At 35.1% G+C, this 57671-nt stretch carries 64 protein-coding genes, 2 tRNA genes and 1 pseudogene (1 of these 67 running past the window's edge); 18 read left to right on the forward strand and 49 right to left on the reverse strand.

Annotated elements, in window-relative coordinates; all coding sequences use genetic code 11:
- Window positions 1–270, reverse strand: a 270-nt coding sequence (locus INQ25_RS02295; RefSeq protein ID WP_213862988.1) for an ankyrin repeat domain-containing protein, incomplete at its 3' end; no start/stop codon positions are given.
- Between the two features lie 799 nt (window positions 271–1069).
- On the opposite strand from INQ25_RS02295, the gene INQ25_RS02300 reads away from it, so the two are divergent.
- The 6 genes from INQ25_RS02300 to INQ25_RS02325 all read left to right on the forward strand — a co-directional run bounded on the left by INQ25_RS02300 (window position 1070) and on the right by INQ25_RS02325 (window position 11231).
- Complete coding sequence (locus INQ25_RS02300; RefSeq protein WP_213862989.1) at window positions 1070–3886, forward strand: lipase family protein; 2817 nt, start codon at window positions 1070–1072, stop codon at window positions 3884–3886.
- Window positions 3887–4308: 422 nt separating this feature from the next.
- Window positions 4309–6654 carry an ankyrin repeat domain-containing protein gene (locus tag INQ25_RS02305; RefSeq protein WP_213862990.1) on the forward strand — a complete coding sequence of 782 codons (2346 nt, stop codon included), beginning with the start codon at window positions 4309–4311 and terminating at the stop codon, window positions 6652–6654.
- A 66-nt stretch (window positions 6655–6720) separates the two neighbouring features.
- Window positions 6721–6924, forward strand: a complete 204-nt coding sequence (locus INQ25_RS02310; RefSeq protein WP_213862991.1) for a hypothetical protein — start codon at window positions 6721–6723, stop codon at window positions 6922–6924.
- Between the two features lie 317 nt (window positions 6925–7241).
- Complete coding sequence (locus INQ25_RS02315; RefSeq protein ID WP_213862992.1) at window positions 7242–8093, forward strand: ankyrin repeat domain-containing protein; 852 nt, start codon at window positions 7242–7244, stop codon at window positions 8091–8093.
- A gap of 378 nt (window positions 8094–8471) precedes the next feature.
- Window positions 8472–10343: an ankyrin repeat domain-containing protein gene (locus INQ25_RS02320; RefSeq protein WP_213862993.1), complete on the forward strand. Its 1872-nt coding sequence runs from the start codon at window positions 8472–8474 to the stop codon at window positions 10341–10343.
- Between the two features lie 18 nt (window positions 10344–10361).
- Window positions 10362–11231 carry a hypothetical protein gene (locus tag INQ25_RS02325; protein WP_213862994.1) on the forward strand — a complete coding sequence of 290 codons (870 nt, stop codon included), beginning with the start codon at window positions 10362–10364 and terminating at the stop codon, window positions 11229–11231.
- Window positions 11232–11529: 298 nt separating this feature from the next.
- On the opposite strand, the pseudogene INQ25_RS06940 reads toward INQ25_RS02325, so the two are convergent.
- A pseudogene (locus INQ25_RS06940) lies at window positions 11530–12615 on the reverse strand (IS3 family transposase).
- 142 nt (window positions 12616–12757) lie between these two features.
- Window positions 12758–14278: an HlyD family type I secretion periplasmic adaptor subunit gene (locus INQ25_RS02350; RefSeq protein WP_174516815.1), complete on the reverse strand. Its 1521-nt coding sequence runs from the start codon at window positions 14276–14278 to the stop codon at window positions 12758–12760.
- A gap of 266 nt (window positions 14279–14544) precedes the next feature.
- Here INQ25_RS02350 and fabG point away from each other — a divergent pair, with 266 nt between their 5' ends.
- Both fabG and INQ25_RS02360 read left to right on the forward strand, forming a co-directional pair.
- On the forward strand, window positions 14545–15279 hold the full coding sequence (gene fabG / locus INQ25_RS02355; RefSeq protein ID WP_015589136.1) for a 3-oxoacyl-[acyl-carrier-protein] reductase: 735 nt from the start codon (window positions 14545–14547) through the stop codon (window positions 15277–15279).
- A 94-nt stretch (window positions 15280–15373) separates the two neighbouring features.
- On the forward strand, window positions 15374–15703 hold the full coding sequence (locus INQ25_RS02360) for a TrbC/VirB2 family protein (protein WP_155968336.1): 330 nt from the start codon (window positions 15374–15376) through the stop codon (window positions 15701–15703).
- A 27-nt stretch (window positions 15704–15730) separates the two neighbouring features.
- Here the strand turns inward: INQ25_RS02360 and INQ25_RS02365 are convergent, their stop codons facing one another.
- From INQ25_RS02365 to carA, 36 genes are all read right to left on the reverse strand, one after another.
- A complete protein-coding gene (locus tag INQ25_RS02365; protein ID WP_174515763.1) occupies window positions 15731–17011 on the reverse strand; it encodes a M48 family metalloprotease in 1281 nt (426 codons plus the stop codon).
- A gap of 71 nt (window positions 17012–17082) precedes the next feature.
- On the reverse strand, window positions 17083–17727 hold the full coding sequence (gene ribB / locus INQ25_RS02370; RefSeq protein ID WP_007549343.1) for a 3,4-dihydroxy-2-butanone-4-phosphate synthase: 645 nt from the start codon (window positions 17725–17727) through the stop codon (window positions 17083–17085).
- A gap of 6 nt (window positions 17728–17733) precedes the next feature.
- Window positions 17734–18228 (reverse strand): transcription elongation factor GreA, encoded by a 495-nt coding sequence (gene greA, locus INQ25_RS02375; RefSeq protein ID WP_007549342.1) that lies wholly within the window; start codon window positions 18226–18228, stop codon window positions 17734–17736.
- A gap of 9 nt (window positions 18229–18237) precedes the next feature.
- Window positions 18238–19779, reverse strand: coding sequence for a F0F1 ATP synthase subunit alpha (gene atpA, locus INQ25_RS02380; RefSeq protein ID WP_012673176.1), 1542 nt, complete (start codon window positions 19777–19779; stop codon window positions 18238–18240).
- A complete protein-coding gene (gene atpH / locus INQ25_RS02385) occupies window positions 19776–20336 on the reverse strand; it encodes an ATP synthase F1 subunit delta (RefSeq protein WP_010962742.1) in 561 nt (186 codons plus the stop codon). The genes atpA and atpH overlap by 4 nt, the downstream gene beginning before the upstream one ends.
- A gap of 41 nt (window positions 20337–20377) precedes the next feature.
- Window positions 20378–20728, reverse strand: a complete 351-nt coding sequence (locus INQ25_RS02390) for a YraN family protein (RefSeq protein WP_012673177.1) — start codon at window positions 20726–20728, stop codon at window positions 20378–20380.
- Between the two features lie 23 nt (window positions 20729–20751).
- Window positions 20752–21180 carry a 50S ribosomal protein L17 gene (rplQ, locus tag INQ25_RS02395; protein ID WP_007550873.1) on the reverse strand — a complete coding sequence of 143 codons (429 nt, stop codon included), beginning with the start codon at window positions 21178–21180 and terminating at the stop codon, window positions 20752–20754.
- A 7-nt stretch (window positions 21181–21187) separates the two neighbouring features.
- Window positions 21188–22255 carry a DNA-directed RNA polymerase subunit alpha gene (locus INQ25_RS02400; RefSeq protein WP_012673178.1) on the reverse strand — a complete coding sequence of 356 codons (1068 nt, stop codon included), beginning with the start codon at window positions 22253–22255 and terminating at the stop codon, window positions 21188–21190.
- A 21-nt stretch (window positions 22256–22276) separates the two neighbouring features.
- The gene (gene rpsK / locus INQ25_RS02405) at window positions 22277–22663 is read right to left on the reverse strand and encodes a 30S ribosomal protein S11 (protein WP_015589137.1); all 387 of its coding nucleotides are present in this window, start codon (window positions 22661–22663) and stop codon (window positions 22277–22279) included.
- A 24-nt stretch (window positions 22664–22687) separates the two neighbouring features.
- Window positions 22688–23056, reverse strand: a complete 369-nt coding sequence (gene rpsM, locus INQ25_RS02410) for a 30S ribosomal protein S13 (protein ID WP_010962745.1) — start codon at window positions 23054–23056, stop codon at window positions 22688–22690.
- A gap of 59 nt (window positions 23057–23115) precedes the next feature.
- Window positions 23116–23757, reverse strand: coding sequence for an adenylate kinase family protein (locus INQ25_RS02415; RefSeq protein ID WP_007550178.1), 642 nt, complete (start codon window positions 23755–23757; stop codon window positions 23116–23118).
- The gene (secY, locus tag INQ25_RS02420) at window positions 23754–25082 is read right to left on the reverse strand and encodes a preprotein translocase subunit SecY (protein WP_010962747.1); all 1329 of its coding nucleotides are present in this window, start codon (window positions 25080–25082) and stop codon (window positions 23754–23756) included. Before secY ends, INQ25_RS02415 begins: the two co-directional genes overlap by 4 nt.
- Window positions 25083–25085: 3 nt before the next feature.
- Entirely contained in the window at window positions 25086–25556 is a 471-nt protein-coding gene (gene rplO, locus INQ25_RS02425; RefSeq protein ID WP_213862995.1) for a 50S ribosomal protein L15, read from the reverse strand.
- Between the two features lie 3 nt (window positions 25557–25559).
- Window positions 25560–26072 carry a 30S ribosomal protein S5 gene (rpsE, locus tag INQ25_RS02430; RefSeq protein ID WP_010962748.1) on the reverse strand — a complete coding sequence of 171 codons (513 nt, stop codon included), beginning with the start codon at window positions 26070–26072 and terminating at the stop codon, window positions 25560–25562.
- A gap of 12 nt (window positions 26073–26084) precedes the next feature.
- Window positions 26085–26456, reverse strand: coding sequence for a 50S ribosomal protein L18 (gene rplR / locus INQ25_RS02435; RefSeq protein WP_006279867.1), 372 nt, complete (start codon window positions 26454–26456; stop codon window positions 26085–26087).
- Window positions 26457–26461: 5 nt separating this feature from the next.
- Window positions 26462–27007, reverse strand: a complete 546-nt coding sequence (gene rplF, locus INQ25_RS02440; protein ID WP_007551152.1) for a 50S ribosomal protein L6 — start codon at window positions 27005–27007, stop codon at window positions 26462–26464.
- Between the two features lie 16 nt (window positions 27008–27023).
- A complete protein-coding gene (rpsH, locus tag INQ25_RS02445) occupies window positions 27024–27419 on the reverse strand; it encodes a 30S ribosomal protein S8 (protein WP_007551150.1) in 396 nt (131 codons plus the stop codon).
- A gap of 21 nt (window positions 27420–27440) precedes the next feature.
- Window positions 27441–27749, reverse strand: coding sequence for a 30S ribosomal protein S14 (gene rpsN / locus INQ25_RS02450; RefSeq protein WP_006279345.1), 309 nt, complete (start codon window positions 27747–27749; stop codon window positions 27441–27443).
- 16 nt (window positions 27750–27765) lie between these two features.
- Window positions 27766–28299 (reverse strand): 50S ribosomal protein L5, encoded by a 534-nt coding sequence (rplE, locus tag INQ25_RS02455; RefSeq protein ID WP_010962750.1) that lies wholly within the window; start codon window positions 28297–28299, stop codon window positions 27766–27768.
- A 6-nt stretch (window positions 28300–28305) separates the two neighbouring features.
- Window positions 28306–28623 (reverse strand): 50S ribosomal protein L24, encoded by a 318-nt coding sequence (rplX, locus tag INQ25_RS02460; RefSeq protein ID WP_006279347.1) that lies wholly within the window; start codon window positions 28621–28623, stop codon window positions 28306–28308.
- Complete coding sequence (gene rplN, locus INQ25_RS02465) at window positions 28623–28982, reverse strand: 50S ribosomal protein L14 (RefSeq protein WP_006279348.1); 360 nt, start codon at window positions 28980–28982, stop codon at window positions 28623–28625. The genes rplX and rplN overlap by 1 nt, the downstream gene beginning before the upstream one ends.
- Window positions 28983–28995: 13 nt before the next feature.
- On the reverse strand, window positions 28996–29232 hold the full coding sequence (rpsQ, locus tag INQ25_RS02470; RefSeq protein WP_007549925.1) for a 30S ribosomal protein S17: 237 nt from the start codon (window positions 29230–29232) through the stop codon (window positions 28996–28998).
- The gene (gene rpmC / locus INQ25_RS02475) at window positions 29225–29428 is read right to left on the reverse strand and encodes a 50S ribosomal protein L29 (protein ID WP_006279350.1); all 204 of its coding nucleotides are present in this window, start codon (window positions 29426–29428) and stop codon (window positions 29225–29227) included. Before rpmC ends, rpsQ begins: the two co-directional genes overlap by 8 nt.
- A gap of 11 nt (window positions 29429–29439) precedes the next feature.
- Complete coding sequence (gene rplP, locus INQ25_RS02480) at window positions 29440–29853, reverse strand: 50S ribosomal protein L16 (protein ID WP_010962752.1); 414 nt, start codon at window positions 29851–29853, stop codon at window positions 29440–29442.
- A gap of 14 nt (window positions 29854–29867) precedes the next feature.
- Window positions 29868–30482, reverse strand: a complete 615-nt coding sequence (rpsC, locus tag INQ25_RS02485; protein WP_010962753.1) for a 30S ribosomal protein S3 — start codon at window positions 30480–30482, stop codon at window positions 29868–29870.
- A 39-nt stretch (window positions 30483–30521) separates the two neighbouring features.
- Window positions 30522–30869, reverse strand: a complete 348-nt coding sequence (gene rplV, locus INQ25_RS02490) for a 50S ribosomal protein L22 (RefSeq protein WP_007549821.1) — start codon at window positions 30867–30869, stop codon at window positions 30522–30524.
- 5 nt (window positions 30870–30874) lie between these two features.
- On the reverse strand, window positions 30875–31159 hold the full coding sequence (gene rpsS, locus INQ25_RS02495; protein WP_006279181.1) for a 30S ribosomal protein S19: 285 nt from the start codon (window positions 31157–31159) through the stop codon (window positions 30875–30877).
- A 3-nt stretch (window positions 31160–31162) separates the two neighbouring features.
- Window positions 31163–31987 (reverse strand): 50S ribosomal protein L2, encoded by an 825-nt coding sequence (rplB, locus tag INQ25_RS02500; RefSeq protein WP_015589143.1) that lies wholly within the window; start codon window positions 31985–31987, stop codon window positions 31163–31165.
- Between the two features lies 1 nt (window position 31988).
- The gene (locus tag INQ25_RS02505; protein ID WP_015589144.1) at window positions 31989–32276 is read right to left on the reverse strand and encodes a 50S ribosomal protein L23; all 288 of its coding nucleotides are present in this window, start codon (window positions 32274–32276) and stop codon (window positions 31989–31991) included.
- On the reverse strand, window positions 32273–32887 hold the full coding sequence (gene rplD, locus INQ25_RS02510; RefSeq protein ID WP_012673183.1) for a 50S ribosomal protein L4: 615 nt from the start codon (window positions 32885–32887) through the stop codon (window positions 32273–32275). The genes INQ25_RS02505 and rplD overlap by 4 nt, the downstream gene beginning before the upstream one ends.
- A 2-nt stretch (window positions 32888–32889) precedes the next feature.
- Window positions 32890–33612, reverse strand: a complete 723-nt coding sequence (gene rplC / locus INQ25_RS02515; protein ID WP_006279218.1) for a 50S ribosomal protein L3 — start codon at window positions 33610–33612, stop codon at window positions 32890–32892.
- A gap of 9 nt (window positions 33613–33621) precedes the next feature.
- The gene (rpsJ, locus tag INQ25_RS02520) at window positions 33622–33942 is read right to left on the reverse strand and encodes a 30S ribosomal protein S10 (RefSeq protein WP_012673184.1); all 321 of its coding nucleotides are present in this window, start codon (window positions 33940–33942) and stop codon (window positions 33622–33624) included.
- Window positions 33943–33956: 14 nt separating this feature from the next.
- Window positions 33957–35129 carry an elongation factor Tu gene (gene tuf / locus INQ25_RS02525; protein ID WP_010962309.1) on the reverse strand — a complete coding sequence of 391 codons (1173 nt, stop codon included), beginning with the start codon at window positions 35127–35129 and terminating at the stop codon, window positions 33957–33959.
- 78 nt (window positions 35130–35207) lie between these two features.
- Window positions 35208–35278 (reverse strand) — tRNA-Gly (locus INQ25_RS02530).
- A 4-nt stretch (window positions 35279–35282) separates the two neighbouring features.
- Window positions 35283–35365: transfer RNA gene (locus INQ25_RS02535), tRNA-Tyr, on the reverse strand.
- A 115-nt stretch (window positions 35366–35480) separates the two neighbouring features.
- Window positions 35481–36572 (reverse strand): glutamine-hydrolyzing carbamoyl-phosphate synthase small subunit, encoded by a 1092-nt coding sequence (carA, locus tag INQ25_RS02540; RefSeq protein WP_213862996.1) that lies wholly within the window; start codon window positions 36570–36572, stop codon window positions 35481–35483.
- A gap of 205 nt (window positions 36573–36777) precedes the next feature.
- Between carA and INQ25_RS02545 the strand changes: the two genes are divergently transcribed.
- Window positions 36778–37272, forward strand: a complete 495-nt coding sequence (locus INQ25_RS02545; RefSeq protein ID WP_010962761.1) for a hypothetical protein — start codon at window positions 36778–36780, stop codon at window positions 37270–37272.
- A 420-nt stretch (window positions 37273–37692) separates the two neighbouring features.
- Here the strand turns inward: INQ25_RS02545 and INQ25_RS06435 are convergent, their stop codons facing one another.
- From INQ25_RS06435 to glpX, 3 genes are all read right to left on the reverse strand, one after another.
- Complete coding sequence (locus INQ25_RS06435; RefSeq protein ID WP_246484069.1) at window positions 37693–38466, reverse strand: hypothetical protein; 774 nt, start codon at window positions 38464–38466, stop codon at window positions 37693–37695.
- Window positions 38418–39059, reverse strand: coding sequence for a hypothetical protein (locus tag INQ25_RS06440; RefSeq protein ID WP_246484070.1), 642 nt, complete (start codon window positions 39057–39059; stop codon window positions 38418–38420). The genes INQ25_RS06435 and INQ25_RS06440 overlap by 49 nt, the downstream gene beginning before the upstream one ends.
- Before the next feature lie 81 nt (window positions 39060–39140).
- Window positions 39141–40067, reverse strand: a complete 927-nt coding sequence (gene glpX / locus INQ25_RS02555) for a class II fructose-bisphosphatase (RefSeq protein WP_213863134.1) — start codon at window positions 40065–40067, stop codon at window positions 39141–39143.
- Window positions 40068–40183: 116 nt separating this feature from the next.
- On the opposite strand from glpX, the gene INQ25_RS02560 reads away from it, so the two are divergent.
- Entirely contained in the window at window positions 40184–41545 is a 1362-nt protein-coding gene (locus INQ25_RS02560) for an ankyrin repeat domain-containing protein (RefSeq protein ID WP_213862997.1), read from the forward strand.
- 85 nt (window positions 41546–41630) lie between these two features.
- Here INQ25_RS02560 and ppdK read toward each other — a convergent pair whose 3' ends face one another.
- Window positions 41631–44357: a pyruvate, phosphate dikinase gene (gene ppdK, locus INQ25_RS02565; protein WP_213863135.1), complete on the reverse strand. Its 2727-nt coding sequence runs from the start codon at window positions 44355–44357 to the stop codon at window positions 41631–41633.
- Window positions 44358–44567: 210 nt separating this feature from the next.
- Here ppdK and INQ25_RS02570 point away from each other — a divergent pair, with 210 nt between their 5' ends.
- Window positions 44568–45419, forward strand: coding sequence for an Rpn family recombination-promoting nuclease/putative transposase (locus INQ25_RS02570; RefSeq protein ID WP_015589151.1), 852 nt, complete (start codon window positions 44568–44570; stop codon window positions 45417–45419).
- A gap of 106 nt (window positions 45420–45525) precedes the next feature.
- Here the strand turns inward: INQ25_RS02570 and INQ25_RS02575 are convergent, their stop codons facing one another.
- The gene (locus INQ25_RS02575; RefSeq protein ID WP_246484071.1) at window positions 45526–46881 is read right to left on the reverse strand and encodes a phosphomannomutase/phosphoglucomutase; all 1356 of its coding nucleotides are present in this window, start codon (window positions 46879–46881) and stop codon (window positions 45526–45528) included.
- A 127-nt stretch (window positions 46882–47008) separates the two neighbouring features.
- Here INQ25_RS02575 and INQ25_RS02580 point away from each other — a divergent pair, with 127 nt between their 5' ends.
- From INQ25_RS02580 to INQ25_RS02595, 3 genes are all read left to right on the forward strand, one after another.
- Window positions 47009–49093: a coiled-coil domain-containing protein gene (locus INQ25_RS02580; RefSeq protein WP_246484072.1), complete on the forward strand. Its 2085-nt coding sequence runs from the start codon at window positions 47009–47011 to the stop codon at window positions 49091–49093.
- Window positions 49094–49614: 521 nt separating this feature from the next.
- Window positions 49615–49866: a hypothetical protein gene (locus INQ25_RS02590; RefSeq protein ID WP_010081945.1), complete on the forward strand. Its 252-nt coding sequence runs from the start codon at window positions 49615–49617 to the stop codon at window positions 49864–49866.
- Entirely contained in the window at window positions 49856–50371 is a 516-nt protein-coding gene (locus INQ25_RS02595) for a transposase (protein WP_213862999.1), read from the forward strand. The genes INQ25_RS02590 and INQ25_RS02595 overlap by 11 nt, the downstream gene beginning before the upstream one ends.
- Window positions 50372–50723: 352 nt before the next feature.
- Here INQ25_RS02595 and tsaD read toward each other — a convergent pair whose 3' ends face one another.
- Entirely contained in the window at window positions 50724–51731 is a 1008-nt protein-coding gene (gene tsaD / locus INQ25_RS02600) for a tRNA (adenosine(37)-N6)-threonylcarbamoyltransferase complex transferase subunit TsaD (protein WP_213863000.1), read from the reverse strand.
- A 134-nt stretch (window positions 51732–51865) separates the two neighbouring features.
- Between tsaD and INQ25_RS02605 the strand changes: the two genes are divergently transcribed.
- Together INQ25_RS02605 and INQ25_RS02610 are read left to right on the forward strand one after the other, a co-directional pair.
- Window positions 51866–52078, forward strand: coding sequence for a hypothetical protein (locus INQ25_RS02605; protein WP_213863001.1), 213 nt, complete (start codon window positions 51866–51868; stop codon window positions 52076–52078).
- Window positions 52079–52260: 182 nt separating this feature from the next.
- Window positions 52261–52473 carry a hypothetical protein gene (locus INQ25_RS02610; protein ID WP_213863001.1) on the forward strand — a complete coding sequence of 71 codons (213 nt, stop codon included), beginning with the start codon at window positions 52261–52263 and terminating at the stop codon, window positions 52471–52473.
- Window positions 52474–52579: 106 nt separating this feature from the next.
- Here INQ25_RS02610 and INQ25_RS02615 read toward each other — a convergent pair whose 3' ends face one another.
- Together INQ25_RS02615 and INQ25_RS02620 are read right to left on the reverse strand one after the other, a co-directional pair.
- A complete protein-coding gene (locus tag INQ25_RS02615; protein WP_182319399.1) occupies window positions 52580–53317 on the reverse strand; it encodes a WD_0702 family putative metalloprotease in 738 nt (245 codons plus the stop codon).
- An 869-nt stretch (window positions 53318–54186) separates the two neighbouring features.
- Window positions 54187–55323: a cysteine desulfurase family protein gene (locus tag INQ25_RS02620; RefSeq protein WP_155968302.1), complete on the reverse strand. Its 1137-nt coding sequence runs from the start codon at window positions 55321–55323 to the stop codon at window positions 54187–54189.
- A gap of 155 nt (window positions 55324–55478) precedes the next feature.
- Between INQ25_RS02620 and INQ25_RS02625 the strand changes: the two genes are divergently transcribed.
- Window positions 55479–56177, forward strand: coding sequence for an alpha/beta hydrolase (locus tag INQ25_RS02625; protein ID WP_151808056.1), 699 nt, complete (start codon window positions 55479–55481; stop codon window positions 56175–56177).
- Between the two features lie 238 nt (window positions 56178–56415).
- Here the strand turns inward: INQ25_RS02625 and INQ25_RS02635 are convergent, their stop codons facing one another.
- Window positions 56416–57090 (reverse strand): ABC transporter ATP-binding protein, encoded by a 675-nt coding sequence (locus INQ25_RS02635; protein WP_010962776.1) that lies wholly within the window; start codon window positions 57088–57090, stop codon window positions 56416–56418.
- Between the two features lie 39 nt (window positions 57091–57129).
- Window positions 57130–57597 carry a HesB/IscA family protein gene (locus INQ25_RS02640; RefSeq protein ID WP_096616045.1) on the reverse strand — a complete coding sequence of 156 codons (468 nt, stop codon included), beginning with the start codon at window positions 57595–57597 and terminating at the stop codon, window positions 57130–57132.
- Window positions 57598–57644: 47 nt separating this feature from the next.
- Here INQ25_RS02640 and INQ25_RS02645 point away from each other — a divergent pair, with 47 nt between their 5' ends.
- Window positions 57645–57671 carry the start of a deoxyguanosinetriphosphate triphosphohydrolase gene (locus tag INQ25_RS02645; RefSeq protein WP_213863002.1) on the forward strand. Its footprint extends 1155 nt past the window's final position, so only the first 27 of its 1182 coding nucleotides appear in the window; its start codon is at window positions 57645–57647; its stop codon lies beyond the right edge, outside the window.

A 57671-nucleotide genomic window follows, 5' to 3' on the forward strand; every position in this document is an offset into this window, starting at 1 on the left:
TTTTTCGATTAAAAGCTCTACCATCTCTCTGCCACTTAAAACAGCATAATGTAAAGGAGTGAGTCTAAGTTGCTGAATATTCGCTGCCTCTACTACCCCTCTTTCCCTTGTATTACTTAAAGCAGAAAGACGTGAAAAAGCTTTTTCACCCTCATCTACCGCATTAACCTCTGCTCCAGCTACTATTAACTCCTCAATTTGCCCTATATTACCCTGTACAACAGCATTAAAAAGTTGTTCATTTAACTCTCTTTGTTGTATTTCGTTCATAAATTACCTCTAATTTGTTAGTATGCTAGATGATAATGCAGTATAAATATTTGATATTTATTAATATTACTACACTTACATTATATATAAAATTTTTAATTCAATTCATCATCACCTGCAACATCAGCAAGCCAAACGCCTCCCTTTTTTCGTTGAGCGTCATAAAGCTTTTTCTATATACTTCCACAATCTTTGCCTCTTTTCCATGAGAGTTTCTATTGCATCTTTGTCATAAGATGAGCACAAACCTTTTTTGCTATAAATTTACCTTAGTTTTCCTTTTTATTCTCAAATGAATTGGTATTAATTTAGTAAAATATATTACTAATAACCTAACCGATACAACCACTTTCAGCAACTTAAAATAACAAGCGTGAGAACAAGTTTTTTTGGGATCAGTTGGTCTACCGCTTGTTCTGTGCGAACTTTTCTTTATAGTAATTTTATTATAACGCAAAACTAGCTATATTAGCCTACTTTAACCACATTTATATATGAATTAATTTGCTTAGCTTTGTTGTAATAATTTTACGTTTTTGTTTTTGAAACACCCCTTTTACGTAAAAAACTCTCACAAATATACGTACTTTTTTTGTGTTTTGTGAAGAAAGTAAATAATTGAATTGCTGTTAACGCTAGTTACTGTAATATTCCTCCCAGAAACGCTCCTGAACAAATATTGCTTGTACCGTTGAAGACGAAAAGATTTATGGTTAATCTTATTAAATTGATAACTTATTTGACTAAATAATTGCATAGTGGTATACTAAGTTAATTAAGCTTGTAGTAAGTAAGAAATATGCCAGGTGTTATTGATAATCAAAATTCTATTAGCGATGATTTTGTAAATATTAGCAATACTTTAATAAAAGAGGTCTTAATTGAAAAGCTCGGACCAATTAAGAGTGAATTAGAAGCTCGAGATGAACATGATCTCGACGCGCTTTTGAATCAAGACATTTCTAGTTTAATTAAAATATGGAAGAATATAGAGCGTTCTGAGAATAGTGAGTTAAATGATGCTTCTGACCTTGCCGATCTGATAACAGGACAAATTGCAGAATTTGATAAAGAAAAATTACTAGAAATGTGTACTCTCAGTAAAATTGCCTATGGTGATGGGGACAGGAAATTAAAGAAAGATGAATATGAAACTAAAAGGCAGTTTGAAGAAGCAGGTTATCAAATAATAAAATTTTATGACAATGAACTCATTCAAGATAAATATTGCTCGGATAGTGATTATAAATTAGAACAACACAATGTCGGCTATGCTTTGACGGGTAGCAATTCATACAATCGAGATGTTGGTTATGTTTTTATTAAAGACAAGGAAGTAACTATAGCTTATCATGGTACTCGCGATTTGAATGATTTGAAGGAAGATCTTCGTGCATCTTTGACTAAGTTATCATTTTTATCTGGAGATAATTATATCCACTCTGGTTTCTACTCTTTATTCAAACGCTCTTGGCCCAGCGTACACAAGATATTACAAGGGCATGCTAATGATAAAGGATTAGAAGGAATCAAAAGTTTAAAAATTAATGTTACAGGTCATAGCATGGGAGGTGCTCTTGCTACTATAGCTGCTTTATGTCTTGATAAAACAGAAGAAGCCAAAGACATTAATGTTGCAACTTTTGGCTCCCCAAGAGTTTTCTACAATGATGCTGCTGAAGTTTACAGTGAGTGTCTTGGAAAGAAGACTATTAGAGTAGCTTGTCAATCAGACCCAGTACCATGTCTGCCACACGGTAATGCTGGTGCGCATTATAAACATGCAGGTAAACCATTAAAACTAGAAACGGATAAAGTTCTAGATTATTTAGAGCCATACTATCATAAAATTGATACCTATTATAAACTTATTCGGGAAGTAAAGCAGGAAAATTTTAAATCAGACAGCAATGCATCTAGGTATTTTTATATTTCTTACGTGCTTAGTCCATTTTACCACTTAATAAATTGTCTACTTAACTTTACATGTATAGATGGCGAGAAATTCTTTGAAGAAGTCAGGGAAGAAAATAAGGATATTAAGCTTTCTGAAATACCGATTGAATATGCCCCAAAATTAGAAGAAAAATTGAAACAAGAAGAACAAGAGTGTGATGAGCTTAATGATAAAGTAGCTCAATTGACTCAAGACAAGAGTCAACTAAAAGAAACGCTAAAGAGTACACAACAAAGCTTGAATGAAAAAACTGAGGAACTTAACAGCAAGGATCAAGAGCTGAATGATGCGAACCAAAAGCTGGAAGAGTTTAAAAATACACAAGCTCAGTTTGCGCAGGAGAAGAAAAAGCTAAATCAAGGCTTGGATGCAAAAGCTAAAGAACTTAAGAGTACAGGAGCTCAGCTTGCAGAGAAGGAGGAAAAGATTAGCAAGCTAAATAATCAAGTAACTAAATTTACTGAAGAAAGCAGTAAGCTTAAAGAGCAATATAAGAACATAAAAGTTAACCTTGAAAACAGCAAGACAGGGCTGGATAATGCAAATGAAAATATTTTAAAATTAAAAGAAGATTTGGAACAAGCAAAACAAAAGATTGATGATGCAAATCAAAAGGTTTCACAATTACAAGCTCAGTTAGAACGAGAGCAAGAGAGTGCAAAGCAAGAATTGGCTAAAATAACTAGGGAATTTGAGAGCAAAGAAGCTAACCTTGAAAACAGCAAAAAAGAGCTGGATGATAAAAATAAAGCCTTGAATGCAGAAATTCAAACATTTAAGAGCACACAAACTCAGTTGGAACAGGAGCGGGATAGTGTAAAGCAAGAATTGGTTGGCAACACTAGTGAAGTAATTCAACTTGCTCAAGAACTTGAGGAAACAAAAAAACAACTCGTAGAGGGGAAGAAAGAGCTAGATGTTGCAAAGAAAAATATTTCACAATTAGAAAAAGATCTAAAGCAAGCAAAACAGCTAGAAGGGCACCTGAGTAGTGCAAAGCGAGACTTAACTAACAAAACTGGTGAAGTAACTCAGCTCACTGAAGAAAACAACAAACTAAAGAATGAGCTAAAGCTGAAAAAGCCCAAAAATGAAAATAACGACCCGAAGACAAAGCTGCAGGAATCTGAAACCAAAAGTAAAGAACTAGAGAGTCAAGTTAAAAATCTACATGAACAACTTGAAAGCAAAAATAGGGTGGAAAGTCAAATCCAATGTTTGCAGGAACAACTTGAAGGTAAAAATAAAGAGCTGAATAGTACAAAGAAAAATGTTTCACAACTAAAGCATGAGACATTAAGTAAACAAGCAAGTATTGATTGTCTTACTAAAAAAGAAATTCAACTTTTATCAGAAAATAGTCGGCTCGCCAAAGAAAAAGATCTCAGCCTGGGTAATGAAAACAAAAAACTCTCAGCAGTAAATGCTCAAAGTAGAAAGCAAGTAATCTATGCTTCTGTTTCTTTTTTGTTATCTGTGGCATTTGCTGTTGGTGCAAGTTTAACAATGTTTCATTTAGCAATGTGTATTTCACTTGCTGTAGCTGCATTAACTTTTCTTGCAGTAGGATGTTACTGTTCGTATGAAGCAAATACAGCGCTTAGCAATGTTGAAATTGATCAAACAAACGGTATCGATCTTGCAGATGCTAAAAAATAGTTTTTAAGGTTTTAAATTATACTCGTCCCACCACTTGTACCGTTTGAACTTTCTTGTATAATAGTTTGACTATATCGCAAAACCAGCTATATTAGCCTACTTTTGCCACATTTAGGTACGAACTAATTTGCCCAACTTCGTTGCAACAATTTTACGCTTTTATTTTCACAACGCCGCTTTTATTTAAATTATTCTCACAAATATACTTACTTTTTTGCGTTTTTGGGGAAAGTCAATAATTAAAAATTTTGTGATGCTGAAGAAAGGCATGTTTCTATTGAATTGCACAAATATGCTCCTTCTACCGATCAAGCAGAGCAACTAAAACAATCGCTCGTAATTTTCAGGAAGACATATAAAATTCTTGACTTTTGTATCAGGCATATAATGATTAAAGGCGTGTTTTAAACTAAGGTAAAATTATGAATTTAAGTGAGTTGCAAGAGATATTAAGTGCAATAATACAAGATGGTGTAGATGAGAGTAATGTTATTGATAGAATAGAAAATCAGCTAAAAGAACAAGATTTTGACATAATATTTTCCGATATGGATGTAAAGACTACTTTACTGCATGTAGCTGCTTCCATGGATCGCTTAAGAATAGTTGAATATCTTGTAGGTAAAAAAAATGTTGCTATTGATTTACAAGACAAGGATGATCATACTCCCCTACACAGTGCTGTTCGCAAGAATAATTTCAGTATAGTTGAATATCTTATAAAAAATCATGCTGATCCTAATGCAAAGAACAATCACGGCTTTACTCCTTTGTACTTTGCTGCCTTTAAGGGTTACTTAGACATAGTTAAACATCTTGTAAAAAACGGAGCTACTCTTGATCTACAAGACAAGGATGGTGATACTCCTTTATATGCTGCTGCTTCAAAGGGTCACCTAAACATAGTTAAATATTTTATAGAAAAAGGAGCTAATCCGAATATGAAGAACTATCGTGGCACTACCCCCTTATATGCTGCTGCTAAAGGTGGTTACTTAGACATAGTTAAATATCTTGTAAAAAACGGAGCTACTCTTGATCTACAAGACGATCGTGATACTCCTTTATATGCTGCTGCTTCAAAGGGTCACTTGAACATAGTTGAATATCTTGTAGAAAACGGAGCTACTCTTAATCTAATTGGTAGTATCACTTTATACTGTGCTGCTTCAAATGGTCACCTAAACATAGTTAAATATTTTATAGAAAAAGCTGATGTTGAGACAAAAAACAGTTATATCTACACTGCTTTCTATTTTGCTATTTCAGAAGGTCACTTAAACATAGTTGAATATCTTATAAAAAATCATGCTGATCCTAATGCAAAGAACAATCACGGCTTTACTCCTTTGTACTTTGCTGCCTTTAAGGGTTACTTAGACATAGTTAAATATCTTGTAAAAAACGGAGCTACTCTTGATCTACAAGACAAGGATGGTGATACTCCTTTATATGCTGCTGCTTCAGAGGGTTACTTAGATATAGTTGAATGTCTTATAAAAAAAGGAGCTAATCCGAATATGAAGAACTATCGTGGCACTACCCCCTTACATGCTGCTGTTAAAGGTGGTTACTTAGACATAGTTAAATATCTTGTAAAAAACGGAGCTACTCTTGATCTACGAAGCAAGAAGGGTGATACTCCTTTATATGCTGCTGCTTTAAGTGGTCACTTAGATATAGTTGAATGTCTTGTAGAAAACGAAGCTGCTCTTAATCTACAAGACAAGGATGATAATACTCCCTTACACGCTGCTGCTGAAGGTGGTCGCTTAGATATAGTTGAATGTCTTATAAAAAAAGGAGCTAATCCGAATATGAAGAACTATCGTGGCACTACCCCCTTATATGCTGCTGCTAAAGGTGGTTACTTAGACATAGTTAAATATCTTGTAAAAAACGGAGCTCCTCTTAATCTAATTGGTAGTATCACTTTATACTGTGCTGCTTCAAATGGTCACCTAAACATAGTTAAATATTTTATAGAAAAAGCTGATGTTGAGACAAAAAACAGTTATATCTACACTGCTTTCTATTTTGCTGTTCTAGGAGGTCACTTAAACATAGTTGAATATCTTGTAAAAAACGGAGCTGCTCTTAATGTGCAAGACTCGATTGGTAATACCCCTTTACACCATGCTGCCACTAAGGGTTACTTAAACATAGTTGAATATCTTATAAAAAACGGAGCTGCTCTTAATGTGCAAGACTCGATTGGTAATACCCCTTTACACCATGCTGCCACTAAGGGTTACTTAAACATAGTTGAATATCTTATAAAAAACGGAGCTACTCCTGAGGCAAACTATCGTGGCACTACCCCTTTACACCATGCTGCTTTAAAGGGTCACCTAAACATAGTTAAATATTTTATAGAAAAAGCTGATGTTGAGACAAAAAACAGTTATATCTACACTGCTTTCTATTTTGCTGTTCTAGGAGGTCACTTAAACATAGTTGAATATCTTGTAAAAAACGGAGCTGCTCTTAATGTGCAAGACTCGATTGGTAATACCCCTTTACACCATGCTGTTTTAAACAAGCACTTAGATATTGTTAAATATCTTGTAGAAAATGGAGCTGACCTTAATGCAAGGAATTATAATAATAAAACTCCTTTAGATGTTGCTAATGAAAATGGTTGCTTAGATATAGTTAAGTATTTAAATGAAAAGAAGGTTGCCGCTGATGCAAAGAATAATGCTGACAAAGCTCCTTTATATATGGCTGTTGAGAATAGTAAACAGGGTATAGTGCAAGCTACATAAAACGCGGAAGCCAAACATATCGCTAATAAAGCGGTAAAAATTGGCTTCTCTGTAGGCATAATAACCATGTTGACAGTGGCTATTGGATGTTTTGCTGCGAATGTTGGGTTATCAATGTTAGTTATAGCTGGCATAGCTGTAGCTGCTGCGTTGGCAGTTGGAACTGTTGCTGGTAGTATTACATATGTAGTATCGAAGCCTGGCAATGAACTAAATGAAATCAGTATAAACGAAAAAACATTTGTTCGCCAACCTACTTATAGTGGATAGAAAAGTTTACTAAGAAATATCAAAAACCATACAGTGTAGATATAACTGTTTTTGTCTACAGAGACTATAGCTAACACAAGAAAGGTCTACTTGGGTGCTGAGAGCGGAATCAACTTTTATTGATTAATACCGTCCCTATATTATTTCAAGTCAAGCTTCCCTTGGTTAGCTAAGAAGAATTGCAAATACGTTGCTGCCTTATGCCTACAACAAACTGAAACAATCACTTATAATTCTGGAGATGGTATATAAAATTCTTGATTTTGACATCAGTCATGTAATAATTAAGATATGAATCTTTAAGATGAGGTGAAATTATGAACTTTGGTCAGTTACTGGAATCATTAATAAGTGCTATAAATAAGGAACATATAATGAACAGAATAAAAGAAGAGTTAGAACAACAAGGTAAAGATTCAGAAGATGTATATGAAGAGTGGCTTGACAGTAAATTGGACACAGAATACGCTTCCGCCATGTTAGATTCTCAGGAGGATATAGGTGTAGAAGAGACATTTCTGTATGCAGTTGTCTGCCTTGGTAAATTAGAGACAGTTAAATATCTTGTAGATGAAAAAAAAGCTAACGTTGATGCAAAGAGCAGCTCAAGCTGCACTGCTTTACACTTTGCTGCTGAACGTGGTTACTTAGATATAGTTAAATATCTTGTAGATAAAGAAGCTAACGTTGATGCACAGGATAATAATGGCTGCACTCCTTTGCACATTGCTGCCCAAAATGGTCACTCTGACCTAGTTAAATACTTTATAAATCAAACAAAGGTTGACGTTAATATAAGATCAGGTTGTGGTTGCACTCTTTTACATTTTGCTGCTGAAGGTGGCAATTTAGAGGTAGTTGAATATCTTGTGAGTAAAGGAGTTAACGTTAATGTGAGGGATGATTGGGGTTATACTCCTTTACACTCTGCTGTTGAACGTAACAACTTAGGTATAGTTAGATATTTTGTAGAGGATCTTACAGGCGAAAAAGAGGTTTACATTGATGCACAGAATGATGATGAAAGTACCCCTTTACACCTTGCTGTTGAATGTGGCTACTCAGATATAGCTAAATATCTTGTAGAAAATGGAGCTGACGTTGATGCAGTGGATGTTAACAAAAAAACTCCTCAGATATCGTTGATGAGTATAGTCATCCAGGTGTAGTTAAGTTTCTTAATAAAAAGCGTGTTGCTTCTGATGCAAACAGTAATGTTCCTTCACAGGCTGCTAAAAGAACTAAACTGGATAAAGTGCAAGAAGATAATATTGAGTTACTTATAACATCCATTTCAAAATTAAGTCGGACTGAAGGTATCACTGATAAGATGTAGCATTAAAGCCTAGTAATAGGCTAAGCGAGTCCAACGTAAGTAGGCAACATCCACTGATACATCTTGACAGTAGATGGGTTTTTGTATAACTAATTGTGTTTAGTGACAAATTAAATATGGAAGAGCTAAAAAAATGTGGTTGTGAGACAAGTGCTGCTAGGTGTAGTGGTAAGAGCTAAATATAAACAATTCAATAGCATAGGGTAGAAATATGATACATTATAAGTGGTTAGAAATATTAAGTGCAATAAATTCTGACAATGATTTAAATAGGGATAACATAATTGAAAAAATAAAAGAGAAGTTAAAAGCAATAGATCCAACCACGTATAAAGAGTGGAAAAATTTTAATTTTAATGTGAATTATTGGATAAACAATTGCGCAGAGAGATGTACTCTATTGCATATCGCTGCTGGAAATGGTTATATAAAGGCAGTGAAGACTCTATTGGAAATAGGTGCAAAGGTCAATGCAGTAGATCTAGATAGGATGACTCCGTTACACTTAGCTGCCGAAGGAGGTCATGCAGAGGTAGTAAAAATCTTAATAAACGCAGATGCAAAGGTCAATGCAGTAGATCTAAACAGGGTGACTCCGTTACACTTAGCTGCCGAAGAAGGTCACGCAGAGGTAGTAAAAATCTTAATAAACGCAGATGCAAAGGTTAATGAAGTGGATAGAATGAAGCGTACTCCATTGCATATGGCTGCTAAAAATGGTCATATAAAGACAATGGATGCTCTATTAGAAAAAGGTGCAGAAATTAATATAATAGATAAAAAGGGGTTGACGCCATTATTTCTTGCTGCCGAAAATGGTCATAAAGAAGCAGTATGTGCTTTAATGGAAAAGGGAGTAGATTTTTTATTGGGAAATAAAAATAGAATCCTAAAGTACTTAGAAAAACTAACCAAAAGTGATAATTTAAAACAGTTTCGAAAAGAGCAAAGGGATGATGAATATGAATCACTTAAATACTCATTGCTATGTCGTGATGATCATTCTTTAGTTGATATTGTTGGAGGAGATATATTCAATAGCTTAATGCATATACGGCTTGCTGGCATATCTGGTCTAACACCAAGTCAAAGAGAATTAAATAAAGAATTATTCAGTATCCTCCAAGCATACCTGTCTTTTAGTGATGAAGGTGATTATAATGAACATGGTTATATTGTGAGACTTAGAAATTTTTTACAAGACAATGGAGATAATCAAGATCTAGAAAAAGTCCTTAATCTTAGAAGAGGAGAATCTAAATTAACAGTATTACACATAATATCAAGTATAGCTGGGGTAGAAAAAGAATATGACGATTCTGTAGCTTTACTTTTGAAGGCAGGAGCTAACCCTAATGTAAAGGATGATAGAGGAAAGACACCCTTGCATTATGCTACTGGACCTAATAGTATAGCTTCTCTTATGGAAAAAGGAACTAATCTTAATGAGCAGGATAATGAAGGAAAAACACCCTTACATTGTATTGCAAGCACTGATTACAATGATCTCATCTCTTCACTTCTGGACAGTGGAGCTAGATCTGATATATGTGATAAACAAGGAAAGACCCCACTAGACATAGCAATTGATAATTGTAACTACTATGCTGAAGGTTATCTTTTAACTGAGGATCACGAAAGGTTGCAGCAAGAATTAGACTGTATTCTTGGTGGTGTTGACAAAGATAACCCTTCTTCTCTAAGTAAAGGTCTTACTGTATTAGAAAAGTTTTTGAATGAACGCAAGGGTACTCAAGACTTAAAGAGAGTTTTAAGCCTTCATAACAATAAAGGGAAGTTACGAATCTTTCAATATATCAGAGATGTTTTTCATAGTGATGAAACTTGTTGTAAAGAAGCAGAAAGATTGTTGCTGGCAGCAGGAATAAAAGATTTCAAAGGGTTAGATAGTGAAAAGCATCTGCTTAAATCTAGGACTCTATGGGATAATTTAATACTAGACCAGCAGGCAAAGTTAGAAGTGTTTTTAGATGAAGTAGGTAAAGCGCAAGACATGAATCAATTAGAACAAGTTGTAAACGAAGCTATAAAGTCTGGAATAAGGTTTAATTTTCCTCATTAAGGAAAGCTATATGGAAAGATGTATGAAGATAAGTATAACTTTATGGATTGTGTGATGAAAAGAATAAAAGAGATTAGTGAATTAGAAAAGAACTCCAAGGTTGCTAGTGATATAATATGTAAATTAGTATCAAAAGGAGCGGTGTGGTATGTTGTAGATAGTATGTATGTGCTCAATACACTGGAATTAGAATTTGAAGATCATGAAACTAATATGATAAAAGCTCATGGAAGTTGTGCAAATCTTACTCTCAAGTTTATGGAAGTTGTTAGAGGTGCAACTAATGGTAAGTTAAAAGATGCAAAAATGGACAACTCTACTTTCTACTTAGAGTATTCAGAGGATAGCATAATAGATGTCGCAAAGATAACAGATGGGGCAAGGAGCTTAGGGTTAACTCAAGGAAAAATAGAATACGGAAGAGATATAGTAAAGATCGGTAAAAGTGAGGTAGAAATTATAACGGAAAATGGCATAAGGCATTACACTAATCTTGCAGACAATAGTAATATAGTGTTAACTTTCTCTACTAGTTTAGGAGAATTAGAAGTTAATTTGTACCCTGACAAGCAAGATAAAATAATAGTAGAAGTTAGTAACAAAAAGGAAATACTGGAAAAGTTCAAAAATTGTAAAGAAGAATTAGGTGAGAATTGCTCGCTTGGTGGATATTGGGTCTACGATGCTATTAAACAGGGATATTTTGAAAGGTCTGGAAAACTTTGTCAATCTTTTGAAACAATTAGTCTATCTAAAAAAGTCTCGGAAGGAGTCAAAGCAGCGGTAAAAGGTTTAAAGTGTGGTGATATAGTGAGTTCTTCATCCAGTAATATATTTCCTCCAAAAGCGATTATGCAGGAAGGTAAAGCAAGAGTACCAGGAGCATGAACTCAAAGTTGCTTAGGGTCAAGTTTTGAGTATTTTACTAAAATAGCTTTAACATTTTTTGGGGAATGTTTTAAATCCTATGGTGATGTTAAGTTAATAGCTTAAGAGATATTCTAAAGGAGTTATCTTATTTAAAAAATTACTTGGACGCTTATAGTTTTTTGAGCATAGCCTTTCATGTTAGATTCAAAGAAGACTGAATAGGCTGCTCCACACTTTCTACTTTCTCGAGCTTGGTGTTGGGCTTAAAGGTATTGACCTTACCCAGAAAAAGTGGAGAGAAAGTTTGGAATGTTTTTCACAAAGAGAATGATGAATCAAAATGCTCAGGAATGCAATAGTTAATAGTGACGTTGTTTGTTATAAAAAATTTCTATGTATTCAAATATTGCAGTTCTAGTTTGTTGAGCAGAGTGTTGTGAAGTATCAATAAGTATTTCTCTTTTCAATGAGCTAAAGAAGCTTTCCACAACAGAATTGTCGTAACAACAACCTTTATGACTCATCTATGTTTTTTATGGATAAGAGATATTGATAACCTTGCGAAGTATATTGTGAACCTTGATCACTATGTAATAGTAGATTTTTGGCAGGTTTACGCTTGTTAACGGCCATTAATAAAGAGTCCATAACCAATTGTTTATTTATTGAACTGCTCATTAACTACCATGCGTGAATATAGATCGATTATTGTTGCCAAATATAGCCATCCTTCTTTGGTTTTTATATAAGTAATCCCATACTTTATTTGGTTGATCGACAATAAAGTTTTGGTCTAATATATTGGGAGCTACTGTCCGTTTGTTGTTTCTTAATTTTAAATTTTCTTCTCAATATAGCCTGAATACCATTTTTCTGCATAATACTTTGCACTGTTTTTAAGTTGCAACTTTTACCCAAAGCCTTCAATTCAGCATGAATTTTAGGAGCTCCATATCTACATTTAGAAACTTGATATATTTTTTGAATAGCTGCGAGTAGCTCTTTATTTGCTGATTCTCTACTGCTTATTTTTCTTGTGGTCCACTTATAGTAGCCACTAGCAGAAAATCCTACATAATTCCTGTACTTTATAGCAGTTACTATATAAAAAAATATTTTACTCTTTTTGACTGGCCAGGGCTTTTTTTTAAATGTCTCTTTCCCTTGTTACTTTTGCTAACTCTTTCTGTAAATCAAATCTCTCTTTGTCATAAGGTGCTACATCTGGAAATGCATTTGCCGCTGACTTTTTTTCGTTATATTTCTTCATCCATTTTCCTAATACACTATCCCTTATTCCTAGATCTCTTGCTACTTTTGCAACTGGTTGACCTACCTTTCTTTGTTCATTTGCCAGCTTAACAGCTTCCAATTTGAATTCTGCCGTATATTCTCTTACCATTTCTAATCCTCCAAAATTTTATTTTACCCGAAAAAACTCCTTTCTTTCTCTCCACTTTTTCTGGGTAAGGTCAAGAAGCCTATTGTCTAATTATGTACCTAAATTTTATTACGGCACTTTCACTACTACTTTAACGAGTGAGCTACCTTTCTATAAAAGACCTATCGACTGTTGCAATTATAGGCGTAAACAAGAATGATAAAAGAGTACGAGATTGAGTAACTATGTACACTTCTGCTGGCATACCAGGGTATAGGTATACGTTTTTAAACTGAGCAAGCTCTGGTTTTGGTATCACTACACGTACTGAATAATAACGCCCTAGCCTTGGATCATCAAGGGCATCGGGAGAAATATTGCTTACTATACCATTAATTAAACTTAAACGACGTGCACTGTAAGCACTTAAACGAACTTTAACCTTTAGCCCTTCTAGCCCATCAATAGAGACTATGTTGCTATCTTTCTTTTGTGCTGACAGTATCTCTTCTATGTTTCTGGTCTGAATTTTAGCATCTATTATTAGGTCATCATCCGATGGCACTACGCTCATGATCGGAACTCCAGATTGTATAACACCACCTTCAGTATGGTATCTTATATCTGTGACTATCCCATCTTGAGGCGATTTAATTATTGTACGTGCTAATGAATCTTCAGCAACCATCAGTCTCTCTTTCAAGTCTGCAATAGACGTACTAACTTCCTTAAGTTCAGCGTTTGCTCTTTCTTGAGAATCATTTCTCACGTTTATAATTTCTAATTCGTTCTCTCCAATTTTTTGCTGCACTTGAGATATTGCAGAACGGTAATGTCCAACTCTGCCTTCAATTTCAGCAAACTGCTTTTCTAAAGCTAAAATGTGTGGTTTGCTTATATGGCCACTATCAAGTAATTGTCTTTTTGTTTCCAACTCCTCAGTTATCAAGTCATATTGCTTATGAGCTGCATTTAGTTGAAAGTTTAGCCCCGCTAATTCATCATTTAACTGCTTTATACGTTGTTGCAGTATGTCTGTTTTTCCCAATATGCTCTTTCTCTGAGAGTTGAACAACTTTACTTGATTCTTTATCGCTTTATTTACAAGTTCATCGTGAGATAATTTTTTAACCTCATCAGGAAACTCGAGCGTGTCCAAATCTACTCTGATTGCAAGAAGCCTTGCTTCTGTTGCTAAAAATGATAAGAGCTTCTCTTTGATGATACTTAAATTCGCCTTCTCGTTAACATCACTCAACAAAACTAGAGGCTCATCTTTTTTAACTGCTTGACCCTCTTTTACTAAAATTTTGCTTATTATTCCTCCGCCCAAGTGTTGAACTATTTTTCTATTTGAAGATACAATAACTTCTCCACTTGCATGCACCGCACCGTCAATTGGAGCTATAGCCGACCAAATACCACCTATCCCAAAAAAGATGAGTATTACTACCAGACCAAAAAATAGTGGTCCCCATGTTACTTTCAGGACTTCATTTACGTTATTACTTTCGCGTTTTAAAATAAAATTTATCACTGCATCAATCAATGCAAACGTCTTATCCAAAAATTTTGGGTACTTCTTCTTTTTATTTTTTGCTCCTTGCATATTTATATTATCACCATGGCCAATCAAGCCTGTCAAAGAAAATCCAGCGCTAAGCTTTTTTAACTTACTTATCATAATACTACTGTGAATTTGTGTTAACTCAAGATAACACACAAAAACAAAGAATCTATAATTTAAGCATTCCATTTAGACTGTAGAGCACCAGAATAAACTATTTAGTAACAATTCCTGCATCAACTATGTTTTTAAAATTTTTTGACGTTTAACTTTATTATAACTTTTTCTTTATTTTGTGAATATCTGAGTTACTTATATTATGTAAGAAATCTATTGCCAACTAGTCAATATTCTGTTAGGAATTAAGATAATATAAAGTTATTATGCTTAAATTGGAAAGCAGAAAGTTCCTGATTACTGGCGCATCAGGCGGAATAGGGCAAGCAATTGTAAAAATTATGCACAAAGCCGGAGCAACTTTATGTATTTCTGGCACAAAAAAAGAAGTGCTCGAAGAAGTTGCTAAACAATATGAAAAAAACATGCATGTACTCCCTTGTGATTTATCAAATGCTGAGGAAGTAAATCAACTAATAAATAGAGCAAGTGAGCTGATGGAAGGCTTTGACGGGCTCGTATGCAATGCGGGTATTACGCGAGACAGTTTATTATTGAGAATGACAGATGAAGCATGGCAAAAAGTAATTGATATTAACTTGAGCTCTACATTTAAGCTGAGTAGAGAAGCATGCAGAAAACTAATTAAGAATAATTGGGGAAGAATTATAAATATTTCCTCAATAATAGGGCTGACAGGAAACGCCGGGCAAGCAAATTATGCGGCGTCTAAAGCTGGAATAATAGCTATGAGCAAATCCATAGCAAAAGAAGTTGCAAGTCGTAATATAACAGTAAATTGTATTGCTCCTGGGTTTATAGATACTAAAATGACTGAAGTTTTAAATGAAGGACAAAAGGGAAAAATATTAGATAATATTCCAATGAAAAGAATGGGAACAGGGGAAGAAATAGCAGCAGGGGTCTTGTTTTTAGCAAGTGATGAAGCAAAATATATAACAGGGCATGTGCTCAATATTAATGGTGGGTTATTTATGTAGCAACACTTATGTATGGACAAATTATAATTTTTACTTTAAAATAAAAAATGTGTAGGTGTAGGTTTAGGTTAATTTATTACTTAGAGGCAAAAAAATGAGCTCTATAATGGAATTTTTTAGTGTTTTTTGCGTAGTATTGCTTTTCTCTTTCTCAGGTTATGCAGCTGACCCTGATATGGATGACACAACTAAAGTAATATGCAATATTATTGGTTATGTTTGGGGGATAGGCGGTCCACTTATGACGGTAGTAATAATTGGTGCAGCTTTGCTTGCAATATTTGGCAGGATGCCGTGGCCAGCCCTCTTTGCTCTTGGCATGTTCTGTGGTGTATTTTTTGGCGCTAAAACTATCATAACGAAAATTATGCCCAACGTAAGCGATGAAGCAAAAACTATGTTGGAAAAGTGTGGACAAAAATAATCCAAAAAGTGCAGAAATGCTTTTTTGTTATCCATTAAACCGCTTCATATCTTCAACTTGCAACAAATAAGGGCTATCTTTTGGTAAAGTTTTAACAGCTAGCTCAGCATATTTTGTAAATTGCTTTAAATCACCTTCAATACAAGCCTTTTTTGTCAAGGCAAAATAATGCATTGCCGTATCAGCTTCACATTTATATGCAATGCTTAAATACTTCCAGACAAAAGCGTTATCTGGTTCTACATTCAAAATCTGCTCCAGGTAAAAAATCGCCTTTTTTGCATCACCGTGTAATAATAAAGTATGAGATAATGCAAGTTTCACTAAATAACTGTTTTTCTCAGATAAATACCTAAGCGATTCCTCATACATTTTTATTGCTTCACTTAAATTTCCGGCCTTGTATAGCATTTCTGCTTTTAATTCATATAGGTATGGGTCATTGCGTGACTCTTGAATCAATGAATTAACTTTAGCAATAGCCTCTTCTATCTTTCCTTGCCTATAGCAAACTATAGCATTTACATACTCAGAATTATTTTCATATTTATTAGATAACACATGAATAGGAGCAAAGAAAGAGTCTAGCTTGGCAACCACACGCTCAAACTTTAGTAACTTATCCGCAAAAATTGGTTTTACGTTGTTTTTAACCTTATAATTTTGTACAGCAAATATACGTTTCTCACTAAGTGGGTGAGTGCGGAAATATTCCTCGGTGTTCTCATGCTCAATACTTTTAAAATAATCAAAAATCTCTTTCATACCTGAATTATCATAGCCAGATTCATCAAGATACCTTAAAGCATAGCTATCTGCTACACTTTCTTGCTCTTGAGAATAGTTAAAAAATAGCCTTGAACTAAACGCTACACCACTAAGCAAAATTGCACCAGCAACCTGAGGGTTAATGATAATACTAGAAACTAATCCTACCATATAACTAATCATTGCTATCGATTGAAAATAACCCATAGCACTACTCATTTGCAATATATGACCAGCAGATATGTGAGCAATCTCATGTGCTAATATACCAAGCAGGACATAAGGTTTAGCCGAATATTGTAAAAGTCCTAAATGAATGAAAATACTGTTATTGTTAATTACAAAAGCATTAATCGAATTGTCATTAATTATAAAAACTTTTATTTGCTCATGATCAATATCCGCAGCAGAAAATAAAGGTTGCGCTAGCTCTTTCACTATTGCTTCCACTTCACTATCTCTAATAATGTTAATAGAGTAAGCATTATTACAATATGCAAAAAAGAACAATAAGGTCAAAAACTTAGCAACTCTAAACATGAAAATTCTGTGCTTGTATAATTTATAGAAATTCTATATTTTAACACTTAAATTATACAAATTTATAAACGCTAGTTTAAATTTTTAACGTAACTGATAAGTTTGTCGATGGTAGTTAACTTAATTTTATGTTGTTCAGCAAATTTAAGTAACTGAGGTAAGCGCATCATAGAGCCATCATCATTCACTAATTCACAAATAACTGCTGAATGATCAAACCCTACTAACTTCGCCATTTCAACACTCGCTTCAGTATGACCAGCACGTTGTGCCACCCCACCTTTATGTGCAATTACAGGAAAAACATGACCTGGAGTTATGATGTCATCCTGAGTACCATCCTTGTTGATAGCAGCATGTATAGTTTTCGTTCTATCCTCTGCTGAAACACCGGTTGTAATGCCATAACGTGCATCAATTGATGTAGTAAATGCGGTATGATTTTCACCAATATTTTTCTTTTCCATGAAATTAAGGCCCAACCTTTTCATGTGAAATTTAGTCATTGCTAAGCAAACAACCCCTGTACCGTACCTAACCATAAAAGCCATATGTTCCGGCTTTATTTTCTCAGCTAAGACAATCAAATCGCCTTCATTTTCTCTATTTTCATCATCAACTAAAATGAATAATTTACCGGAACGAGCATCCTCTAATACATCTTCCACAGAAGAAATACCTGGTAGACTCATTGAAGCATAAGTGGCCTGTACCATAATAATTTACTTAAATTCAATCTTAACTATTTTATACAATTTCTCTCCATTTGGCACTGTCACTTCCACATATTCACCGACTTTTTTGCCGATTAAGGCACTCCCAAGTGGTGAACTAGTAGATATTAACTGCTTTGAAACATCAGCTTCATATTCGCCTACAACCTTATAAACATATTCCACTTCACCGTTATTATCACTTAACATGCTTAATGTCACAGTTGCACCAAACATTACTGAATCACCAGACAAATTTTTTACTTCTATTACTTCCGCATGTGAGAGCTTACTTTCTATCTCCATTATACGGCCTTCAATAAAACCTAACCTTTCCCGTGCTGCATGATACTCTGCGTTTTCAGACAAATCACCTTGATCACGAGCATCAGAAATAGCCTGTATCACAGAAGGTTTTTCTTCCTTTAATTTTTCAAGTTCGGCTTGCATATTCTCAAAACCTTCCCTCGTCATAGGAAATTTATTAATAATGGATGAAGCCATAATCACCACCTAAACGCAATTAAATTGAGTAACGAAATTACTCACAATGTTAAAAATATCACCTTTTATATCATCACTCATGTCATTTGACAACTTTTTTAAAACCCCAGGGTGTACAGTATGAAAATAATTAATAAGATCATGTTCAAATTTATTAATGTAACTTATTTGTATTTTACTTAACTGATTATATAGGTTAGAAAAAATATACATCAGCACTACTTGCTCTTCTATTGACATAGGTAAATGTTGTTTTTGCTTTAATAACTCGACAAGATATTTACCCTTATTCAAGGATAATTGAACACTAGCATCAAGATCAGAACCAAATTTTGCAAAATCTTCTAATTCTCTATACTGAGCTAAGCTTAGCTTTATAGAACCAGCAACTTTCTTCACAGACTTTAGTTGTGCAGCAGAACCAACCCGTGAAACTGACAAACCTATATTTACTGCAGGTCGAAATCCTTTATAAAATAATTCAGACTCAAGAAAGATCTGCCCATCGGTAATTGAAATAACATTTGTTGGCACATATGCAGATACATCACCAGCTTGAGTTTCGACAATTGGCAAAGCAGTTAAAGAACCCTGCCCTTTTTTATCAGACATTTTAGCAGCTCTTTCAAGCAAGCGAGAATGTACATAGAATATATCTCCAGGGTAAGCTTCACGACCAGGAGGACGTCTGAGCAATAAAGACATCTGCCTATATGCCACAGCATGCTTAGATAAATCATCATATATAATCAAACAATGCATTCCATTGTCACGGAAAAATTCCCCAATAGTGCAACCAGCATAAGGTGCTAAAAATTGCATAGGCGCGCAGTCAGATGCACTAGCCACAACTACAGTTGTATACTCTAATGCTCCGCTTTCTTTCAGCTTATTTACCACTTTTGCTACTGTTGAAATTTTTTGCCCAATAGCAACATAAACACAGTAAACTTTTTGATTTTCGTTTACCTCATCGTTAATCTTCTTCTGATTGATAATAGTATCAAGCGCAATAGTAGTTTTACCAATTTGTCTATCACCAATAATTAATTCACGCTGCCCTCTACCTATTGGAATTAGCAAATCTATAATTTTAATTCCTGTTTGCAGTGGCTCATGCACAGACTTACGATCAATAATGCCTGGCGCTTTAGATTCTATATCCATTCTGTTTTTGGCTCTAATTTCCCCACCGTCGTCCATAGGATGGCCCAACGCATTTACAACTCTCCCTAACAATTCATGCCCTACAGGCACCTGCACAACATCACCACTACATTTTACAACGTCCCCTTCTTTCACATCACGGTCATTACCAAGCACAACTATTCCAGCCGTATCATGATCTAAATCGAGAACTATTCCTTCTACACCACTTGCAAAAAATACCTTTTCACCGAATTTTGCTTTTTCCAGCCCATAAACCAATGCGATACCATCTGTTACTGAAATTACTTCACCTATATTTTCCCGCTTTATAGGATTATCAAACGTCTCAACCTTTTCTCTTATTATACTTGCTATCTCAGAAACATTCATACTGTTCTTCATACAAAATTCCTTACTTTTAATATTTCCATTTTACTTAAGTCAACTAACCTATCCAAGTAACTTTTTAGCGAAGCATCGATCAAATTAAAACCATACCTAACTACGAAGCCACCTAGTATAGAAGGGTCAACCACATTGCTTACTTTTATTATTTTACCAAGAAAGCTCAAAGATTCAGTAATTATTTTTATATCAGATTCCTTTAAAGTTTCTGCTGACTTTATAGTAATTTCGAATTCATTTTCATTTTCTCTTGCAAGACTTAAGAATTTTTCTAATATAAGGATCAATAAACTAGAGCGTTTATTTGCAAATATAACCATAATAAATTTTACTAAATTCTCACTCAAGTGCTCATTTATAGAAAGCATCACTTCTTTTTTGTGTGCAAAAGAAATCATAGGATGAGATAGGTACACAAAAACATCACGTTGATCCTTAAAAAAAGCCAACAAAAATTCTACTTCTTTCCTTATAATACCTAACCTGCTTCCTGAGACATGAAATAGCACTCTAGCGTAAGATGAAACTAAATTATTGTATTGGGTCTTTTTCATATTAAATCCAGTAAATCTAAATTAATTCAGCTACAAATCTTTCATTCTTCAATCCAAGCATTTTTTATATAAACAGGTCTTCTCTTTAAGGAAAGAAAATATAAATCATATCTGACTGAATAATCTAAAAAACTAAGGTTTTTACTTAAGAAATACTTAGAAGAATTTATAATAGACTGACATTGAAGATGAGATATCGGTATTTCTTTTCCAAGTAAACTTGTTTTAACTTCTATAAAAATCAGCTCCTTTTTTTTAGATACAATTAAGTCAATTTCACCGAACTTACAACGGTAACGGCGTTTTATAACATTATACCATTTCAGTTTTAAATATACTAAAACTAATAACTCGCCAAAGTAACCTACAAAGTAGCGTAACCTACTTACCACAAGAAGAACAATTATGATAACAATTAACTTTGTGTAACTACTTTGCCTCCTTCTTTATTTTTACTATAAACCTTACCTCTTGCTGCAATATCCCTATCAACCAGTTCTATCACTGCCATTGAAGCGCAATCACCCTTTCGAGTGCTAAATTTTATTATTCTAGAATACCCACCTTTACGATCTTGATAACGGCTGGCTAAGACGTTTAATAACTTATCAACTGCTAACTTACTATTATGAAGGCGTGAAAGCAAAAGTCTTCTACCATGTAAAGTATTCTTATTCTTAGCAATTGTAATAAACTTTTCGACATATGGACGAAGTTCCTTAGCTTTTGGTAAAGTAGTTACAATCTGCTCATGGTTAATTAATGAGATAGATAGATTCTTTAACGTCGATAATCTATGTTCAGTACAACGAGATAGTTTACGTTTTTTTATTCCATGTTTCATATATCACCTAATCTTCATCAGTATGTTGTTTAGCCAACTCATCTATATCCTTAGGTGGCCAGTTTAGCACATTCATACCCAAAGACAAGCCAAAATTAGTCAAAACTGCCTTAATCTCATTCAAAGACTTTCTGCCAAAATTAGCAGTTCTTAACATTTCACCTTCTGTCTTTTGCACAAGATCACCTATATAAGTGATGTTTTCGTTTTTCAGACAGTTATGAGACCTGACAGATAATTCCATTTCATCTACCTTACGCAATAAGACAGGGTCATAACCCAAATCTTTAGCACCACTAGACGAAGAAACCTGCGATTTTTTATAACTTACATCAGAACTAATAAAGGGCTGAAGTTGCTCCTGTAATATTCTTGCAGCAGAGTCAACAGCTTGACTCGGAGAAATTGTACCATCAGTTTCAATTGACAATATCAGCTTATCCTTATCAGTCACTTGGCCAACACGACTGTTCTCTACCCTGTACGAAACCCTGTTGACAGGGCTATACAAAGCATTAACTGGAATAAAACCAATTAAATCCTGTTCACTCATAAGCTTCAAAAGTTCATTTTCTTTATATTTAGTTACAGGAAGATAACCTTTTCCGCTAGCCACATATATGGTCATGTTAAGCTCCACATTTTGCCCCAGCGTACATATTAACAAATCTTTATTAACAATAGAGCATTGATCATCAGTTTCTATCATCCCAGCTAATACCTGGCAAGGCCCTTTAGCGTTTAAATTTAAGCATTTATTAGAAGCACCATTTAATTTACACCTCAACATACCCATATTTAATACTATATCAGTTACGTCTTCTCTCACCCCTTGAATTGAAGTGAACTCATGAGTTACACCTTCAATTTTTATTCCATAAACAGCACTACCTTTAAGAGAAGATAACATTACACGTCTTAATGCATTACCTAATGTTAAAGCAAAACCACTTTCCAACGGTTCTAGCACTATATCACTTTTTTCACTTGAATCATCTGATATTACCTTAACTGAACTAGGTTTAATCAATTTATCTAAATTGCTACAGAGAGAAACATCATTATTATAATACATAAAACAACCTTTTCAAATATCCTATACTCTTCTTTTTTTTCTTAACCTGCACCCATTATGAGGAATTGCGGTTTTATCTGCAATTGAAGTCACAGTCAACCCACAGCTCTGAAGTGCTTTAACCGCAGCTTCGGTACCAAAGCCAGGACCGCGAATTATTACAGAGACAACCTTCATACCAAATCTCTCCATTGCGTTCTTCGCAGCAGACTCCGCAGCCTTACCTGCAGCATAAGGTGTGGATTTTCTCGAACCTGAAAAACCACATGCACCCACAGAAGTTTGACATAGCGTATTACCATGAACATCAGTTACATTTACAAAAGTATTATTAAAAGTTGCACGAATATGGACAACACCAGTAATAAACTCCTTCTTACTCTTACTAACCGTTTTGACTTTTTTCATTAAAACTCACGATAATAATAAATTTTATTTTTTCCCAGCAATAGGCAACCGAGATCTACCTTTACGAGTCTTAGCATTAGTATGAGTCCTTTGCCCTCTCACAGGTAAACCTTTTCTATGTCTCACCCCTCTATAGCATCCCATTTCCACTAAAGATTTTATGTTCATAGCCACTTCTTTTCTGAGCTCACCTTCTATAACATAATTTTGTCTAATGAAACCGCTGATCTTTTCTATATCTTCATCTCGTAATTCTGAAACACGTTTGCGCTTATCAACTTCGCAAGCGTGACAAATTACATTCGCAGTAGCAATACCTATACCATATATATAAGTTAATGCAAAAGGAACACATTTCCTCACTGGAATATTTATGCCTGCAATACGTGCCACTGGTACCTCGATACTTTATTAATAACAACTCTTAATTTATACCATAAAACAACTCAGAGTCAAACCAAATTACAAGAAATTTTACTTTCAATCTCTTGCGTTACCTCATCAACACTCAAATTAGCGTCAATTGTTAATAATTTGCCTTTATAATACTCGCGTAAACCTTTCATTTGAAGGTGATATTCACTTATTCTCTTATTAATTGCAGACATATCAGCATCATCAATTCTTTTCTCTAACCTCGTACTTTTACATTTAGCACAAGTAGTACTCTTAAAAGAAGATACACTATATATGCTTTTACAGTCCAAACACGCGAGACGATTTTTTAACCTATCGATTGCAATATTATCGTCAAGCTGCAGCTCAACTACAATGTCAACATCCCTATTATATTTTTCTTGCAAAACTTGAGTCAAAAAATGAGCCTGGTTTAAATTTCTCGGAAAACCATCTAATAAGCAATTATCATCCACTAATGCAAGCTGGTCACGTAATAATCCACATATAATTTCATCTTGAATTAAATTACCAGATTCCACGGTACCCTTTATTTTTTTACCTAACTCACTACTGCTAGATATAATATTCCTTAATAAATCCCCTACTGAAATTAATTTTAAATTATATTTTGCTATTAACAAGCTTGACTGAGTACCTTTACCAGAACCTGGAGGACCAAAAATCGTAATGATCATCTTACTTTCCTCGTTTTAGACTCATATTTCTTTATCCAGTTGTCGTACCTATTTGAAAAAATATAAGATTGTATTTGCATAATAGTATCAGTAATAACGTTCACTATAATCAGTAAGCTCGTCCCACCAAAAATAAATGGTATATCATAATAATATCTCATAACTTCAGGTACAGTACATATGACTACCAAATACGCAGAGCCAATGAATGTCAACTTAAAAACTATATCTTGAAGGTAATCAGAAGTATGTTTCCCAGGCCTTCTACCAGGTATAAAACCACCATTTTTTTTAAGAAAATCTGCGTTTTCCTCTGGATTAAATATAAAATTGGTATAGAAAAAATTAAAAAATACTATCAGCACCAAATAGGCTACAATATATACTACTTTATTTGCCATAAAGTAATTCAAAATAAAATCAGAAAAAGCGTGCCCCTTATAGAAATTTGCAATTGAAATAGGTGTCAATAAAATTGCATTAGCAAAAATGGTTGGTACTACACCAGATAAATTAATCTTCAATGGAATATAAGTAAAATCGTCATTATGTAATCTTTTAAATTGCTTTTTAGGATGTTGAACAATAACCTTTCTATAAGAAGACTCTACAAAAATGACTAAGAGTAGCAGCAAAAAAAACAATACCAAAACAAAAAGGATAATAAATAACGATACGCTACCGTTTTTATTTAACGTTAACAAAGATGACAAAGCGCTGTGTAACTCTGATATTATACCCGTGAAAATGATTAATGAGATACCATTGCCTATACCGCTAGCGCTGATTCGTTCACCAAGCCATATTAAAAGCATAGTTCCACCTAAAAGGCTGAAAACACCTATTGTACGAAACATAACACCAGGTTCGATTACAACCAATACCCCTTCCCTATTCATCCCTTCCAATCCAACCAAAATTGGAATTGATTGAAATACACAAATTACTATGGTCAGATAGCGTATATAAGAATTCATCTTTCTACGGCCTGACTCTCCATCATTCTTAACTTCCTTCATTCCTTTAATCGCAGAAGAAAGTAACTGAATAATGATAGAAGCCATTATATATGGCATAACGTTCAATGCTAGAATTGTCATTCTAGCCAATGCACCACCAGAAAATAAATTAAATACTCCAAAAACGCCTGAGCCATCTTTGGGAAATATATCATTAATTACATCAAGATTAATTCCAGGAATAGGCACATAAGTACCCAAGCGATAGCAAATTAAAGCTATTAGCGTAAAAAATATACGCTTTAATAAATCGCCTTTATATAACAACGTAGGATCCAAGCTATTAAATGCTGATTTATTGCCCATGACTTACGATAGTATTTCCACACTACCACCAACTGAAGCTACAGATTTTTTTGCAGCTTCTGACGCAAAATCAACATGAAACACAAATTTTTCGCTCAACTTACCTTTATTAAGAAGTTTAATTTTACCCTTAATAGACTTTATAAAACCTAATTTATACAGCCTCTCCTTATCTATAACAGAGTCTTTCACTATTTTTTTAGCTTCCATTAAGCGCTGTATATCGCCAACATTAATTATAGAGTATATGCTTCTACGTATAGGCTTAAAACCTCTTTTAGGCAAACGAGTATATATAGACTGTTGTCCACCCTCAAAACCATTTATAGAAACTCCACTTCTAGCCTTCTGCCCTTTATGCCCTCTACCGGATGTTTTACCTTTACCACAACCGATACCTCTACCCAACAACTTAGGCTTCTTTTTCTTAGATAATTTAGTAAATATAGAGTTTAATTTTACAGCATTATTCATACTTTACCTGTTTCCAACTATCTCGCTAATCTTTTTGCCTCTTTTGCTTGCTACCTGACGAGGAGATAACATACTATCAAAAGCCTTAAACACCGCACATATAACGTTATGAGGATTATTTGATCTAGTGGATTTAGCTACCACATCCTTTATACCTAACACCTCAAAAACTGATCTAATCGCTCCACCAGCAATAATACCTGTTCCGGCTCTTGCGGTTCTTAAAACTATCTCACCAGAACAAAATTTAGCTTTAATATCATGATGCAAAGTTCTACCTTCACGCAAGTACACTCTAATCATTGATTTCTTTGCAGCATTTACAGCTTTGACTCTTGCTTCAGCAACTTCTGCGTGCTTACCTATTCCACACCCTACCCTACCCTTCTCATCGCCAACAACAACCAAAATTGAAAATGAAAATCTTCTACCACCTTTGGTAACCGTTGTCACTCTTCGTACCGAAACTAAAAGCTCTGATAAATCATTATTATTTTGTAAATTCTTTATAGCCATATTCAAAACCTTCTAAAATTCAAATCCAGAACTTCTTAAAGCCTCAGCAAATTGAGAAACTAATCCTGTGTATTTATACGCTCCACGATCAAACGTAAGCTGCTGCTCTAATTTCATGCCAGACAGACGCTCAACCATTAAAGAAGAAACCTGTTTTATAGTTTCAGCGTTGACTTTCCCTTTACATACATCCTTAATTTTAGCATCCAAAGTAGAAGCTGAAGTGAGAGTTATTCCTTTTACATCATTAATTAACTGGACATAAAAATGCCTATTAGATTTAAATATGGATATACGTAAACGTTCAGCGCTCTTGTCAAGCTTCGCTCTATTACGTAACTTCCTTTTTTCAGAATTACTTAAAAAATTATACGATCTTTTCATTTTTATTACTTCTTTTTACTTACAACCTTACGCAGCATAAATTTGCCTTTTATTACAACACCCTTACCTTTATAAGGATCATATTTTCTAATTTTGCATATATCAGACGCCACCATATAGACCTTCTGCTTATCCATACCACTAACTACTAAGTGAGTTGGCTTTATGCACTTAATCTCAACATCTTTAGGCACTTTATATTTAACATTATGGCTATAACCAAGATATAAAGTCAAATACTTACCATCACACTCTGCCTTATATCCCACACCGTTAATCTCAAGATTAACAGAAAAACCATCAACCATGCCGTTAATGATATTATTAATATTACTCCTATAAGTGCCCCACATAGGCTTTATTTTATCATAATTATCTTTATCTTGATCAACAGAAAGCAATAGCTGATTATCAATAATCTGACACACAACATCCCTGATCAAGCTAACTTCCTTTTCAGCCTTAGCACTCTTTATTAACATACTACCATTATTATATTCAACTGAAACACCAGCAGGAATATTGATAGGAGCAGCACCTATACGAGACATGAATTTCTCCTATTATTTAAAACACACGACACAAAACTTCTCCACCAACCTTTAACTTATGTGCATTATAATCAGTCATCACTCCTTTGGGTGTCGATATAATAAAAATACCAAGACCATTATATGCTTTAGAAATGTCCTTATACTTAGAATAACGACGACAACCAGGCTTTGACACCCTAACTATGTCACTAATTACAGGTGACTTCTCATAATACTTCAATTTTACAATGAAAGAAGGTAAATTATCTACAACTTGCTTTTCATAATCAAGGATATACCCTTCCTCTTTTAAAATCTCCAATATAGAAGAATTCATCTTAGAAAATAGTACCCTTGTTGCCCTATGCATTGCCAATTGAGCATTACGTATCCTTGTTAAAAAATCACCAATACTATCAGATAACGCCACAATATACTCCTTATATTATATTTACCAACTAGACTTTGTAACTCCTGGAATTTGCCCAAAAGAACATAAATCACGCAAAACAATTCTACATAAACCAAATTTTCTATATACTCCTCTTGGTCTCCCAGTTAAAGCACACCTATTTCTAATTTTGGTTTTAGAAGAATTTCTAGGCAATTTTTTAATTAATTTATTTTGAGCTGTAAACCTTTCTACAATAGACAAATTCTTATTATTTATTATAGATTTCAATTTTTCTCTTTTTTCTTTATATTGATCGCACAACTTTATTCTGCGAAGATTTCTTTCTATCATAGATTTTTTTGCCATATATTTCTCCTCTCAATTAATCAAAAAAAGGAAATTTAAGAGCCAGTAATAATTCCTTTGCTTCCTTATCACTAACTGCACTTGTTATAATATTAATATCCATACCTCTAATTTTACTTATTTTATCATAGTCTATTTCTAAAAACGAGATATGTTCCTTTATACCAAAGGAAAAATTACCATTACCGTCAAATTGCTTCACACTAAATCCTCTAAAATCTTTTTCCCTTGGCAAAGCAATATATATCAATCTTTCTAAAAACTCATACATTTTATCTCTACGCAAAGTTACTTTGCAACCTACTGTAGCACCTTTTCTGATCTTGAAGCCAGAAATAGATTTTTTTGCAAAAGTTGATAAAGGCTTCTGCCCAGCAATCAAATATAGGCTATCAAGTGGTTCATTTATTGCTTTACTATCTGTAGCAGCATCTCCAACGCCCATATTGATACACACCTTGACAAGTTTAGGCACTTGCATTATATTGCCGTAATTAAACTTATCCTTCAAGGACTTTACTATGCTATCTTTATACAATTCTTTAAACATATCAACCTAATCTATCACTTCTCCAGAAACTTTTGCAAAACGCACTTTTCTACCGTCTATAACCTTAAACCCCACTCTAGTTGGAGTTTTATATTTAGGGTCCAATGTTGCAACGTTGGATATATCAATAGCTAACTCTTTATTTAATATACCACCACTACTACCAGCTTTTGGTTTAGTATGTCTCTTATGCACATTCACTCCAGAAACAATTACTTTCTTTTTAGCATCACGTGCTATAACTTTGATTACCTTACCAATTTTTCCCTTATCTTTACCAGTTAAAACTATAACGTCGTCACCACTTTTTATTTTAGCACTCATTATAAAACCTCAACAGCTAATGACATTATCTTCATAAAAGAACCAGATGATAACTTTTTTACCGGACCAAACACCCGAGTGCCAAGTGGTTCACCTTGATCGTTAATCAAAACTACAGCATTGCTAGAAAAACGAATTACAGAACCATCAGATTTTCTAATAGGGCTTTTCACCCTCACCACAACTGCTCTATATACTTTTCCCTTCTCAACTTTCCCTCTTGGAGTAATAGATTTAGTAGATACAATAACTGTGTCACCTATAGATGCAGACTTTCTACCACCCAATAAACCAATACAAAGCACTGCACGCGCGCCAGAATTATCAGCTACTTCCAACAATGTATTTTTTTGAATCATATAAATATCCTATTCAATGTGAGCTATTAACAATAACCCATTTTTTAGTAGTAGAAATAGGCTTGTGTTCTTGTATTAAAACCTTGTCCCCTTCTTTACAACTATTATTCTCATCATGTGCTGTATACTTCTTGTATTTTTTTATAACCTTTTTATACAGCTCATCCTTATACACTTGTAATACCGAAACCTTTACAGTCTTATCACACTTAGCCTTAGTTACAGTACCACAAAAAACCTTTTTAGGCATTCTTTTCCTCTCTTCTTCTTTTATTTAATGTAGTTAAAATACGAGCTATGCTCTTTCTTATTAAGCTAAAACGCGAAATATTGTTGCACTGGCCCAGCTTCTTTTGAAAAACCAAATTAACAAACTCTTTTCTCAAATTCACAAGAATTTCATGCAATTCTTGCGAGGACCTCGATTCAATGTCAGCTATATCCATTGCAACTCCATTTAATTATGATTAGATACAAATTTACACTTCATAGGAAGCTTAGCAGTTGCCTTTTCAAGCGCCAATCTTGCTAAATGCATGGGAACATCACTGCTAATTTCAAACAACATTCTACCGGGCTTAGCTTTAAATACCCAAAACTCAACACTACCTTTCCCTTTACCCATACGCACATCCGCCGGCTTTTTACTAACAGGGGTATCAGGAAAAATTCTTATCCACACTTTACCAGAGCGTTTTAATGTTCTAGATATTACACGCCTTGCAGTTTCAATATGCTTAGATTGAATCCTACCTGCTTCCATAGCCTTTAGACCATAATCTCCAAAAGATAATGTGCTACCACCTTTCGTGTTACCCTTAATTCGTCCTTTAAATACTTTTTTATATTTACTTTTTTTAGGAATAAACATTTCAATATACCTAATTAGTTACCAATATAAACCCAGACCTTAACTCCTATGATGCCATATATAGTTTTTGCTTCAGCAAAAGCATAATCTATATTAGCACGTAAAGTATGCAAAGGCAAACGGCCTTCTTTATACCACTCAGTACGAGCTATCTCAGCTCCGCCAAGGCGCCCAGAACAACTTACTTTAATACCTCTAGCACCCATCCTCAAACAACTTTGAATAGCTTTTTTCATCGCTCTTCTAAATGAAACCCTTTTTTCTAACTGCTGTGCAATGCTGTTTGATATTAAAACTGCATCTATTTCAGACCTTTTAACCCCTACTACATTCACTTCCACATTATTTTTTACTTTTTCAGCTATCTTTTGCTTTATCTTCTCAATATCCGAGCCTTTCTTACCTATTATCACTCCAGGTCTAGAAGAATGTATTATTACAGATACCAAATCGATCGTACGCTCTATAATTACTTTAGAAACACCAGCATGCTTAAAAGATTCATTTATATAACTGCGAATAGATAAATCTTGATGCAACCCTTGTTTATAACCCTTCTCAGCATACCAAATAGATGACCAAGTATTAATTATTTTTAACCTAAATCCTTTAGGATTAACGTTTCCCATATTTTTGCACTTTCCTTATTAATTTTCTATTTTTATGAATCATATAATTTCCCCCAATTTTACAGTTATATTACTATAACGTTTACTAACTCTATTAGCTCTACCCATAGCTTTTGGACATACCCTACGCAAAGTAAGAGACTTACCTATTAAAATTTCTTTTATATATAAATTATCGATATCCAATCCATAATTTTGAGCATTAGCAATCGCAGAATTTAATACCTTCCTTATAAGACCTGCAGCTTTCTTTTCACAAAATCTTAATTGCACAGTGGCAAAAGAAACTTTTTTATTACGTACTAAACCAGCAACCAAATTCAATTTACGAGGAGTTGATTTTAAAACCCTAGAACCAGCTTTAACTATTACATCTCTGTTTTTCATATCAATTACCTTCTTGTCGCCTTTTTATCACCACTATGCCCAGTAAATTTACGAGTGGGTGAAAACTCACCAAACTTATGACCTATCATATTCTGATCATTAACATTCACAGGAATGTAATCCTTACCATTATAAACAGCAAACTTTAAACCTAAACAATTAGGAAGAATTACAGAAGCCCTGGAATGAACTTTTATAGCCATGTTAACAAACCCCTTGTTTAAAGCATTATTCACCGACTTTAATATAGAAGGATGACAAAAAGGAGGCTTCCATGCAGATCTACTCATAAACTAACCTTTCAATTGTTTTATATACTTATCACTAGATTTATTTCTCCTTCGAGTTTTCTTTCCTTTTGTTGCAACACCCCAAGGAGTAACAGGATGACGACCACCAGAGGTTTTTCCTTCCCCGCCTCCATGAGGATGGTCAACCGGATTCATTGCAACTCCACGTACAGTAGGTCTAATCCCAAGCCACCTACTTCTCCCAGCTTTACCCAACTTTCTATTCTTATGGTCAGGGTTAGATACTACACCAATAGTAGCCTTGCAAGAAGATAAAATCAACCTAATTTGACCAGACCTGAGTCGTAATAAAACATATTGGCCATCACGACCAACGATTTGTGCATAACAACCAGCAGCTCTAGCAATCGCAGCACCATTACCTGGCTTCAGCTCAACATTATGAACGAAAGAACCAACAGGTATATGCTTGAGTAGTAAACAATTCCCTGGCAAAATATCAGCATCATTCCCAGCTGTAACAACATCACCTGGCTTCATACCTTGAGGAGCTAATATATAAGACTTAATATCATCTTCCTTATATGATATTAACGCCAAAAACCCACTTCTATTTGGGTCATACTCTATTTTTTCAACTATACCTTGACCACTTCTATTACGCTTAAAATCTATCACTCTATACTTCTTTTTGTGACCACCACCCCTATGACGAGTTGTAATTCTACCATGATTATTTCTTCCACCACTGGACTTTTTACCGGATGTAAGAGACTTTTCTGGCTCATCTTTTGATAAACCAACTTTACTTACTAACACAGTCCCACGAGAAGACGGAGTAACAGGATTAAAAAATTTCATACCCATACTAAACGCTCATTATATCTAATTTTTGACCATCCATCAAAGAAAAATAAACTTTCTTTTTCTGTTTTTCACAACCAATCACACCCCTAAAACGCCTATATTTAGGCTTAATTCTAACAACATTTATAGAAGAAATTTTAACATCAAATAGAGACTCTATTGCCAACTTTATTTGACGCTTATTTACATTTACAAAAACATACAAAGAATATTTATTAAACTTCTCCCTCAAAAAAGAGGCCTTTTCTGTAATTATAGGAGATTTTATTATATTATTATATTTGATCATAACAATCTACCTTCAAGATGCTTTAAAGTATCCTTTGTCAACATCACGCATTCGTGATTCAATATATCAAAAACATTTAACCCAATAGGTTTGATTAAGTCTACATAGTGCAAGTTTTTAGCCGCACGCAACAAATCATCTCCATAATCACCAACTATCAAAAAGGAAGAAAATTTAAAATTTTTAATACATTTACACATTTCAGACGTTTTCTTCACATCAATATTTAAATTATCCAGAATAATTACTTGATTATTTAAATACTTTAGAGATAAAGCAATTTTTAAACCAAATTTGCGTACCTTCTTATTAAGAGAATAAGTATGACTCCTCACAACAGGGCCGAAAATAATCCCACCACCTCTAAATTGAGGAGATCGCAAGCTCCCTTGTCTTGCCCTACCGGTACGTTTTTGACCATAAGGTTTAGCTGTTGTACCAGAGACATCACTAATACCTTTTGTTTTATGAGTACCAGCTCTTCTCTTCGCTAATTGCCATCTCACTATATCATGCAAAATACTCAATTTTTGCTTAGCAGAAAATATCAAAGGATTGAGCTGAGCAGTACCCACATTATCATTAGATAGATTAACTAAATTACATTCCATAACTAACTTACCAAATTACTAGCATCATCATTTACATCTAACAGTAAACCTACCGGAAAAGGAACATCTTTATGTAAAGATTTTTTAACTGCATCTCTTACAAAAACATAGGAATTTTTAAACCCAGGAACATTATTACCCTTCACAGCAATTATACTATTTTCATGATCAATGGATAATATCTTCATATTTTGTGCAGTTATCCTGCTGTTACCTAAATGACCAGCCATTTTCTTTCCTTTGAATACTCTACCAGGATCCTGACATTGGCCAGTGGAACCTTGTGATCTGTGAGCAATAGAAACACCATGAGATGCCCTAAGCCCACTGAAATTATGCCGCTTCATCACACCAGCAAATCCTTTACCTATAGAATAACCCGTAATATCAAGATATTGACCAACCACAAAATGATTGATTCCCACTTTTTTACCACATTCTATTCCCGACAGGTCATTTAATCTACTTTCGTATAACTTACATTTATTATTTATACCCTTTTTCTTTAAATATTCCAACTGAGGTTTTGCTATATTTTTAAAATCTCCTGTGCCTAAAATGACTGAATTATAGCCACATTTATCTTGTCCTTTTATATCAATAATATAAGTTTCGCTGAGATGCAATAAAGTTACAGCCATGCGACTATTGTCAGAATACATAGCAGTATGACCAATATTCATCATTAGTAAACCAATTCTCCTCAGCGAATTTATTCTCTTCATTTCCTTCTCCTAAACCTTAACTTCCTTGACTTTTAAATCCACTTCTACCCCAGCAGAAAAAGATAAACCTGTAAGCATCTGCATCATAGTAGGAGTAAGATCATGTAAAACAATCAAACGCCTAGAAGTTCTCATTTCAAACTGTTCACGAGATTTTTTATCAACGTGAGGAGATCTATTAACAATAAATTTAGAATCTTTCCTTGGCAACGCAATCGGACCAGATAATTTTGCACTGGACCGCTTTAATTCATCAACAAATTTTCGAACACACTCCTCCAATAAAGAACAATCGAAAGCCTTAATGTTAATATATATATCTTGCTTCATCTTAGTTACTACACTCACTCCAAAATTTCAGAAACAACACCAGAACCAACAGTTCTACCGCCTTCTCTTATCGCAAAACGCAATCCCTTATCCATTGCTATCGGTACTTGCAATTCTACTTCTACACTCACATTATCTCCTGGCATTACCATCTCCTTCCCATCTAGCAATTTTATGCTCCCAGTTACATCCGTTGTCCTTAAATAAAACTGTGGCTGGTAATTCGCAAAAAATGGTGTATGCCTTCCTCCTTCCTCTTTCTTTAATATATAAACCTCCGCCTTAAACTTTCTATGCGGTGTTATCGTCCCCGGTTTCGCTAATACTTGCCCTCTCTCCACTTCTTCTCTTTTTGTTCCTCTTAACAATATTCCTACATTGAGTCCTGCACTTCCCTTATCCAGCAACTTCTTAAACATCTCAACACCTGTGCATATCGTCTTTTGCGTCGCTTTCAGACCTATTATCTCTATCTCTTCTCCCGTCTTTATCTCTCCCTTCTCTATTCTTCCTGTTACCACTGTTCCTCGCCCCGATATCGAAAATACATCTTCGATTGGCAATAAAAATGGTAAATCCACAGGCCTTGGTGGAACCGCTACATATTCATCTAACTTTTCCATCAATTTATCTATTGATTTCTTTCCATATTCGCTGCTGTCATCCTCCAGCGCCTTGAGCGCTGAACCAACCACCACAGGCACTTCATCCCCTGGAAATCCGTATTTACTCAGTAATTCCCTTACTTCCATTTCTACTAAATCTATCATATCAGCATCAGCAACATCAGCTTTATTTATATACACCACGATATATCCAACACCTACCTGCTTCGCCAGCAATATATGCTCTCTCGTTTGTGGCATTGGCCCATCAACCCCCGACACTACCAATATCGCCGCATCCATCTGTGCTGCACCTACTATCATGTTCTTTACATAGTCAGCGTGTCCAGGACAATCAACGTGTGCATAATGCCTTTTCTCTGTCTGATACTCAACATGCGCTGTTGCTATCGTTATCCCCCTCTTCCTTTCTTCTGGCGCTTTGTCTATCTGATCGTACGCTACAAAATTTCCATAATGCTTCGTTATCGCCGCTGTTAACGTCGTCTTCCCATGATCCACATGTCCTATTGTTCCCACATTTACATGTGGCTTTCCAAATGCTTCCACTACTGCTGTCATAATTTAAACTTTTCTACCTAAAATACAAATACATCAATAAATAATATGTTGATTTTATAAAAATACAACAAAAAAAAGAGCGGATAGTGGGAATCGAACCCACGTCACTAGCTTGGAAGGCTAGAGCTCTACCATTGAGCTATACCCGCACAATGGAGGAGGTAGGATTCGAACCTACGTACGCTCACGCGGACAGATTTACAGTCTGTTACCTTTAACCACTCGGTCACTCCTCCACAAAAATTTGTTAAGAGAACGCTATTTTAGTACCTTAACTCAAGCTTTTATTGTATTTAAATACTAAACACCTAAAATTAAAAAATCAAGCAATAAAACCTACCCTAATTAAAATCATGCAGATTTCATTTTATATAACACAATATTGCTAATAAAACGTCTAAACAAATAATGCGAATCATGCGTGCCTGGCGCTTCTTCTGGATGGTATTGCACAGAAAAGACTGGGTAATCCTTCATCATTATTCCCTCTACACTATTATCAAATAGAGAAATGTGAGTAATTTCAACATTACTTGGAAGAGAAGCTGAATCAACAACGAAACCATGATTTTGGCTAGTGATCTCAACTTTTCCACTAATTACATCATAAACTGGATGGTTACTCCCTCGGTGACCAATATCCATTTTAATGGTCTTTGCCCCCAAAGTAATCGCAAGTAATTGATGGCCCATGCATATGCCAAAAATTGGTATTTTAGATTTTATAATAATGTCTATTTCTGAAACTACACTTTCTCCTATTTCTTGCGGATCACCAGGACCATTTGAAAGCACTATACCATCTGGATTCATACTCAACACTTTTTGAGCAAAACCTGTGCTTGGTCTGATTAATTCAACTGTACAACCAAGTTCTATTAAGCGTGAAACTATACTGATTTTTACGCCAAAATCAACGATTACAACCCTATATTTTGCATTAAGGTCTCTTTTAAAATTACTATGCAAGCTAACTTTATTGGTTATTTCTATCCCATTTACAGGTTTGTATTCCTTCAATTTGTCTAATGCATGCGCCTTACTCGATGAGCATATCATTCCATTTTGAGATCCATGTTCTCTCAAATGTCTTGTTAAAGCTCTAGTATCAACTCCTGATATCCCAATCACGTTATTTTTCTCTAACCAATCATTTAAACTGATATATGAAGAAGGGTGGGACATAGAAGAAAGTTCACGCATAACCACACCACTTGCAAAAATTTTCTTTCCTTCATTATCTTTATGATTTATTCCAATGTTACCAATATGAGGAAAAGTGAACGTTATAATTTGATCGGCAAAAGAAGGATCAGTTATAGTATGCTGATAACCGGTCATACCAGTGGTAAAACAAACCTCGCCTATGCACTTGCCTTTTTTACCTACTGATTTTCCCCAAAAGCACTTGCCATCTTGTAAAATTAAAACTGCGTCCTGCACTTCATTATCTATTTAACTGATTCAAAACAGTATACAAGAATTTCAAATAATACGTAACTCTTTCTAAAATTCCAAATTTAACCACGAAGCAGCAAAAAATAACATGAAAAACTTTTAATACAATCTTTCATATAAAATATATAGTTGACTACCTTCATATTTCGTATTAGATATAGGTAAATCATAAGTAAAGTGGAGGGTAATAATGAACACTGGTACAAATCAATCAAAAAAAATAAATGAGAAGTGGTTAGCTGGAGGAATTGGCGCGCTATTATTTGTAATGATGCTACCGTCGATTCTTCTTTTAGCAAAAATAGCTATAGGGCTAATTATGGTTTCAGTTGCAGCAATAGCGATAAAAGTTGCCTTAAAAACAATATCGAATGCTTTAGAGGATAAACAGGCAGATCAAAGCCAAGCGACGCAACAAACAACACAAAGTAAAATTATAAACCTGGCTATTGGATTAACATCTATATTCGTAGGAGGATTATCACTATTCATTATAGCACAAACTGGCTTAATTGCAGCATGTGCAGCTATAACTGCTTTAGCTCTACACGAATATGTTAAAAATCAAGAAATAGGAAAAGAGATAAATGATAAATTCGATAAGGTAGCTGACGATACAATCAATTTTATTGTTAGCAGTGTTGAAAAACTTATTCCAACAAAGCCGCCAGGCATAACAGCCTAAACTGTCTCCGTTCAGGGCATAAGTGTTACAAGTAGCATTATATAAAGCGATTAATGGCATCCTCCTGATAATAGAATAATTGTATCTGTTCAGGGGCATCGCAAATATTGAAGCAAAAGTGGTCAGTGCTTACTATACGAATATTGTGATTTGAATCCACTAGGGAGGATGTCATCCCAGTGCCCAGACACTGGGATCCAGGAATTTTGATTAGAGATTAAATTGGTGAGTATAAAAGTAGCTAATCCTACGTTAAAATACAACGTTTTTAATGGGACTGCGTAAAAGGGCTGGATTCCAGTGTCAAGCACTGGAATGACACCTTTGTGTTTGAGGCAAAACCTGCTATAACATTTCTTCGCAAACAAACGTTCGTACAGTTATGTATCAGCTACTTTCATGGCACCATTTGTTGTAAACTCACATTTCTCTATGATTATCTTTATTTGCCGCTTTCCCGAACGGATGCTCTACAGTTATTTCCTCATTAATAGAGCGAGGTGCACCGGAACCAGGTACACCGATATTCTCGTGCGATTGCATATCCTTCTTTTCCTCACATGGTGTTTGCTTAATGAAATGTTCTACTAAAACTTCACATAAAGCTTTACCTTTTATAAGCACAGCCTCGTTTTGCTTAGCTAACTCTAAAATTTCCTTTGGTTCAACATCTTTACCGTCAATAGTTGATTTTTTAATACTAACTTGACCTAAATTTATATTTAGAACAACAGTACAGTTAAGGTCTTTTCCAGATTCATCTTTTGCACCCCAACTAATTTCGATGTCACATATTGCAAATTTTGTAAAGGAGTAGTTCCTCTGTTGTTTCTCATTCTTCTCAATTGTTACTATTCTTTCACCATTGCTGTATATTTTTGCTCTTTTTACCTCGCTTTTCTCTTCTTCCATTCTTTTAGTTTTTTCAGTGAAAAGACGACTGGTTTCTAAACTTTGTTCAGGTTTAGTAATGTTGATATTAAGATGGTCATAATGATTAAGAAGACGGTTTGCATATGGACATGGCACATAACACCCATCAAAGAAAGCAATTGCACTACCAGTTTTTAGAAATTCTTGTCCATCGCTCATTCCTTCACCAATTCGAATAAGATATCTACCCAACCTCTTTTTAAAATTTTCTTTTAACTCCTCCTGATCTTTAGAAGTAAGCTTCTTATCCAATATACCCATATTTCTTTTCGCTTACTCAATACCACATAATTGAAAAGGAAAATATCATCCTCTCGATAATAATTTGCTATCTTGTCAAATGGATCTGCCGGCCAACCGTTATTATAATTTACGAAATCAGAAGAATCTTCACACTTATTATCCTTAAAATCAAAATTCAATCTTTCAAAATCTGATAATACTTTTTCTGCCCTATCTTCAAAAGACCGAAGTCCATCTTGAAGTTCCTTTCCATAACTCATTCCTTTGTCAATTTGAAGAACATATTGACCATATTTCTTTCTAAACTCCTCCTGTTCTTCGAGGAGAGGAAGATTCCTATCTAATATATCGATTATTTCTTTCCGCTTATTCAATATCACGTAATTAAAGAGGGAACTCTTCCCCTTCTTTTCATAATCGTCTGCTATTTTGTCAAAACACTTATTATCCTTAAACTCCAATTCCTCAAAATCTGAGAGCACACTTTGTACCTGAGTCTTATCGAATTGAAGATTTGCTTGAGGAGATAGAAGAGTCAACTTTTCTTCACTTTCCTTGGTACTCGAATTTTTGTACAAACCATTAAATAGATTTATAATACTAGAAAACATTTCACACCTCTATTGTTATAAGTAAACTTGATTATATCTTAATGCTAAATGTTGTAAAGCTAAAATTAGAAACTAAAAAAGCTAACATAAGTTCTGCATTGTTTGCAGCTTTATCAGCCTATTAGGCAGAATTATTAAAGAATTAGTTGAATAGGTATTATGATTCAATTTAACTCCATCCACAAGTTCTCCGCTTGTTACTCCAGTTGCAATAAACACTGATTCACCTCTTGCCATATCTTTTACGGCGTAGACTTTTTCTGGGTCATCAATATTTAAATTTTTTGCTCTTTCTCTTAACTGATCCGTATCAAGTACTAATCTTCCCTCCATCTGTCCGTCGATAGAGCTTAGCGCTGCAGCCGCAAGCACTCCCTCTGGTGCTCCTCCTATACCGATATACATATCATGATTGCCATTTACTAGTGAAACTATGGCCGCAACATCACCATCATCTATTAGTTTAATTTTTGCTCCTAATTTCCTGATTTTCTCTATTAATTCACCATGCCTTTCACGTTTAAGTACAGTTACCACGAGATCATTCACTTTGCATTTTTTTGCCTTGGCTAAATTGTCTAGATTCTTTTCAATGCTATTTTTTAGTGAGACTACACCCTCTGGAAGATTTTTTCCTACTGCTATCTTTTCCATATAAACATCAGGTGCATGTAAAAAATTACCTTTTTTCGTTGCAGCAAGAACGGACATTGCCCCTGATTTGTAATGAGCACAAATCGTAGTGCCTTCAAGTGGGTCAACAGCAATGTCAATCTCAGGACCATTTCCAGTGCCAACCTTCTCGCCAATATATAGCATCGGCGCTTCATCTCTCTCACCTTCACCAATTACGATAGTACCATTTATTTCCATTGAATTTAATACTGTACGCATTGCATCAACTGCAACCTGATCAGCCTTTTTTTCATCGCCGAAGCCTGCTAGTTTATATGCAGCAAGCGCCGCAGCTTCGGTCACTTTAACTAATTTATAGGCTAAATCTTCCATCATTTGCTTTAAGAACTATATTCAATATATATCATGCTGCTTGAAACTGCAATATGCCTTGACTGATTATTAGGGAGTTGATATAATATAAGCATTATAGTAGTGGGATTATAGTTATGGCATATAGTGATGATGATGTTAGAAATTTCTATCTAGATATAGATAGAATTACAGGACGTGATAACACAGTTACTAGTTTGGAAGAACTAAAAAAGAGGTTAAGGAAAGAAGTTAATTTTCAAGATGAATGTGAAGGAGGCAATTCATTAGGGAACCTACTTCTAAAACATGCAACCGAAAATAACAACCCACGCGTTAAGGATTTTCTCCTCCAAAATGGGTGTGAACCCCTTCAACAAGAGCAAATAACCGCAGCAATAAACAAGGAAGAAGAGGCACCTAATGTGGAAGAGAATAGAGCAGACAGTAATGAAGTAGATTCTAGTAACTTCATAAACCCTGGTATGACTGCTGAAGTACTTTACGAGCAACTAATACAAGGGAAAGAAACAAATCTGGCAATTTTTGACTCGTTTGCAAATGCTGTAAGAGAGTCCAATATTACCGGCGATCGTGGCATATTTCTAGATGTTGTAAAATTGTTTACAGATTTAGATGCTGTAATCCATCTTACAGATACTGCTTCCAGAACTATATTGGGCATAGCTACAATAACAAAACAAGCTGACGTTGTTAAGGTACTTTTGGATAGTGGCAAATTTTATGAAGAAGAAAAATTTAACGCTCTGTGTCTTGCTATTACTCAGGATAATGCCCAAGAAGCTGAGCTAATTTTAGGTTACGTGAGTCCTGCAAACAGGAAAGAGGCTTTACAAGTGGCCATACAGGTAGGTAAAACTGAAATTGTTAATGCGTTCTTGAATAGAGGTAAGCTTAATGAAGAAAATAGAGCAGAACCCAGCAGCAGTAATGGAAACATTGGTAGTAGACCTGTAGCAACAGTGCCTCCAGTTAGTACTAATGGTGATAATCGCAATCACGACAATGAAATACCTGTAGTAACAGAGACTAACCAAACTACCACGCCAAATAGTGATAATGTTAATGGCCAATCAAATCATAATAACAAAAATAAAACGCCTGTAATACCAGAGGCTAAGCAAACTGCCACACCAAATAATGATAATAAAGCTAACGGCTTTGTAGATGCTCAATTTTCTGTGCCAAATGAAAAAGAAGCTAAATATAAAAAAAGCAAGGAAAATTTTTACACCTCATTAACAAAAGATGTTGTTGGAGTTGTTATTACAGGATTATTCATTACTGCTGCTGTGATGGTTCCATTTGTAACTGGTGCAGTGATTTGTGGTGTTATAGCTGCTTTGGTTGCAATAGCTACCGGGTTGCATGTAAAAAATTCTACATTACCAAGTTATAGGGAGATGAGAGAGAATGAAGTTGAACGTGTAACAGGATGTCATCCCAGTGCCCAGACACTGGGATCCAGAAGGTCATAATAAAAACTAGATTCCAGCGTCACGCGCTGGAATGACACCCTCTGGTGGGCTCAAACCATATGAGTAGCCAACACTGCCACTATACTTACCTAGCAAATTTAGATCTAACACTAAACTGTGCTGCCACTAACTTTGCAATCGGTACTCTATAGGGTGAGCATGAAACATAATCTACCCCTGATTCGATGAGAAACTCTATAGATTTTGGATCTGCTCCATGCTCTCCACATATACCCAGTTTTATTTCTTTTCGGGTTTTTTTGCCTCTTTCAATGGCTATCTTGATTAACTCCCCTACCCCTTCGATGTCCAGCACTTCAAATGGATCATTGTCAAATATGTTGTTTTTCTTATAGGAATCGAGGAAATTAACTGAATCATCTCTTGAAAGTCCCATGGTTGTTTGCGTTAAATCATTAGTGCCAAAACTAAAGAACTCTGCATGTTTTGCTAACTTATCAGCAATCAGTGCCGCTCGTGGTAGCTCTATCATTGTTCCAATTGAGTACGCCTTGTCTGATGTCATTCCAGCGCGTGACGCTGGAATCTGCGTCTGTGAGATGACAGAGGATTCTTTCTTTGCTAGCTCGCATATCAGAACAAACTCTTTCTCATTCATTATAAAAGGAATCATGATTTCAGGCTCCACTTCTATCTTCTTTTCTTTCTTTAATTCACTTGCAGCACTAAGTATTGCCCTAATCTGCATGCTATATATTTCAGGATGAGAAATAGCAAGTCTACAACCTCGATGGCCAAGCATTGGGTTCTTTTCTGATAACTGTGCTATTTTATTTTTTACTGACTCAACTGACTTACTAAGTGATTTGGCAATTTTTTCTATAGTAGACTGATCATTGGGTAAAAATTCATGCAAAGGTGGATCAAGCAACCGTATAGTGACTTCCCTGCCCTCCATAATAGAAAATATTTCTTTGAAATCAGACTTTTGCATTTCTTCTAGTTTAATGAGCGCATTTGCCCTTTCATTTTCATCGTCAGCTATTATCAATTTTTGAATGAATTCGATTCTATCACTAGCGAAAAACATATGTTCTGTGCGACATAAGCCTATACCTTCTGCACCGAATTCTTTTGCAATTTTTGCATCTTTTGGAGTATCAGCGTTCGCTCTCACTTTGACCGTTTTGATTTCATCTATCCAGTTGATTATCGTTTTGAATTCTTGCGATAATTCAGGTGAAATTGTAGGAAGAATGCCAAGCATAACCTCCCCTGTTCCTCCGTTGATGGTAATTGGTTCACCTTTATTTACTTTTGTATCCCCTACAGAAAAGAAAGTTCCATCTTTATCGATATAAAGTCCACTCACACTGCAAATGCATGGCTTACCCATTCCACGGGTTACAACAGCAGCATGCGAGGTCATCCCTCCCCGTGCTGTTACTATGCCACTTGCAGCATTCATTCCATTAATATCTTCAGGACTCGTTTCTGACCTTACTAAAATCACTTTTTTACCCTGCTCTGCAGCTTTTTCAGCATCACTTGCACTAAACACTACATATCCAGAAGCAACCCCTGGAGAAGCCGGCAGTCCCTTCCCTATTACTTTCTGGTCACCCTTAACGTCAAGAACTGGATGCAATAAATTGTCAAAGGTTTTTGGATCAATTCTCAATATTCCTTCTTCTTTTGTAATCGTTCCTTCGTTTACCATATCAACTATTATGCGAATAGCAGCTTCAGCCGTGCGCTTGCCAGACCTAGTCTGCAAAATCCATAACTTACCGTCCTGCACAGTAAATTCGATATCCTGCATGTCTTTATAATGCCTTTCAAGTTTTTCACATACCGCGCATAATTCCAGGTAGACACTTGGCAGCAACTTCTCCATGGTGTTTTTTTGCTCTCCGTCAATTGGCATAGGAGTATAAACACCAGAAACCACATCCTCACCCTGAGCATTAATCAGAAATTCACCAAAGTATTTTTTTTCTCCAGTTGAAGGATTTCGTGTAAATATCACACCAGTTGCAGAATTATCATTTAAATTACCAAAAACCATTGCTTGCACGTTGACCGCTGTTCCAAGGTTTTCAGGAATATTATGTATTTTTCTATAGGAAACAGCCCTATCATTTTTCCAAGAGGCAAATACTGCATTAACTGAGTTTAACAATTGCTCTTCAACGTTCTGCGGAAAGTGTTTTTCGGTTTTTTCATGTACTATCTTCTTGAAATTGTCAACGATCTTTTTTAAAACATCAACATCAAGATCAGCTAAGCTTTTTGCTCCACTCTTTTGCTGCTCATTATCAATAACATCTTGAAACAGGTGATGATCAAGCTGTAGTACAACATTGGAGTACATCATGATGAAACGGCAGTAGCTATCGTAAGCAAAACGTTCGCCACTTTTTTTTGCAAGCCCAACAACGGTTTCATCATTTAGACCAACATTTAAAATAGTATCAAGCATGCCCGGCATTGAACTAACACTACCAGAGCGTATTGAAACTAATAAGGGGTTATTTAAATCCCCAAACTTACAACCGATGTCATTTTCGAGCATCGCCATGTAGTTTTTGATTTCACTACATATGTCATTCCAGTGCGTGACCACATTTTTTTCTGGATCCGAGTAGTCAGCTACTTGGATGACAGAAGATCTATTGTCTTGATAATAGACTTTGCAAGCAGAGGTGGAAATTGTGAAACCAGGTGGAACAGGAATGCCAACATTGCACATTTCTGCTAAATTTGCCCCCTTCCCTCCCAGCAGATTTTTCATTTCTGCATTGCCTTCGCATTTACCCTGGCTAAAGTAATGTATTAACTTTTCCCCCATCATTTTCTCCGGATTTTCACTGATAAACACATTGTACATATAGTTCCAATAAACCTGTGAAGACTTGAAACCTTAGGATAATAAATTTTACAAAATTTGGCAACAACGTTCCTTACAACAACATCAGTAAAGTTAACAAAAAAGACGACAAATTATTGAATTATTATTAATAAGAATATATAATATAAAGATATATTTAAAAATTTTTTTATGGCTCTTTCTAAATTTCTCGACCCCAAGAATGATGTTGCGTTCCGGCGTATTTTTGGTACTGAAAAAAATAAAGACATCCTCATTCACTTTCTCAATGATATTTTGGGGTTCACTGGCAAAGATGAAATAAAAGAAATAGAATTCCTCAGCACTATTCAAGATGCTGAAATTGCCTCTAAAAAACAAAGTATCGTTGATGTTCTTTGCAGGGATGAAAATGGGGTGCAAGTAATAGTCGAAATGCAAGTTGCCAAAACTAAAGGCTTTGAAAAACGCGCTCAATATTACGCTGCTAAAGCTTATTCAAGGCAAGCTGATAAAGGTGATCAATATCAGGGTCTTAAAGAAATCATTTTTATAGCTATTGCTGATTGTATTCTCTTTCCTAATAAATCTGAGTATAAGTCAGATCATGTAATGTTAGACAAAGATAGCTATGAACATGATTTAAAAGATTTTTATTTTACATTTATTGAGTTACCAAAATTTCCTAAAACTAAAGAAGACCAATTGGAGAGTATAGTTGAAAAATGGATCTATTATTTTAAATATGCAGATGAAACTAGCGAAGAAGAATTGGAAAAGATAATAGGTAGTGATGTAATAATTAAAAAGGCATATGAAGAACTAAATAGATTCAACTGGTCAGAGAAAGAATTTATTGCCTACGAACAGGAAATAAAACGTATTCGTGATGAACGGGCTGTTCTTGAACAAAAACTTGATGATGCTAAAAAGGAAGGAAAAATTGAAGTTGCAAAAACAATGCTAGCTAATAATGTTGATGTCACCACTATTGTTAAGTTTACTGGCCTCTCCATGAGTGAGATCAAAGAATTGCAGAATTAAGTGGACCCGCAAACGGTTACACGAAATAATGCTGCAGCCTGACCAGATGATAAGTACATTTAGCCTATTTATCTTTATACTTTTATGCCAATTTTATAAATCAAATTTATTTCTGTGAGTAGCTACAATTTAAAGACCTTGCTTCATCAATGTAATGGAACAAAACTTTTTTAGTAAGTTCAAAACCCTCTAAAGTCTCTCCTTCGCATCTTGCTGTAATGCAGTTTTGCGTATTTGATACCCTAAGAAGCCACCAACCTTTATTATCGGTTACCTTAACACCATCAAGATCTGAAAATACAATATTTTGCTGCTCCAGTGTTTTCTTTATTGACTCAATTATTTGAAACTTTTTCTCATCTTTCACTACAATCTTCACTTCATGAGTGATATATAACTTCGGTAAATCCTCAATCACCTGAGATAGGCTTTGGTTTTTCTTAAGCAAAATGTCAACTGCTTTAACAGCAGAATATAGCCCATCATCAAAACTTAGCTCAGAAAAGAAGAAGTGCCCGCTTAATTCACCAGCAAACTTTGCCTCTTCCTCTACCATCTTCTTCTTAACTAGTGAATGTCCAGTAGCACAGGTGATAACTTGCCCTCCTAACTTGCTAACAAAATCATGCACTTTCATACTCATTTTTACGTTAGCAATAACTTTGCTTTCTGGATATTCCTCCAACACTTCACGTGCAAAAATTATAAATAAATGGTCATTGGAAACAACACTGCCTTTATCATCAATTAAGCGCACCCTATCGCTATCGCCATCTAGCGCAATGCCAAGATCACATCCATATTCCTTCACAATGTCAATTAATTGAGCAAGATTTTTTTCCTCTATGGGATCTGGATCATGCAGTGGAAATGCCCCATCTATAGAGTTATTGGTTACGATGTGCGTATGACCAGGCAAGATCTTTTCAATATACCTTATAATTCCACTTGCTGGACTATTTCCACAATCCCAGGCTATTTTTAATTTCTGTGTAGTATCGTTCTTCACTGCACTTTTTAATATGCTAATGTATTCACTATATATATTTATGTTAATTAAGCTTCCAATTCTTGTGCTGTTTTTAATTGGACTGCTTATAATTTCCTTTATCTCTTGATCTGAGAAGACTTTTTTATTACTAAAAAATTTAAAGCCATTATATTCGCTGGGGTTATGAGAGGCAGTTATTATGATACCAAGATCCGCCTGTGTGATTTGTGTTGCAGCGTAAAGCATAGGTGAAGAGCATAGTCCAACGCGTATAACATTTGCACCGGATAAAGTTAAGCCCCTAATTAATTCTCTTTCTATACCTGGTGAATCTATTCTGCTGTCGTAGCCGACACAAACACTAGCTACGGTTTGGCCAAACTTTCTACCTATCTCGTACCCATCATTAATCTGCAAATCTTTGCCTATTATACCTCTAATATCGTATTTTCTTATAATGGTATTGTCCATACTGCACTTCTTGAAGTGACTACTATATAACATTTTGGCCAAATGCTCAAGTTTATTTATCCAACAATTAGTTGATTTTTTAAAGAAATCTGTTAATATTATAGTATATTTTTTAAAATGTAAAATTATGCCACAGGAAAACGAAAATGTATTTATAGCTGAAAGTCAAAGTTTAGATGTAGATGAACAGAAGAAAAACGATATTTTAAGTGTCATTGAATCTTGCAACGATCTTCAGGATTTTATAAAAAAACTAAAGGAAGAAAATCTCATCTGGTACTTCATTGGTCCTTTATGCAAAGATGAGAACATTACAGGACAGATAAATTTAAAGTGGGAAAAGGAGTTCCAAAAATTTGAGCAATCAATAGACGCAACGCATAAAGAACTCAAGTCGTCTCTGCCTGGTCAAAATTTCTTAGTGTATCCAACAAAGGATAATGACTTCAAAATTAGATTTGAAAATGAAGAAAAACCAATAGAAATTAGCAATATTTTAAGAGCTAGCAGTGAAGGTAAGGTTTATAACATATCTTTAGGGAAAGATAGTCAAATAACTGCAACCAAAAAAGGCAGCGAAAGGCACTATGATTTTACTGGTTCAAGCTCATGTGAAATGACCATTAATTGGCAGGCTAAGGATTCTGAAGGTAACAGCATAGACTGTAGCATGACCGTAAAATTGGATTCTGGTGGTATACAGAGTGTTATTGGTGAGCCAAAATTTGGAGGAATAACGAGTTCAGAAGAAGTATTAAAGTTAGTTGGACAAAATAAAGAAGTTTTTATCAACGGAAAAACTCTGTATCAAGCTTTTACTGGCATATCCAAGAGTGTAGACGATCAGCAAGTACCAGCAGAGGAAATATTTACAAAAGATCTACATATATCACCACAGTCACCTACACCAAGCAGCAGTGGGTATTCCTCTCCTAGCACACCTTCTTCACGTAGAAGTTCTATATCCACCAGCAGTGAATTTAGTGATGAAGATGAAATATTTGAGGATGATATGTCTGGTGATGAAGAAGAGTATGAGCAAGAAGGATTAAAAGATGAAGTTGAGGAATTAGAGGAAGAAAAAGAAACATTTGCTAAATATTTTGCAGTGCAGGCAAAGCAGCTTGAGGATCTAAGATTAGAACGTGACTCCTTGAGAGATAAAGTCAATGAACAACAGCGAGCGATATTTGAAAGAGGTCAAAGAATAAAGGAACAAGAGGAAGAACTACAGGATAAAAATGATGTAATAAAGAACTTAAATGATCAGTTGAAAGATAAGGAAGGTGAAACAAATGAGGCAAATAAAGAATTACAGAGAAAATTGAAGCAAAGTGAAGCTAATTTAACTGTACTAAAGGAAAAGAATGCAAATTTGGAGAATGACCTGAAGAAAATAGTGGAAGGTTTAAACGATGATCATAAAAAGCAGTTGGCAGAACAGTTAATGGAAACAAAAAAGGAAAACAATACATTGGCTGAAACGGCGAACCAATTGTCTAAAGAATTAAATGGATTACAGAGAGAAAAGGAAGACTTAGAGAGGAAAATTCGACAACTTGAACCTGGAAGATCACTTGCAGATGAGCTAAGCGAAGAAAATACGAAGGGGGAAATAGAAAAGCTTCAACGTCAGCTTAAGGAAAAGGAAGATATGTTACAAGAAGAGTTGAAATCTGCCAAAGAGAGTCTAGAGCAACTGCAGAACATATTACAGCAGGAAAAAGGTCTGGCAGCTACATCAACTCAAACTGAAGTTGAATATGAAAGTAGAGGAACAAGCATGCAGCAGCAAGACCAAGGTATACAAGCTGTAAACAACAACTCAAGCAGAACAGCTAGTGGGTTAAGACAAGAAAACAAAAAATTGACTAGAGACAAACTAACTATATCTGAACAATTAAAACAAAAAATAAGAGAGATTGACGAGTTAAAGAAAAATTTAAAGCAATTACAAGAAGAAAATAAACAACTCAAACAAGAAGTTACTAAAAATGCAGGAGTTGATGCATCATCTTCAACAGGTCAAAAAGAAGCTAAAGAAGCAGAAGTTATACCGCAAAACATTATGGATTGGCCTGTTCCAATTCCAGATGATAAACCGGAAGAGCAGAAAACTCCATTAGAGCCAATCAAGGTAAATACAGAATTATCAGATCCAAAATCAATCCCTGCTGAGGGTCCGGAAAAATCTCCTCCTCTTTCAAAATGATGAGTTTTGCTTCTATAGCTGACCCAAGCAACACGTCATCCCGCGATTTATTCGCGTTATCTCAGCCGCTAACACGTAGCGGGATACTTAACCGTCATACCGTGATTTATTCACAGTATCTCTTAGCCACTAACAAGCAGCAGGATGACAGCAATCCTACGTCATGCCGCCGCGGTACCTCTAGATCCCGCTAACTAGTAGCGGAATGACGAATTTTTGTTTTTCAAATTATAGCTAAACATACTGTAATTGCTATTGAATGATGGAGAGACATACTCCATTATTTTAGCACGAAGTAACAAATTCAATGAATTGGTTCTTCAAAAATAATTTAAACTTTTACAGTAGGTCATGAAATATTATAGCGATCTCATTAAAAGAAACTTTTATAAGTATCGTTGATGAGAAAGGAAAAGTTGTTAAGGAAGAAGTTGTTGCAAGCGAAAGTAAGGTAATAGCAGATTAGCCAAGGCAAAAAATACGAACCCATAGGAATAGAAAGTGGATAGTTGTCAATATCAATGTGCAAAGAGTTAAGGAGTTTTGGATTACCAGTAATTTGTGTAGATGCAAGGCATATGGCAGCAGCGTTGTCTGCAAGAATCAATAAGAATGATAAAAACGATGCGAGGGGTATAGCGCAGATGATGAGAAGTGTTAGTAAAATCAGTTGTCAAATTAAAATAGCGCTTGGAAGCAGAAGACAGCTAATGTGTAGCAAACAGCAGGTTATTGGAACAATAAGAGGGTTGTTGAAGATACATGGTCGGTAAAGGATCAAAATTTGAAACTTTCGCTTTAAGAATACAAGAGGCAATAAATAATTTGGATGAAATCAGTAGGAGTTCAATTGAAGCGTTAGTTTGTAGTTTGGAAGCAATAGAAAAGTCATTAAGAAAGCTTGACAAAATGCTTTCAGAACAAGGTGAAAAAGACGATGATTGTAAATTGTTAACTACTGTTCCAGGAGTGGGGATTATAGTAGCAATGACGTATAAAGCTGCAATTGATAACCCACATAGGTTTGAGAAATCTGATACAGTTGGAGCATATATAGGGTTGACACCAAGGCAATATTCTTCTGGAGAAGTTGATCGGCATGGCAGCATATCAAAGATGGGACCAGCGGAATGTAGAAGTATGTTATATGAAGCTGTACAAACAATGCTTACAGTTACCAAGAGGACATTTAAATTAAAAAACTGGGGTTGCGAAGAAAAAAGGAATGAAAAAAGCAATTGTAGCAGTAGCAAGAAAATTAGCTGTAATTATGCATAGGATGTTGGTTGATAAAACAGAATTTTATTATCAATAAACATCAAAAGAGCATAGGACAATAATTTTATTGAAAATAAAGATAGCAATGCCGATGGAAGGGACAAGCAAGAACTTAGTTAGACTTCGTGGTAAATATGTTGCCGTCCACTTCCGCCTAACAAGTATAATGCGGCTTGACAAATTTATTGTCATCTCAGACCGCGGAGAGAACCATATGCTACTTTTAACTTATGTAAAATTACCAAGGATTATGGAGAAGATATGCTGTTTTGATTTGTGTGAAAATTATTGTTGACTTATGTGCAATTAGAGAACCTAAGTCACTTTAGCTATAATTCAGAATTGAGAGCTTTTAATAACTCTCTAACTCCCACTTAGGTCTTGGTGCAAAATTGAGAGAATCTATATAGCTTTTCTGTAACATTTCAATTCCTGCCCATCCAACCATTATTGCATTATCTGTACATAGGTTGTTGGGAGGAAAAAATATGTTTAAGTTTATGTGTTGCTTTAATTTTTCTCTCAAGAAATTATTTGCTGCAACTCCGCCGGTAATCACAAAGTCATTGATTTTGATATTTAAAGATTCGGCCATAATAATCGCATTACTAACCCTGTCCAGCAGTATGTCACTAATACACTCTTGAAACGAAGCACATACATCACACACATCTTGCTCGCTCATTTTAAGTTCTTGCACTAAGTTTTTTACTGCTGTTTTAATTCCAGAAAACGAAAAGTTACATCCATAACGTTTTATCATTGCCCTTGGCAATTTAAATCTTGCACCATTGCCTTTTTTAGCTAACTTTTCAATTAATGGCCCTCCGGGATAGCTTAAACCCAGCATCTTAGCAACTTTATCAAATGCTTCTCCTAGTGAATCATCGAGCGTTTCTCCAAGTTTAATGTATTTACCTACATCCTGTGCAATTAAAAATTGACAGTGACCACCTGATATTAATAGGACTAAAAATGGAAATTTTACCTCATGCAGTAACCTAATAACCAATGCATGCGCTTCTAAGTGATTCACTGCAATGAACGGTTTTTGTGCTACATGCGCAATTGCTTTAGCCATCATTGTACCAACTATTAATCCACCTATGAGTCCTGGTCCTGATGTTGCTGCAATTGCATTGAGGTCACAAAAGTTAAGGTTAGATTTTTTTACAGCGCTTTTTATCAGGCCACTTAAATGTTCCATATGAGCACGTGAAGCTATCTCAGGAATCACCCCACCGCGTTTTTTGTGTTCTACTTGAGAAAGAATCTTGTGAGCAAGGACTTGCTTGTCACTATTTACAATCGCTACTGCAGTTTCGTCGCAGCTTGTTTCAACAGCTAAAATGGTTTTCATGTATATTTAGTTACTGTATTACCAAAACTATACTTTGAAACGCTGTAGAAGTTAACTGCAAAGTTAACTTCTACAGCTAAAAGATTTACCGACAACCGTCATCCCGCTGCTTGTTAGCTGATGAGATGCCGCGAATGAATCCACAACTGTACGAACATTATGATTTGAGAGCAATTTCCACTAGGAAGGTGTCATTCCAGTGCCTCTATGATGTCATCCCAGTGCTTGACACTGGGATCCAGCTTTTTCATAATCATCAAAATGTTGTATTTTTACATAAAATGGCTACTTTTATGCTTACCAACTTAATAAAATTCCTGAATCCCAGTGTCTGGGCACTGGGATGACACCCCACTGGTAGGAATTGCTCCCAAACTACAACGTTCGTACAGTTGTGGAATGAATCGCGGTATGACGGTTGTCGGTAAATCTTTTAGCTGTAGAAGTTAACTGCAAAGTTAACTTCTACAGCTAAAAGATTTACCGACAACCGTCATCCCGCTGCTTGTTAGCTGATGAGATGCCGCGAATGAATCCACAACTGTACGAACATTATGATTTGAGAGCAATTTCCACTAGGAAGGTGTCATTCCAGTGCCTCTATGATGTCATCCCAGTGCTTGACACTGGGATCCAGCTTTTTCATAATCATCAAAATGTTGTATTTTTACATAAAATGGCTACTTTTATGCTTACCAACTTAATAAAATTCCTGAATCCCAGTGTCTGGGCACTGGGATGACACCCCACTGGTAGGAATTGCTCCCAAACTACAACGTTCGTACAGTTGTGGAATGAATCGCGGTATGACGGTTCGCGGCGGTATGACGTCTGGCCTGCACTATAAGCTAATCATCATCTCCAAATATAGAGCTAATTTTTTTGCCCCCAGGAGAAAATTTATTAGTCCAACTGCTTTGCACTTTGGTTACGTCTTTAGTGGCAGTTTTATTGCTGTATTCCTTGATTTCCTTATCTATTCTCTCCATCATTTGTGAATCAAGGTAGCTCTTTTTCCATTGGTCAGTAGCAAGGAACACTTTGTTTAAGTCTTGAGTGCGGATTAAGTATTCTTTATCTTTAGGGTAAACCTCCTGCGCCCAAGCAAATAGCTCAAAATAGCGTGCAAATAATTCAGATGCACGTGATTTTGCAGTTTGATAAGCCTGTATCTCCTTAAATATAACTTGGCCGATAATTTTCTGCACAAGAATATTTGCTTGCTTTAGGTTCTGCTCAATATCCTGGTAAACTTTATGGAGGAATTCCTGCTCCAAATTTAAGTTCAGTTCATTTTCAACCATGTGTGAAAGTTCATGCACTATAATGTATGGGTTTGACTTCCTCAGTACAATAACATATCTATTTACACTGGAAGACCTGATTGTCTTACACACTCCCTCTTCCATATCCACTAATCCCTCTTGGTATATCTCAAACGAAAGCCTATTTTGCTTTATTAGTGACAAAGTGAGGTTTAATGTGTTTCTAAACTTCTCAAATTGATAGAGATATTCGACATACCGTATTGCATTTTCACTGCTTCCTACTTGAGTTGCTTGTTTTATTAAATTCCTGATTAGCATACCTTATTATTAAAGGAATTCTTTTTATACTCAAGAATTGATTGGCTACAAAGTGTTTTTAGGAAGCCTGATTGCATAGCTAAAGTAATTCATGTTTACTGATAACCGTCATACCGCGATTCATTCCATAGCTGTACGAACATTGTGATTTGAGAGCAATTTCCATAAGGGAGGATGTCATTCCAGTGCTTGGCACTGGAATCCAGCCTTTCCATAATCATCAAAACATTGTATTTTAACGTAAAACAGCTATTTTTATGCTCACCAACTTAATAAAATTCCTGGATCCAAGTAGTCAGGGCACTGGGATGACATTACAGGGGCACTGAAATGACACCATTTTCGGTCTCTTAAATTGCTTTAGCCATAAATATTTAAGAAATTTACTAAATAAAAAAAAGGCAAAAGAAGCCCCGTGGTGGTTGGCTATTTACTATGTACTAAAATATCGACGTTTTTTTTATTCTAAAACGCTTGATTAAGAGCGATTTAGCTGCTTTTAACTTGCAACTAACCTACACCGCAAGTGTTTAAGAAATTTACTAAGCAGGAAAAAAGGCAAAGAAACCCCGTAGTAGCTAGCATTCAAATTCTCCCTTGTCAATTTGACGTTTTTTGCTGTCTTAAACGCTTTGTAAGCGCGTTTCGGCTTATATAGGTAAAAACCTAAAAATTTTTAAAGACATGCGATGCACGTAGTGCGAAAAATTAAACATGAGACGCCAAATACCCTAAGTTTTTTGTCATTAACCTGCACAGATTGCGAAGATAAATAAATAGCTTCACTGTTATGATAAGGGGGCTGGCGAAACTTGTAAAGGAATTTTTTACATCTAATTTATAGCTCCCTGCATGATACCACGTATTATCTATACCAAGGTGTTCTGCTTGTAGATATTATACCAACAATCCACTATTTTTTTTATGTCTTGTGGTTTAGTTTCTGGACCTATACTGATTCTAATTGAACACTCTGCTTGCTCTTTTGTTGCCCCCATTGCAAGCAAAACATGGGAAGGCTCAACTTTTCCAGAAGAACATGCGGAGCCATTACTAACTGCAATATGATTCAAGTCAAAATGCATAAGCTGCACATCACTCTTTACTCCTGGCATATAAATAAAACTTGTGTTTGGCAGCCTCTTAGAGTTTTTACCGAAGATTCTTATGTCACTGGCAAGATTTAATAATTCACACTCTAATTGATCACGTAGCTCCTTTACTTCATCCATTTTTGATAGAAGGTCTGGAATATTTTGCAGTGCAGCAGAAAGGCCTGCAATCGCAACAATATTTTCCGTACCACCACGAAATCCCTTCTCTTGTCCACCACCTATTATAATAGGTTCTATCGCAAGTTCTTTATTGAATATTAAAACTCCACTGCCTGCTACACCGCCAAATTTATGGGCGGATAAAGTGAGTAAATCCACTCCTAAATCTTCCATATTAACTTTAATTTTCCCAACACTTTGAGCAGTGTCAGTGTGGCAAATTGCTCCAAACTTGTGTACTATTTTAGCTATTTCCTCAATAGGTTGAATAACTCCGGTTTCGTTATTTGCCATCATAACTGAAACTATTGCTTTGTTTCCTTTAAGTTCGCTTAGAATTTTTTCTAGCTCTAAAAAGTCAACAATGCCCTCCTGATTAACAGGTATTATATATGGATTACATGCAGAATTAAGAATTGAAGGATGCTCTATAGCTGAAATTATATGCAGGTAGCCTGCTATTCCTCTCATAACAAGGTTATTCGCTTCAGTTGCACCAGACGTAAAAACTATTTCTTTATCACTTGAGACGCCAATAGCACCACGTACGTTATCTCTTGCATCCTGAAGAATCTTCCTCGCTTCTTGTCCTCTTTTATGTAGTGATGATGGATTGAGCGTTTGTTTTAACAAGACCTCAAATATACTTTTTTTTACATTTTCACTAATTGGAGCAGTTGCATTGTAATCAGCATATACGCAACCACTATTTTCTAAAGAGAATGGACTCATCTGTCACTTAAATAAGTTTACCATCAACTATAGCCATAACTATGTACGTTAGCTTTAACACGATAAAAAATTTATTGCAAAAACAGCGAAATTAATACATAATTAATAACTCACGTCATTAATACCTGTCAAGCGGGTTCTTATTAGGGGTTACCATGGTTGAAGTTTTTTTGAATAATGCAACAAGAAAGATAGAAGGTGAATACCACCAAAGCAAAGATGCCAACGCGCCGGTTGTGCTGGTTTTACATCATCATCCTCAATATGGTGGTAATATGGATAGTAAAATTGTACATAGTACATATACGTCTTTTATCGATAACAATTTTTCTGCATTGAAGATTAACTTTCGTGGTGTGGGAAAATCTACCGGAACTTTTGATAAGGGTATAGGAGAATTAACTGACGCTGCGGTAGCCATTGATTGGCTTCAGGAACATAATCCTAGCAATGTTCCAATTTGGATCGCTGGTTTTTCTTTTGGAGCATGGGTGGCTATGCAGCTAACAATGCGCCGCCCTGAGATAGTGGGTTTTATTGCTCTTTCTCTTCCGGTAACTAAGTACGATTTTTCTTTTCTTTCTCCCTGTCCAGTTTCTGGGCTTATAATACAAAGCAGTAATGATACAATCTCAGAAGAAAGCGATGTAACAGAATTAGCAAAAAGGTTGATAAATTCAGTAAGAAGTGATCACATGAAATACCATATAATAGATGATACTAATCACTTTCTAAAGGATAAAGAAGAGGAAGTGACTCAAATCGTGGACAATTATATAAAACTGCGCTTGAATAGTGCAACTATTTCTTTTCAAAAGGTCAAAAAAGAGGTAAGGGTAAAAGAATATGCCTAATCTTTACAAACAAGAGAAATGAGTGTAGTAATATAAATGAAAAGGTTTTGTTATGTTTAAAAAGCTATTATTTTTTGTTTTAGCTGTGTTTATGTTATCGGGGTGTTCCCTAAGTAAACAGCGTAAGTTAAAAAGTCCGTGTATAAAAAGCAATGAAAGCATTTCATGCGAGTTGTACTCTGTTAATGATCATTGGTTAGATAAGTATAAGGCATAGAAATTGTGCTATTTTTCCTATTCACAACTTCACTAATGATCGATCTCTCAATTGGAAAATGCAGTCTGCCTTTTCTGCAAGGAGATGATTGTGTGTTACTATAAGCATAGAGCTGTTATTTTCCTTTACGTATGAATGTAGCAGTAAAAACACGTTAAAAGAATTTGTTGGATCTAAGTTTCCTGTTGGCTCATCTGCAAGTAAAAGCTTTGGAGAATTTACAATGCTTCTTGCAATTGCAACTCTCTGCCTTTCCCCACCCGAAACTTCAGATACCATGCTACTTGCTTTGTTTTCCAGACCAAATTTTTCCAACATTGCTTGCGAATTTTTTTTTGCTTCAGCTTTGCTTTTTCCTGCAATGAGTTGAGGAAGCATAATATTTTCCAACACCGATAACTCTTGTAACAAATAGTGAAATTGATAAACAAAACTAAGAAAATTTCTTCTTACATGAGTTTTATGCTTATTACTGGCTTGTGTGCAATTTATTCCATCTATCGTAACTATACCTGAAGTTGGCTTGTCCAACAAGCCTGCGATTTGCAATATAGTTGTTTTCCCTGCACCTGAATCGCCAATCAGCGCTACTACTTGCCCTCTTGTGACACTTAAGTTGATATCCTTTACAACAGCAGAATTGTTCTTGAAGCTTTTATCTACAGAAGTTAGTTCTAGTGCTACATTACCACCCATGTTTAAAAGATCCAGAAGGCATCTAAGTTTTAGTAATAATTAAACCGAAAAACTGTTACCACAACCACATTGAGACTTAGCAAAGGCATTCTTTATTTGAAAACCAGAACCACTGAGATCCTCAGTATAATCTATAACTGAGTTATTTAAAAATTTTGCTGAACAATTATCAACCATTAATACAGGGTTTCCATTTTCATCATTAATTACTATATCTTTACCTTTTTCGCTAAAACTGGAGTGGCTTCTATAGTCCTCACTTTCTTCATAGTCATAGTCATCATCTTCGTCTTCGTCATCAAACTCATCATCGTAATCATCGTCTTCATCATCCAAAGATAGATTTTTATTCATTTGATCCATAAGAAAATTGTATTTGAAGCCAGAACATCCACCGCCTGAAACTGCAACCCGTAAAACGGAACTCTTATCTCCTTCCTGCTCTGCAAGAGAGTGGATTTTTTTTAGTGCATTATCAGTTAAGTTGATGTTGTAATTTGTTGACATAGTAACCACCGTTTATTATTGATAACTTATTATAGTAGAAATTTTACATGTCAAACAATAATTTTCTATTAAAT

Source organism: Wolbachia endosymbiont of Rhagoletis cerasi (genome assembly GCF_018454475.1).
Classification (GTDB): Bacteria; Pseudomonadota; Alphaproteobacteria; order Rickettsiales; family Anaplasmataceae; genus Wolbachia; species Wolbachia pipientis.

Excerpts from the sequence above, each read along its gene's own strand:
- rpsE (WP_010962748.1), bottom strand. The coding sequence starts at position 26,072 with ATGGCTATAAAGAATTTACAAAATAATAATGATTTATCAGAGCTTTTA.
- ppdK (WP_213863135.1), bottom strand. The coding sequence starts at position 44,357 with ATGGGGGAAAAGTTAATACATTACTTTAGCCAGGGTAAATGCGAAGGC.
- rpsN (WP_006279345.1), bottom strand. The coding sequence starts at position 27,749 with ATGGCAAAAAAATCTATGATAGAAAGAAATCTTCGCAGAATAAAGTTG.
- INQ25_RS02560 (WP_213862997.1), top strand. The coding sequence starts at position 40,184 with ATGGCATATAGTGATGATGATGTTAGAAATTTCTATCTAGATATAGAT.
- rplP (WP_010962752.1), bottom strand. The coding sequence starts at position 29,853 with ATGTTTATTCCTAAAAAAAGTAAATATAAAAAAGTATTTAAAGGACGA.
- rplF (WP_007551152.1), bottom strand. The coding sequence starts at position 27,007 with ATGTCTCGTATAGGTGCTGCTCCTATCAATATTCCTGCTGGTGTTTCA.
- rplE (WP_010962750.1), bottom strand. The coding sequence starts at position 28,299 with ATGTTTAAAGAATTGTATAAAGATAGCATAGTAAAGTCCTTGAAGGAT.
- rpsS (WP_006279181.1), bottom strand. The coding sequence starts at position 31,159 with ATGAGTAGATCTGCATGGAAGCCTCCTTTTTGTCATCCTTCTATATTA.
- rplB (WP_015589143.1), bottom strand. The coding sequence starts at position 31,987 with ATGGGTATGAAATTTTTTAATCCTGTTACTCCGTCTTCTCGTGGGACT.
- INQ25_RS06440 (WP_246484070.1), bottom strand. The coding sequence starts at position 39,059 with ATGTTTTCTAGTATTATAAATCTATTTAATGGTTTGTACAAAAATTCG.
- INQ25_RS02505 (WP_015589144.1), bottom strand. The coding sequence starts at position 32,276 with ATGATCAAATATAATAATATAATAAAATCTCCTATAATTACAGAAAAG.
- INQ25_RS02635 (WP_010962776.1), bottom strand. The coding sequence starts at position 57,090 with ATGGGTGGTAATGTAGCACTAGAACTAACTTCTGTAGATAAAAGCTTC.
- INQ25_RS02580 (WP_246484072.1), top strand. The coding sequence starts at position 47,009 with ATGCCACAGGAAAACGAAAATGTATTTATAGCTGAAAGTCAAAGTTTA.
- INQ25_RS02350 (WP_174516815.1), bottom strand. The coding sequence starts at position 14,278 with ATGATAAGTAAGTTAAAAAAGCTTAGCGCTGGATTTTCTTTGACAGGC.
- ribB (WP_007549343.1), bottom strand. The coding sequence starts at position 17,727 with ATGGTACAGGCCACTTATGCTTCAATGAGTCTACCAGGTATTTCTTCT.
- INQ25_RS02360 (WP_155968336.1), top strand. The coding sequence starts at position 15,374 with ATGAGCTCTATAATGGAATTTTTTAGTGTTTTTTGCGTAGTATTGCTT.
- greA (WP_007549342.1), bottom strand. The coding sequence starts at position 18,228 with ATGGCTTCATCCATTATTAATAAATTTCCTATGACGAGGGAAGGTTTT.
- INQ25_RS02305 (WP_213862990.1), top strand. The coding sequence starts at position 4,309 with ATGAATTTAAGTGAGTTGCAAGAGATATTAAGTGCAATAATACAAGAT.
- tuf (WP_010962309.1), bottom strand. The coding sequence starts at position 35,129 with ATGACAGCAGTAGTGGAAGCATTTGGAAAGCCACATGTAAATGTGGGA.
- INQ25_RS02310 (WP_213862991.1), top strand. The coding sequence starts at position 6,721 with ATGTTGACAGTGGCTATTGGATGTTTTGCTGCGAATGTTGGGTTATCA.
- rpmC (WP_006279350.1), bottom strand. The coding sequence starts at position 29,428 with ATGGATATAGCTGACATTGAATCGAGGTCCTCGCAAGAATTGCATGAA.
- INQ25_RS02615 (WP_182319399.1), bottom strand. The coding sequence starts at position 53,317 with ATGCTAATCAGGAATTTAATAAAACAAGCAACTCAAGTAGGAAGCAGT.
- rpsQ (WP_007549925.1), bottom strand. The coding sequence starts at position 29,232 with ATGCCTAAAAAGGTTTTTTGTGGTACTGTAACTAAGGCTAAGTGTGAT.
- INQ25_RS06435 (WP_246484069.1), bottom strand. The coding sequence starts at position 38,466 with ATGGGTATATTGGATAAGAAGCTTACTTCTAAAGATCAGGAGGAGTTA.
- INQ25_RS02605 (WP_213863001.1), top strand. The coding sequence starts at position 51,866 with ATGAATCCACAACTGTACGAACATTATGATTTGAGAGCAATTTCCACT.
- INQ25_RS02545 (WP_010962761.1), top strand. The coding sequence starts at position 36,778 with ATGAACACTGGTACAAATCAATCAAAAAAAATAAATGAGAAGTGGTTA.
- rplV (WP_007549821.1), bottom strand. The coding sequence starts at position 30,869 with ATGAAAAACAGAGATGTAATAGTTAAAGCTGGTTCTAGGGTTTTAAAA.
- INQ25_RS02315 (WP_213862992.1), top strand. The coding sequence starts at position 7,242 with ATGAACTTTGGTCAGTTACTGGAATCATTAATAAGTGCTATAAATAAG.
- INQ25_RS02590 (WP_010081945.1), top strand. The coding sequence starts at position 49,615 with ATGTGCAAAGAGTTAAGGAGTTTTGGATTACCAGTAATTTGTGTAGAT.
- INQ25_RS02400 (WP_012673178.1), bottom strand. The coding sequence starts at position 22,255 with ATGTATTATAATAATGATGTTTCTCTCTGTAGCAATTTAGATAAATTG.
- INQ25_RS02300 (WP_213862989.1), top strand. The coding sequence starts at position 1,070 with ATGCCAGGTGTTATTGATAATCAAAATTCTATTAGCGATGATTTTGTA.
- INQ25_RS02365 (WP_174515763.1), bottom strand. The coding sequence starts at position 17,011 with ATGTTTAGAGTTGCTAAGTTTTTGACCTTATTGTTCTTTTTTGCATAT.
- rpsJ (WP_012673184.1), bottom strand. The coding sequence starts at position 33,942 with ATGAAGCAAGATATATATATTAACATTAAGGCTTTCGATTGTTCTTTA.
- fabG (WP_015589136.1), top strand. The coding sequence starts at position 14,545 with ATGCTTAAATTGGAAAGCAGAAAGTTCCTGATTACTGGCGCATCAGGC.
- glpX (WP_213863134.1), bottom strand. The coding sequence starts at position 40,067 with ATGGAAGATTTAGCCTATAAATTAGTTAAAGTGACCGAAGCTGCGGCG.
- INQ25_RS02415 (WP_007550178.1), bottom strand. The coding sequence starts at position 23,757 with ATGATCATTACGATTTTTGGTCCTCCAGGTTCTGGTAAAGGTACTCAG.
- atpA (WP_012673176.1), bottom strand. The coding sequence starts at position 19,779 with ATGAAGAACAGTATGAATGTTTCTGAGATAGCAAGTATAATAAGAGAA.
- INQ25_RS02640 (WP_096616045.1), bottom strand. The coding sequence starts at position 57,597 with ATGTCAACAAATTACAACATCAACTTAACTGATAATGCACTAAAAAAA.
- INQ25_RS02575 (WP_246484071.1), bottom strand. The coding sequence starts at position 46,881 with ATGGACAATACCATTATAAGAAAATACGATATTAGAGGTATAATAGGC.
- INQ25_RS02325 (WP_213862994.1), top strand. The coding sequence starts at position 10,362 with ATGTATGAAGATAAGTATAACTTTATGGATTGTGTGATGAAAAGAATA.
- rpsC (WP_010962753.1), bottom strand. The coding sequence starts at position 30,482 with ATGGGAAACGTTAATCCTAAAGGATTTAGGTTAAAAATAATTAATACT.
- rplR (WP_006279867.1), bottom strand. The coding sequence starts at position 26,456 with ATGAAAAGATCGTATAATTTTTTAAGTAATTCTGAAAAAAGGAAGTTA.
- rplN (WP_006279348.1), bottom strand. The coding sequence starts at position 28,982 with ATGATTCAAAAAAATACATTGTTGGAAGTAGCTGATAATTCTGGCGCG.
- rpsK (WP_015589137.1), bottom strand. The coding sequence starts at position 22,663 with ATGAAAAAAGTCAAAACGGTTAGTAAGAGTAAGAAGGAGTTTATTACT.
- INQ25_RS02320 (WP_213862993.1), top strand. The coding sequence starts at position 8,472 with ATGATACATTATAAGTGGTTAGAAATATTAAGTGCAATAAATTCTGAC.
- INQ25_RS02610 (WP_213863001.1), top strand. The coding sequence starts at position 52,261 with ATGAATCCACAACTGTACGAACATTATGATTTGAGAGCAATTTCCACT.
- INQ25_RS02595 (WP_213862999.1), top strand. The coding sequence starts at position 49,856 with ATGGTCGGTAAAGGATCAAAATTTGAAACTTTCGCTTTAAGAATACAA.
- rplC (WP_006279218.1), bottom strand. The coding sequence starts at position 33,612 with ATGAAGAGAATAAATTCGCTGAGGAGAATTGGTTTACTAATGATGAAT.
- rplQ (WP_007550873.1), bottom strand. The coding sequence starts at position 21,180 with ATGAAACATGGAATAAAAAAACGTAAACTATCTCGTTGTACTGAACAT.
- INQ25_RS02620 (WP_155968302.1), bottom strand. The coding sequence starts at position 55,323 with ATGAGTCCATTCTCTTTAGAAAATAGTGGTTGCGTATATGCTGATTAC.
- secY (WP_010962747.1), bottom strand. The coding sequence starts at position 25,082 with ATGGGCAATAAATCAGCATTTAATAGCTTGGATCCTACGTTGTTATAT.
- atpH (WP_010962742.1), bottom strand. The coding sequence starts at position 20,336 with ATGAAAAAGACCCAATACAATAATTTAGTTTCATCTTACGCTAGAGTG.
- rplX (WP_006279347.1), bottom strand. The coding sequence starts at position 28,623 with ATGAGTGCTAAAATAAAAAGTGGTGACGACGTTATAGTTTTAACTGGT.
- tsaD (WP_213863000.1), bottom strand. The coding sequence starts at position 51,731 with ATGAAAACCATTTTAGCTGTTGAAACAAGCTGCGACGAAACTGCAGTA.
- INQ25_RS02570 (WP_015589151.1), top strand. The coding sequence starts at position 44,568 with ATGGCTCTTTCTAAATTTCTCGACCCCAAGAATGATGTTGCGTTCCGG.
- rplD (WP_012673183.1), bottom strand. The coding sequence starts at position 32,887 with ATGGAATGTAATTTAGTTAATCTATCTAATGATAATGTGGGTACTGCT.
- INQ25_RS02625 (WP_151808056.1), top strand. The coding sequence starts at position 55,479 with ATGGTTGAAGTTTTTTTGAATAATGCAACAAGAAAGATAGAAGGTGAA.
- rplO (WP_213862995.1), bottom strand. The coding sequence starts at position 25,556 with ATGAATAATGCTGTAAAATTAAACTCTATATTTACTAAATTATCTAAG.